Origin of the sequence: Marinobacterium rhizophilum DSM 18822, assembly GCF_000378045.1 — a bacterium.
Lineage (GTDB): Bacteria > Pseudomonadota > Gammaproteobacteria > Pseudomonadales > Balneatricaceae > Marinobacterium_A > Marinobacterium_A rhizophilum.
Window position 1 is genome coordinate 1 of the sequence record NZ_KB899119.1, and the last position, 57,279, is coordinate 57,279.

The following is a 57,279-nucleotide window of genomic DNA, read 5'->3' on the forward strand; positions in this document are numbered from 1 at the left end:
CAAGTGAGGCGCATATTCTAGCGACTCAGTGTTTTAAGTCAACCCTTTTTTTCAACTTTCGTGGCCGAAGCCGCGTGGAAAACGGGGTGACTCACAAGTCGATAACACCGGTTAACTTTGCAATAAAATCAACCACTTACTTCCGACTTGCTCGCTCTGCTTGAGGGCCGTTAAAGCCGCTCTCCCTAAGCGAGGTGCGCATTCTACATTCCCCCAGCGGAGAGTCAACAGCCCTTTTGAAAATAATGCCCGGAAAGTGAAAAAAGCAGGTTATAAAACCCGAAAAACACAATAGGCGACCAATATAGTATAAAAAGAAAACAGTAGTAGACATTTAACCTAGGCCGAGCTGATCAACAAACAACCAGCCAGGATTCTCCATATCGATATTTAACAGAAATCCCGAACCAAGTGCTGCTGGCGATTTACAGAAAGACAGGGTACATCCGCAAACATCAACAGCCTCTAAATAGCCTGAAACAATAAAGGGTGCCTAAAAGGCACCCTTTATTGTTTCGACTCTGTAAGGCTTTCTGCGCAGGTATATACCGACGCGCAGCTCAAAAAGACAGCAGCGACGCCGCTTACTTCACGCGCATTTCAAGCAACCGTGTAATGCTGCAAGTCGACCAGCTCAACCTGGGCGGCATTTACCGGTCCATCAAAAAAATAGGATGCGACGCGCACAAAACGCTCGGGACCATCCGTAACCAGGAAGGACACGTGGCCGGGCGTGCTGCTCTCACGCATCAGATCAGCATCCTGCAACTGCTGCTGGACCACCCGGGTCGTCGTTACTGCCGAATCCACCAGACTGACATCAGGCCCCACAACCTTGGCAATAGCGCCCTTTAGGGCCGGAAAGTGGGTGCACCCCAACACCAGGGTATCAATACCTGAATCACCCTCAGCCTCATCCAGCAACGGCGACAGGCAGCGCGCAACAATCTGCTCAACCAGTTCGCCATCGTGCCAGCCTTCTTCGGCCAGCGAAACAAACAGGGAACAGCCCTGCGCCCGAATTCTGACATCGGGCCGCAAGGTCATGATCGCCTTCTGATAGGCCTGGTTGTTAACGGTACTCTCGGTCGCGATGACCCCGACCTGACCATTACGGGTTTCGGCACAACAGGCCTCTGCACCCGGCTCAACCACTCCAACCACAGGCACGCCCGGAAACCGCAGCCGAAGCGGCTCAACCGCAACCGCCGAGACGGTATTACAGGCAATCACAAGCAGCTTGACCTTGCGCTCTACCAGCAACCGGGCCGCCTGCTCCGCATAACGCGTCACAGAAAGCGCGCTCTTGGTACCATAAGGTACCCGCGCTGTATCACCCAGATAAATCAGGTTTTCGCACGGCAGCTGACGGCGTAGTTCATTCAGTACCGTCAGACCGCCGACGCCGGAGTCAAACACGCCGATGGGCAGACGCCGGCGCTCTTCCTGTTCACTCATTTTTTCTTGCGTGCCTTGCGCTTGCTTTCTTTTTTCAGATCCTTCACATGCAATTTGAAGCGCTGTTTCTTGGCCAGCTGCCTGGCCGTCAACTCATTCTTGCGACCTTCAAACGGGTTGTCTCCCATACGGAATTCAAACCGGACTGGCGTTCCCTTAATGCCCAAGACCTGACGGAACTTGTTCTGCAGGTAACGCTTGTATGATGCCGGCAGGTTGTCGAGCTGGTTACCATGGACAACAATGATCGGCGGGTTCGACCCACCCTGGTGGGCATAGCGCATCTTGATGCGCCGGCCGTTCACCATAGGCGGCTGATGCTCAGCCACGACATCCTCAAGCAAGCGCGTGAGACGGTTGGTCGGCCACTTGGCCATCGCACTGGCGTAGGCTTCATCAACCGAGCGGTACATTTCACCCACGCCGCTGCCATGCAGTGCCGAAATAAAGTGAAAGCGGGCAAAGTCTACAAACTCAAGACGACGCTGGATCTGCTCCTTGACCTTGAGCTTTTGTTCTTCGGTCATGCCGTCCCACTTGTTGAGCGCAACAACCAGCGAACGACCAGCATCCAGCACGAAGCCCAGCATGTGCAGATCCTGGTCTGTCACGCCCTGGCGCGCATCAATCACACAGACCACCACATTGGCATCTTCAATCGCCTGCAGCGTCTTGATGATGGAAAACTTCTCCACTGCTTCAGTGATGTTCTTGCGCCGACGCACACCCGCCGTATCAATCAGGGTGTACGTTTCACCATCGCGCTCGTAGGGAATATAAATACTGTCACGGGTGGTACCGGCTTCGTCATATACAACAACCCGGTCTTCACCCAGCATACGATTGACCAGGGTCGACTTGCCGACGTTCGGTCGCCCAACAACAGCAATCTTGGTACTGTGCTTGAACTCTTCCGGCAGCTCATCAATTTCCTGGGCCGGCAGCTCGCCGAGCACCTCTTCGATCAGCAGCGTCACGCCACGGTTCTGCGATGCCGCGATCGGCAGCGGCTGGCCAAGACCCAGACCAAAGAAATCCGAGATAGCGACATCCGGATCAAGGCCATCGGTCTTGTTGACCACCAAATAGCAGCTCTTCTCGGAACGTCGAAGATGATCGGCAATCATCTCATCGGCCGGATTTAACCCGGCACGACCATCCACAAGAAAAAGTACGATATCCGCCTCTTCGATGGCCAGCAGGGACTGCTTGGCCATCAGGGAGTCGATGCCTTCTTCGTCACCACTGATACCACCGGTATCGACAACGATGAAGTCAGTTTCACCGACACGACCTTCACCGTACTTTCGATCACGGGTCAAGCCCGACAGATCGGCCACCAATGCGTCCCGTGAGCGTGTCAGTCGATTGAAAAGTGTTGATTTGCCGACATTGGGTCGGCCCACGAGCGCTATAACCGGTACCATTTTCTATTTACCACAACGAAAACGGCGGCTACTCGCAAACGCAAATAGCCGCCTGTGAAAATCACTCATGCTCAGTTGAGGCGCAATGCGAGCAAACGACCGTCATTACCCAACACATAGAGCACATCATTAATCGCGAGCATGTCACCCACCACGCCCTCAGAGTCAGCGCGGTAACGGGCGACAAAGTGGCCATCTACCTGCGACATGAAATGCAGGTATCCTTCAATGTCACCGACGACCAGATTATTACCCAGCACAGCGGGTGCAGAAACCCTGCGGTTTTCCAGCGCCGGCTGAGACCAGACACTGGCACTGCTGCGCGCATCATAGGCCTGCACATGATCATTGGCTTCGACTACGTAGACATTGCCAAAGCCCGCAGCCGGCGTGCGGTAGCTCGAACTGTCTCGAGCCCACTGGATCTGCGCATCGTACGGGTTGATCGCAACCAGGCGCCCCTGATAGCTGGACACATAAAGCATCTGATTGGCCAGCAACGGGCGGCCATCGATATCCACCATGCGCTCCAACTCCGAACGCCCACGGGGCTCGGCAACACGCTGTTCCCACAGCATGGTGCCATTGGTGTTCGTCAATGCTGTCAGCTTACCGCTGGCAAAGCCGGCAAAGGTCACGTCTGCCGCCACGATGGGCGCAGAGGTGCCACGCAGACTGAGGCTCGGCACCTGGCTGTCATAGGTCCAGCGGTGCTCGCCCGAATTGATCTCCAGCGCAGTCACCTTGCCATTGACCAGCTGCACGACGACCAGCTCGCGATTGAGCTGCGCCGGAGCGACGGCCTCGGATGACACCTGACGACGCCACAACTCCTGCCCGTTGCTGCTGTCCAGAGCGATGACCATGCCAGATTCGGTGACGACGACCGCCGTCGAAGGTCCCACTCCGATACCGGAACCCAGCACCATTTCCAGCCCAACTTCCCAGGCCTTCTTGCCCGTAGCGAGATCAAAAGCTGCTACCGTGCCCTCTGCATCATTCGCATAGATGCGCACGCCGTCCGAAGCCGGTGCAAACTGGTGGTACTTTTCACCAAGTCCAGAACCTACGCGAGCGCTCCAGACAACATCCACCGAACGCTCGGATTCGAAATCAACCAGCTCATTTGGCTCGACTTCATCGTTCGAACTCCAGAGACTGCAGCCGCTCACGGAAGCGACCAGCACACCTGCAGCCAGAACACGGAACAGCTTGTTCATTTAACCTTCCTCAGCCGTGAGATTTTCGAGCTTCATGGTCAGCAATGGACGCACTCCGGCAGTCTCCGCCGCCTGAGCCGCCAGACGATACGCATCCCGCGCCTCTGTCGTTTTTCCATCAGACAACAACAGATCACCACGCAATTCCTGATAGCTGGCTTCAAAGCTGCCCGGCTCAAGCGTATCCAGTAATGCCAGCGCCTCGGAGCCCTGCCCCTGCTCACCCATGATCCTGGCCTTGCGCAGGGTGGCAACGATACGCTGCTCATCAGCAGGCTCGTGACTCAAAACCCACTCCAGCTGTGCCAGCGCCTCGTCCAGCTGCCCCTGCTCTACCGCCACACGGGCCATCAGCAAGGCAGCAAGCGAAGCATACGCACTGTCCTCATGATCGCTCTTGAGAGTGCTCGCCAGATGCTCAGCTGTGGCGACCTGGGCGTCGGCGGACTCCCCCCTAAGGCTCAGACTCACGGCTTGCACCAGGTTCTGGTACAGCGCAGAGGCATTAGCCGCTTCTGCCGCCTGGCGGTCCTGCCAGGTTCGCCAGCCAAAAACCAGCGCCAGCGCTACCGCCAGGGTCAACAGCAGGGTCTTGCCGTTTTCCTGCCACCAACGCTTCAGTGCGTCTACCTGTTCCTCTTCTGTGCGCATCTCAGCCACGTACGACTCCCTATACCCTGTCGATCAAACGTTGATAATAGTTTTCAGCTCAGCCGCGAGCTGCGACCAGGCGACCTGAACCTGTTCCGCATCGCTGCGTAGCGGCTTGAGTGTCGCCACCCCGCGTGCCACTTCCTCTTCACCCAGAATCAAAGCAACGCAGGCGCCGCTGCGATCGGCTTTCTTCATCTGGCTCTTGAAGCTGCCGCCGCCACAATGCAGCTGAATTCTGAGATTGGTGTCATTGCGCAGGCCTTCTGCCAACAGCAATGCCTGATCCGCCGCGTCGGCGCCCATGGAGGCGATGTAAACATCAACCGTCTGACGGGCAGCGGCAGGCACGACATCCAGGGTTTCAAGCAGCAACACCAGGCGCTCGATACCCATCGCAAAACCCACCGCCGGCGTTGCCTTGCCACCGAGCTGCTCAACCAGGCCGTCGTAACGACCACCTGCGCATACCGTGCCCTGGGCGCCGAGCTTGTCCGTCACCCATTCGAACACCGTCTTGCAGTAATAATCCAGACCGCGCACTAGCCGCGGGTTGACCTCATAGGCAACACCCGCGCGATCAAGCAGCACCTTCAGAGCTTCAAAGTGCTCAAGAGACTCGGCATCCAGGTAATCATGAAAATCCGGCGCATCGTTCAACAGCGCCTGGGTCGCCGCATCCTTGCTATCAAGGATGCGCATCGGGTTGGTCTCGAGCCGACGAAGACTGTCTTCATCCAGCTGATCCTTACAGCCCTGCAGATACTGCACCAGATCCTGTTTGTAGCGAGTACGGGCATCGGAACTGCCAATACTATTCAGCTGCAGCGTAACCGCGTCCAGCAAACCGAGCTGACGCCAGAGCCTGGCTGTAAGCAAAATCAGCTCGGCATCAATATCCGGCCCCTGCATCCCGAAGGTTTCAACCCCAATCTGGTGAAACTGGCGGTAACGCCCTTTTTGGGGACGCTCATGGCGAAACATCGGACCCTTGTACCATAAACGCTGTACCTGATTGTACAGCAGGCCATTTTCTTCGCCTGCGCGCACACAGCCGGCGGTTCCTTCGGGGCGCAGCGTCAGGCTGTCGCCATTGCGGTCCTCGAAGGTGTACATCTCTTTTTCTACAATATCGGTGACTTCACCAATAGAGCGCTTGAACAGGTCGGTCTGTTCGACAATTGGCATGCGTATTTCAGCGTAACCATAAGCCCCCAGGACGGTCTGCACGGTGTGTTCCAGGTACTGCCACACCGGCGTTGCTTCCGGCAGGATGTCATTCATACCACGAATGGCTTTGATCTTGGCCAAAATAAAACCCTATTAAATCTGAACGGCGACGTATTAATTAAGAGGAAGCGTTAAGCGCGCAACATTCTTATTGCTGAATGGCGCGAGGTCAACTGCAGCACCATCGAAACTGATTTTGCTGACAGCACTGGCACGACCCAGCAGCACATTCAACGGGCCAGTCTGTTCGATATGCAGCTCATCGCCGGCTTTGCGCAGGTTGTTAAACAGTGTTTTGCCTGTCGCTCCCTTGATCGTCACCCAGCAGTCATCCTGAAAGTGCACCACTAAACCCGTGGCAACCAGCACCTCTGCGTCAGTAGCACCCGCCTCAACCGGACTTTCTGCGCCCTGCTCAGGCACTGATACCGTTGCGACGACGACAGGATCGGTCACTGTCCCACCGACAACGGTCTGCTCTGTCTCTGCTACAAACGCCGACACCGCGCCCTCGCCCTGGATTGCACCCGCCGACGCAGGCTCTTCCGGCAATGCAACCACATCTGACTCAGCGTCGGCAGAAATCTGCCCCGAAATAACACCACCGTCCAGCACCTGCTCTGCTATGGCAAACTCCGCCTCAGGTTCGCCGGCAGACAGCACCAGCGTTTCACCATCCGCCGTATCCACCGCTACCGTACCTTCCGGCAAGCTGGTCAGAGCCACTTCGTGGCCATACTGGGTTTTCCACCACCAGAAGGTGGTCGCAACGACGACTACCACCAACAGCAGCATCGAAAGGCGGACCCCCGGGCCCGATGAACCCGACGGCTGCACCCGGCTGATCGAACGAATCGAAGCGCAAGTCTGTTCCCCGCCATAGTTCCTGTCGAATTCGCACACCAGGTCATCGCCACTGAGCCCCAGCAAGCGGGCATAGGAGCGAAGATAGCCACGGGCAAACACAGTACTGGGCAGCTTGCTGTAGTCACCCTCTTCAAGCGCCTTGACCTGGGCAATAGGCAATCGCAGAGATGCCGCCACCTGTTCCAGTGATAGCCCCTGACGCTCGCGCATCTGAACAAGCCCGAGCTGTGGCGCCTGCGCCACACTCGATTCAGACTCAGCCTGGGACACCTGGTTCACTGCAGCGACTCCTTATAATTGGCAAATTCCGCAGATTGCGGGAAAAGATTCTTCAACAACAGGGCAAAGGTGGCGCCGCGCGTACTGCTGCCGCCCTGGCGCGCCAGCTGGATCCCAAGCCAAAGACTCTGGGCGCTATGCTCAACCTGGCGCGAATCAATCAGCTGCGAGAACATGTCAAAATACTGCCTCGCCTCCTGCAAGCGCCCGGCTTCCAGGTGTATTGCGGTCAGTTCGAGCAACGCGACCGGGCGATTGGGCGACAACCTGAGCGTCCGCTCAAAAGCATGCTGCGCCGCATCAGGACGCTGAATCATGCGAAAGCACCGACCCAGGTTTTCAAACGACTGAGCACGCTGAATATAAAAAGGATCTTCCGTTGCGCGCTCAAGCTCGGTACAGGCTTCGCTGTAACGGCCCTGCGCATAGAGGAAGGCACCGAAATTATTGTGAAAAGACGCCGTTTCCGGCTCCAGACTCACAGCCCGGCGAAAGTTCTGCTCGGCCAGCTTGTATTCCTGTTCAATCTGAAACGTCAAGCCAAGGGCATTATAAGTGCCGGCATACTCGTCATCGATCTCCACCGCTCGTTGCAGCGCGTCCTTGGCACTGGCCAGATCGCCGACGCGAAGATACTGAAGCCCTAGCTGGGTGTAAGCTTCAAGCGCCTTCTCCGGCGAGACCTCGGCGGAATTCTGACGCCCAGGCGAGCTTGTACAGCCCACCACCAACAACATGACCATTGTCCATAGTGCTGTGCGAATCCCGCTCAAGCTATACCTCCTAGGCCCTGCGATCCGTGGATAAACCCGGCTCCTCTTGTACCACGGGAATGATTTTTTGGCTACGGCGGGTACGATCCTGCACCTGACCGACCAACTGCCCGCAGGCAGCATCAATTTCATCGCCACGGGTCCGTCGTACGGTGGTAATAATATTCGATGTAACCATAATCTGCTTGAATGCCTGGATCGCAGACTCCGTCGGACGTTCGTAACCGGAATTCGGGAAGGGGTTGAACGGGATCAGGTTGAGTTTGCAGGGGACACGACGCAACACCTTCACCAGCTCGCGAGCATGGTGGGGCTGATCATTCACGCCCGCCATCATGGTGTATTCGATGGTAATCACACGGCGATCATTAAGGCCTTCAAGATAGCGATTGCAGGCATCGATCAGCTCGTTGATTGGATAGCGGCGGTTGATGGGCACCAGCACATCACGCAGTTCGTTATTGGGTGCATGCAACGAAATCGCCAGGGATACATCACTGACTTCCCGCAACTTGTCAATCGCTGGCACGACACCGGCCGTGCTCAGGGTGACACGTCGTTTGGACAAGCCATAGGCATTGTCATCCATCATCAGCTGCGTGGCATCAACGACGTTATCAAAATTCATCAGGGGCTCGCCCATGCCCATCAGCACGACGTTGGTCACCTGGCGTTCGCCATTGGGATCCATCGGGCCGAACGACTTGATGGCAATATATACCTGGCCGATCACTTCAGCCGCCGTCAAATTGCGGTTAAAGCCCTGCTTGCCTGTCGAGCAGAAACTGCAGTTAAGCGAGCAGCCGACCTGGGACGAGATACACAGAGTACGACGGGGGCCTTCAGGAATCAGCACGGTTTCCACGCAGGAACCGCCATCGACCCGAATCACCCATTTGCGCGTACCATCTTTGGATATGTCCTGAGAGACCACTTCGGGCGGCCTAATTTCCGCGACAGCATTCAGCTTCTCGCGCAGCGCCTTGCTGATGTTTGTCATTTCATCAAAGTTTTCGGCACCCAGCTGATGAATCCATTTCAACACCTGGGTAGCACGGAAGCGCTTTTCCCCAAGCTCAGCAAAAAACGCCTCAAGCCTGGCAGGAGACAATCCCAGAAGATTGGTTTTGGTAATGGATTCAGTCATCAAAGTCACTCAGTATTAAATCGTTGTGCAGGGGTCCGGCACAGCAGGGCACCCTGCACAGGTTTACAGCTTACTTGCCGAAGAAGTAAGCGATCTCGCGTGCAGCGGAGGTAGCGGAATCCGAACCGTGAACAGCGTTAGCATCGATGGATTCAGCAAAATCACGACGGATAGTACCTTCAGCGGCATCCTTCGGGTTGGTAGCACCCATCAGCTCGCGGTTAACCAGGATAGCGTTTTCACCTTCCAGTGCCTGAACAACAACAGGACCGGAAGTCATGAAAGCAACCAGATCGCCAAAGAAAGGACGCTCTTTGTGCTCAGCGTAGAAGCCTTCAGCTTCTTCTTTAGACAGGCTTTTCATCTGCATTTCAACAACTTTCAGACCTGCTTCTTCGAAGCGAGCAACGATCTGACCGATGGCATTTTTAGCAACGGCATCAGGCTTGATGATGGACAGAGTACGTTCGACAGCCATGGAAATTCCCCAAGTGTAGATAGATCAAAATTTAAACGCGGCATTATACGCCAAGCCCAGGATATAAAACAGCTGCGCCTGCAGCGAAAGCCAAGTTCCTGTGCCGGCACAGCACCAGCTTAAGCACTCAAGATGACAACCGCATAGATACACTCGAGCACGGCGGATTGAGGGTCCGAGCTGATGACCTGAGATAGACTCGCAGCCTTACGGCTGCGCTGTTAGCGCAGCGCCCACATTCTTGCGGGTGAAGACCACCGCGCCGGACACAAAAAACCCGGCCTGCGCCGGGTTTGTTCAATCTTGCTCTTCGATCCAGGCCATCTGTATGGCTTCCAGAATTTTCTCGCCGCAGTGATTGGGGTCGTCGTCAAACTCTTCGAGCTCCATGACCCAGCGATACAAATCCGGAAAACTGACCGTGATGGGGTTCACATCGGGGAACCGCTCACACAGCTCAATCGCGATATCGTTAACATCTACCCACTTTATTCCCACGCTAGCCCCCTGCTCAGTGGCGTTCAGAAACCTGGTTTATGGTGTACTTGGGAATCTCAACCACGAGGTCCTCATCCCCCACCTGTGCCTGGCAGCTCAAACGCGACTCAGGCTCCAGACCCCAAGCCTTGTCCAGCATGTCTTCTTCGAGCTCGTCAGCATCGTCCAGCGAATAGAAACCTTCACGAACGATGACATGACAGGTTGTACATGCACAGGACTTTTCACAGGCATGTTCGATTTCAACGCCATTAGCCAAGGCCGCGTCACAGACGGTCACACCCGGCTCCACCTGGATAACCTTGCCCTCCGGACAAAGATCTGCGTGGGGCAGGAATATTATCTGCGGCATTAACGACCCTCCTCGATTTCATCAATATTGTGCCCCTGAAGAGCACGCTGAATACTGGCATCCATCCGGCGCGACGCGAACTCGTCGCTGGCGGCTGCCAACGCTTTTACGCCACTTTCGATGGCGCGATAATCAGACCCTGCGCGCAATTCGCGCAACTGCACCATCGCGGTAACCAGAACCTCACGCTCAGCCGGCGTCAACAGCTGCGCACCGTCTTCGGCCAGCGCCTGTTCCAGCGAGTGCAGCAAGCGGTCTGCGTCCACCTGCTGTTCGCGCAGGTTACGCAGCACCAGGTCATCCTGCGCAAAACTGTAGGACTCTTTCAGCATGCGCTCGACTTCGGTATCGCTAAGCCCATAGGAAGGCTTAACCTGGATACGGCTCTCAATGCCTGTGGATAACTCCTTGGCCTCTACATTCAACAGACCGTCAGCATCCACCTGGAAGGTCACTCGAATCTTGGCCGCACCCGCCGCCATCGGCGGAATACCCCGCAGCTCAAACCGAGCCAGCGACCGGCAAGCGTCAACCAGCTCGCGCTCCCCCTGCACCACGTGAATCGCCATGGCTGTCTGACCATCCTGATAGGTGGTGAACTCCTGCGCCTTGGCGACCGGTATCGCGGTATTACGAGGCACCAGCTTTTCAACCAGCCCCCCCATGGTTTCAAGCCCCAGAGAAAGCGGTATAACATCGAGCAGCAGCATATCGCTGTCCGGCTTGTTACCCACGAGCACATCCGCCTGCAACGCAGCACCGAGCGCTACCACACGATCCGGATCGATATCTATCCTGAGCGCCTTGCCAAAGAACTGCTGCACGGCTTCACGCACCTGAGGCACACGCGTCGAACCGCCCACCATGACAACATCCTGCACCTCATCAACCGTGACACCAGCATCCTTCAGCGCCCGACGACAGGCACGGATGGTGCGCGCCACGAGATCCCCGATCAACTCACCAAACTGGTCGCGATCGATACGTATAAGCTTTTCAGCACCGGCGACCGCGAGGTGCGCCTCAACAACCGGCTCGGTCGTAAGACGCTCTTTGATCCCACGGGCCTGCTCAGTAAGGTAACGCGCATCCGCCGACCCCAGACCCGCAGCAACATCCAGCTGATCAACCAGCCAGTGTGCCAGCGCCAAATCCAGATCATCGCCACCGAGCGCACTGTCACCGCCGGTTGCCATAACTTCAAAAACGCCTTTGCTTAGACGCAGAATGGAGATATCGAAAGTACCGCCACCCAGGTCATAAACAGCGATGACACCCTCGGCAGCCTCATCAAGGCCATAGGCCACCGCCGCCGCAGTCGGCTCACTCAGCAATCGCAGGACTTTCAGACCCGCCAGCGTTGCTGCATCCTTGGTCGCCTGACGCTGCGCATCATCAAAATACGCGGGCACTGTAATCACAGCACCGGACAGCTCACCCCCCAGGGAGTCTTCTGCACGCCGATGCAGATCGCGCAGGATGTCTGCCGATATCTCAACCGGGCTTTTTTCGCCGGCTGCCGTAGACAGATAGGGCATCCCCTCTTCCAGGCGTTCAAACCGGTAGGGTAACTCTTCACCCAGCTTTTTAATGTCGGCAACACCACGCCCCATCAAACGTTTGACGGACTGGATTGTATTGAAAGGATCGGCCACTGCCTGGGCGTGGGCCTCATGGCCCACTTCGGGCCGGCCTTCGGCCAGATAACGCACGACGGATGGCAACGTATGTCGGCCCTGCTCATCCGGCAGGGTAACCGCGACCCCGCTGCGAATCGTCGCAACCAGTGAATTTGTAGTACCCAGATCTATACCCACCGCAAGTTTGCGCTTGTGGGGATCCGGGCTCTGTCCGGGTTCAGCTATTTGCAACAAGGCCATTTGTTCAACTCAGAATCAGTACAACTCGTCTTCGAGACGCTCTATTTCGCGCCTCAACTTATCCAGGAACTGCATCTTCCTGACCGCCACCGCAGCGGCATTGACCGAGGTTTCTTCAGGGGCAAGGATCTCGTTGCAAAACTCAGCCTGCAACGGCGCCATCATCTTATCGACATCCTCAGCCAACGCTGCCAGTTCTGCCTCGGGGTCAGCATGCTGCGGCGCCTCTTCAACTCGCTCGCGCAACTCCATCTGCTGCATGAGAAACAGAGGATCCATCACCGTACTGCTCTCATTGTGCGTGTCGATACCTCGCAACTTGAGCAGATACTGGGCACGTAACAGAGACGATCGCAGCGTGGCATACCCCTCATTGAGGTAAGCCGTGTACTGCGCAGACAGACGACGCTCCTGGTCGGAAAGGTGCGCATAACGGTCGGGATGAAGTTTCTTTTGCAACTCGAGGTGGCGCCGCGACAATTGCCCAAGATCGATGTCGAAGGCCTCGGGCAAGCCGTAAAACTCAAAGAAGTTTTGCTTGATATCCATGCGACTCCGGACGAACTGGATCAGACGTTAAAGCTTTCGCCACAACCGCACTCGTTACGTACGTTCGGATTATTGAACTGAAAACCTTCGTTCAACCCTTCACGCACATAATCCAGCTCTGTACCGTCCAGGTAAATCAGACTTTTGGGATCGACCACAACCTTGACGCCGCTCGCCTCGAACACTTTGTCCTGCGCCTCAACATCATCGACAAATTCAAGCACGTACGCCATGCCCGAACACCCCGTCGTGCGCACGGCAAGCCGAATGCCTTCACCGTGCCCGCGTTTTTCAAGATAGCCGACCACATGCTTGACGGCGGCCGGTGTCATGGTAATAGCCATAGGTCAATATTTCCCCGCGCCGCACGTATTGCGACGCCACAGCTGGATAGATTAAGCCTTACTTGCCCTGCTTTTGCTTGTAATCAGCAACAGCAGCCTTGATAGCATCTTCAGCCAGCACAGAGCAGTGAATTTTCACCGGCGGCAGAGCCAGCTCATCAGCAATCTGAGTGTTTTTCAGCTCAGCGGCCTGATCCAGCGTCATACCCTTGACCCATTCAGTAACCAGCGAGCTGGATGCAATTGCAGATCCGCAGCCATACGTCTTGAACTTGGCATCTTCGATAACGCCGGTATCGCTGACCTTGATCTGCAGACGCATGACATCGCCACACGCCGGAGCGCCAACCATGCCCGTACCTACACTGTGATCCGCCGCATCCATCTTGCCGACGTTACGTGGATTCTCGTAGTGATCTATAACTTTTTCGCTGTAAGCCATGACTATATCCTCTAATTCGTCCGCTGATGCCTTAGTGGTGAACCCACTCGACCTTGCTCAAATCAACGCCGTCCTGAAACATGTCCCACAACGGAGACAGCTCCCGCAACTTGCCCACCGCACCCCGAATGTCCTTGATCACATGATCGATATCGTCTTCGGTGGTAAAACGCCCGATGGAGAAGCGGATTGAGCTGTGTGCCATTTCGTCATTCAGACCCAAAGCACGCAGTACATAAGATGGCTCCAGGCTTGCAGAAGTGCAGGCAGAGCCGGAGGACACAGCCAGATCCTTCAGCGACATCAACAGAGACTCTCCTTCAACGAAGGCGAAACTGATGTTGAGGTTGCCAGGAACACGCTGAGTCAGAGATCCGTTTACATAAACCTCTTCCATATCCTTGACGCCTGCCAGCAAACGGTCACGCAAGGCAATCAGACGCTCGTTATCAGCCGCCATTTCTTGCTTGGCGATACTAAAAGCCTCACCCATGCCAACGATCTGGTGTGTCGCCAGGGTGCCGGAACGCATACCGCGCTCATGGCCACCGCCATGCATCTGGGCTTCAATACGTACACGCGGCTTGCGGCTAACATAAAGCGCGCCGATACCCTTGGGGCCATAAATCTTGTGCGCCGAGAAAGACATCAGATCGACCTTCAACGCACTCATGTCAATCTCAACCTTGCCTGCGCTCTGGGCCGCATCGACATGGAAGATAATGCCTTTGGGACGCGTAATTTCGCCAATTGCAGCAATATCGGTCAGGGTGCCAACTTCATTGTTCACGTGCATCAAAGACACCAGAATCGTGTCTTCGCGAATCGCGTCCGCCACGACAGAGGGCTCGATGATGCCTTCCTTGTTGGGATCAAGATAAGTGACCTCGAAACCTTCACGTTCCAGCTGACGGGCCGTATCCAGCACAGCCTTGTGCTCAATGCGCGAGGTGATGATGTGCTTGCCTTTCTTCTGGTAAAAATGCGCGGCGCCCTTGATGGCGAGGTTGTCGGACTCAGTCGCACCAGACGTCCATACAATCTCGCGCGGATCAGCGTTGATCAGATCAGCCACCTGTCGACGCGCGTTTTCAACCGCTTCTTCGGCTTTCCAGCCAAACAGATGAGAGCGTGATGCCGGGTTACCGAAGTTACCCTCCATCGTCAGACACTCAATCATCTTCTCCGCAACCCGAGGATCTACCGGGGTAGTAGCGGAATAATCCAGATAAATCGGCAACTTCATTCTCTATCTCCGGTACAAATCGATTACACCGCCGCCTTGTTATCGGCAGACGTTTTTTCACCCGTGCTCATAATCAGCTGTTCCACATAGCGACGATCCTGCCGCTTGGCAACCTGCTGTACATCCTTGCGCTGGACCAGGTCCAACAAACTGATGCCGCTCAGAAACGCATGAATCTGGTTACTCAGGTCGCACCACAGATGATGAGTCAGGCATGTTTGGCCTGACTGACAGTCACCACTGCCATGACAACCCGTGGCATCGACGGATTCATTTACCGCATCGATCACTTCGGCCACGTTAATATTCACCTGATCGCGGCTCAGCTGATAACCACCGCCCGGCCCGCGTACACTGCGAACCAGCTCACTGCGCCGGAGCTTGGCAAAAAGCTGCTCCAGGTATGACAGCGATATACCCTGACGCTCGGAAATGTCAGCCAGACTGATCGGCCCCTTTCCTGCATGCAACGCCAAATCCAGCATCGCTGTAACTGCATAACGGCCTTTGGTGGTCAATCGCATAAACGTCCTCTCGGCACCTGGCAATTCGTGCAAGCATTATGCAATAGCCTACAAAAACGATCAACTATTTAACCTACTAAATTAGTCGACTACTCAGCTGGTACAGTAACAAACCGGCTGAAATTCAGCCCTTGCCGACCTTCTTGTTCACCGCCGTCAGAATGCCCCGCAATACATTGACCTCAACCTTGTCCGGCACGGCGCGCAACAAAAGCCTGCGCAGACGGGGCATCAGCTGACGGGGATTGTCCGGATTCAGGAACTCGATATCAACCAGTGTGCGCTCCAAATGCTCAAACATCCGCTCAATCTCGCCACTATCGGCCAGATCAATATCCCAGGGCGTCCCCCAGCGCGGCTTCTCGACTGCACCGCCAGACAACGCCATCATACGCAACTCATAAGCAATAACCTGCACTGCAGCGGCCAGATTAAGCGAACTAAAGCCTTCTACCGAGGGAATATGGACATGATGGTGACAGCAATGCAGCTCCTCGTTGGTCAGCCCGCGATCTTCGCGCCCAAAAACAATAGCGACACGAAGCTGCGGCTGCACTTCGGATACAATTGCGGCCATTTCTCGCGGATCAATCACTGGCCAGGGAATATGGCGACCACGGGCACTGGCGCCAATCACCAGATGACAGTCAGCCACAGCATCGGTGAGTTCAGCCACGATTCCGGCGTTATCCAGCAGATCTGTTGCGCCGGATGCGCGCACCACCGCCGCCTCGCTGGGATAATCATTGGGAGCAACCAGACAGAGGTCAGACAACCCCATATTCTTCATTGCCCTGGCTACGCCGCCAACGTTACCTGGATGAGAGGTATTGACCAGCACAATGCGGATATTCTCGAGCATTTTTCGCGCCTGTAGGTTCAAGGGGGCGATATTTTAACAGAACAGGCGGTTTTAGGTGAATTAGTGTTATTCCAGCGCCGCAGTTTTTGTATAATACCGGGTTTGGCTCGCTACATATTAGGTCCCTACTGATGCAACCGATGGTAAACATTGCCCTGCGCGCTGCGCGTCTTGCAGGAGAGCAAATCGCACGTGCCGTAGAGCGCCTTGATTTGATCAAATCCGAGCAGCAAGGTGTCGCCGAATTCCTGAAAGAGACCTGCGTGCAGGCCGAACGGACCATCGTGCACACGATCCAGAAGGCATACCCGAGCCACACCATTATCGGTGAATACTCGGGCGAACACGCTCCGCTGCAAGAAGGCCTGGCCTTCACCTGGAACATCAACCCGATCGACAGCATCACCAACTTCGCCAATGGCCTGCCCGTTTTTGCGATCAGCATGTCCGGTCACTGCAACAACAAGATCGAACACGCCGTTATCCTGAATCCAATGGCTGGTGAAGAGTTCACCGGCAGCCGCGGCTATGGTGCACACTTCAACGGCAAGCGGCTGCGCGTCAGCAACCGCAAAACCATCGAAGGCTCCCTGATCGGTACCGGATTCATAGGCCGCAACAGCGACAAGGCTTATCTGAACGAATTCCAGGAAATGTTCCGCAACATCATTCTGGCCGACGGCAAGACCTTTAACGGCGGCTCCCCTGCCCTGAACCTCGCGTACACCGCAGCAGGACGCCTGGATGGATTCTTCCAGATCGGCCTTCAACAGAACGAAATGGAGGCAGGCATCCTGCTGCTACAGGAAGCCGGCGGCCTGATCGGCGATTTCACCGGCGGCACCGGCTACCGCACCAGCGGCAACCTCGTCGCCGGCAACCCGAAGATGTTCAAAGCCCTGCTACAAAGCATTCGCCCAGCCCTGAGCGAAACTCTGAAGTAACGGCATTAGCAAGACACACAAAACCCGGCACTCGCCGGGTTTTTGCATTTTGGCGCTCCATGGAAGACCTTCAGCCCCAAGAACGGCTGAAACCAATCAATGCAGCCACACCCTCAAGCACCAGGCACAAAAAACCCGGCGAGCGCCGGGTTTTTATCAACCAGTCTGCAAAGCTCAGACTTCGTAGGGATCACGCAGCACTATGGTCTCAGCACGATCCGGACCGGTAGAAACGATATCCACAGGCGCCTCAATCAGCTGCTCCAGACGCTTAATGTAAGCGATGGCATTTGCCGGCAGCGCCTCGATAGACTGAGCCCCTACCGTCGACTCCTGCCAGCCTGGCATCTCTTCGTATACCGGCTCAACCTTCTCGTAATCTTCACTGCCACTGAGTGATTCAACCAGATTACCCTGCTGATCGCGATAGCCTGTGCAGATATTGATCGTTTCCAGACCATCCAGCACATCCAGCTTGGTCAAACAGATACCCGAAATCGAGTTGATCTGAATGGCATGCTTGAGCGCAACCGCATCAAACCAGCCGCAACGACGCGCACGCCCGGTGGTCGCTCCGAATTCATGCCCGCGCTCAGCCAGACGCCGACCGACATCACAACCCAGCTCAGTCGGGAAGGGACCGCCACCCACACGCGTGGTGTAAGCCTTGGTAATACCCAGGATGTAATCCAGGTACAGCGGACCAAAGCCGGAGCCAGTGGAAGTACCGCCGGCCGTGGTATTGGACGAGGTCACGAACGGATAAGTACCGTGGTCGATATCCAACAGCGACCCCTGCGCACCCTCAAACATGATGCTGGCACCCTGCTTGCGCAGACCGTGCAGGATCGAAGTCACATCCGCAACCATCGGACGCAGCTGATCACCCATCTCCAGCGCCTGCTGCAGAACGGTGTCATAATCGATCGGATCAACCTTGTAGTAATGCTCCAGCGCAAAGTTGTGATAGGCCATCACTTCCTTGAGCTTCACAGCAAAACGCTCGGGATGCATCAGATCATCCAGACGCAGACCGCGACGCGCGACCTTATCCTCGTACGCAGGACCAATACCGCGACCGGTCGTACCGATCTTGGATTCGCCACGCGCCAGTTCACGCGCCTGATCCAGCGCTACATGGTAAGGCAGAATCAACGGACAAGCCGGGCTCAGGCGCAGGCTGTCACGCACCTTCACACCCGCCTGCTCAAGACCAGCAATCTCCTTGAGCAGCGCTTCCGGCGACAGCACAACACCATTACCGATCAGGCATTGCACGCCTTCGCGCAGAATGCCAGACGGAATCAGGTGCAGAACCGTTTTCTTGCCATCAATAACCAGTGTATGGCCGGCGTTATGCCCACCCTGAAAGCGTGCTACCGCTGCAACTCGCTCGGTCAGCAGGTCGACGATCTTGCCTTTGCCTTCGTCGCCCCACTGCGTGCCCAAAACAACTACGTTTCTACCCATTGTTGTCTCTAGTGATGTTTAGCGTTAATCGAAAAATTCGCTTACAGGGCCGTCACGACCCAGATATCCCCTTGTTGCAGCAGCTGGCGATCACAACTGGACACATTGGCCAGCGGAACATCCGGCAACTGCTGCATAACGCGCTCTCCCTGAGCGCGCAGTTCACTTATTCGAGCCAGCAACGCCGGATCCTGACCTGCCGGTGCAAGAATGACACTGCCGCGAGCTTCAAACTCAGCGACCGCCAAATCTTCCAGGCATTTCAGATCCGCACTGAACCCTGTCGCCGGGCGCGCCCGGCCAAAATCACGACCAATCTCGTCGTAGCGACCGCCCTTGGCAATCGCCTGACCAAAACCTGCAGCATAGGCCGCAAACACAATACCCGTATGATAGTTGTAGCCACGCAACTCACCCAGATCAAAGTACAGCCGCACCCGGGGATAGCGCAGCCCAACCTGACGCGCAATATCTTCAAGATAAGCTACCGCATCCAGCACGGCCGCCGGCGCATCGGCAAACAGCTCACGCGCACGCACCAGCACTTCGGCACCGCCATGCAAACGCGGCAATTCAGTTAGCAGCGTCAGCATGTCCGCATCGAGATCCAGCTCGCCCAGAAAAGCCTTAATTTCCGGCAATGCCTTCAACTGCAGCTTTTCAAGGTACAGACTTTCCTCTGCCGCGCTCAGACCCGCACTCGCCATCAGGTTACGTACAATCCCGACATGCCCCAGATCCAGACTCAGCGGCGCCTCGATGCCAGACGCCAGCAGCGTCTCGATCATCAGACTGATAACCTCAACATCACTGTCGATGCCGGCATGCCCATAGATCTCGGCACCCACCTGCAGTGGATTACGCGACGCCAGCATGTTGGCAGGCCTTGTATGCAGCACCGAGCCGCAATAACACAAGCGACTCGCACCCTCATTGCGCATCCGGTGCGCATCGATACGCGCCACCTGAGGCGTTATGTCAGCCCTGATACCGAGCAAGTGCCCACTGACCTGATCCGTGAGCTTGAACGTCACAAGCTCCAGATCCCGCCCGACACCCGTGAGCAAGGACTCCAGATGCTCCATCAGCGGCGGCATCACAAGCTCATAACCCCAGCTGTCGTAGAGATCGAGCAGACGACGGCGCAATGCTTCTATCTGGCGCGCCCGTGGCGGCAATATGTCTTTTACGCCGTCCGGCAACAACCAGCGATCTGCCAATGCCATGCAGTACTCCAATGCAATCCCGGTAATCTGATTCAGTTGATCCAATACAGCAACGCGACACCGGACAGCATACTCAGCAGTCCGAACACTCGTAACGTTGCGTCATTGATCAGTGACAGCTGCTGCACCATTCGGCGCCAACGCTGCGGGTACAAAAAGGGCAACACACCTTCCAGAACGAGCATCAAACAGAAGCCGATCAACAGCTCTCGCCAAAACCCAGAAGACATAATCAGCCCCATCCGAAGCAATACTCTGCCTCAAAAACCGCAGCACACTGCCACAAAAAAACCGGGTCTTGGCCCGGTGTGCGGATTCTAGCACGGAACGGGTGCAAATTTGCACCCGTTCCGCTGTTTTACAGCCTCACCGGAACCAAATCAGGGTCCCGTCGGCTTGGACAGATACTTGAAGAAGTCGCTGTCAGGCTTGAGCAACAGGACATCCCCACCGTCTCCGCCAAACGACGCCTTGTAGGCCGTCAGACTGCGGTAGAACGAGTAGAACTCCGGATCCTGACTATATGCTCCGGCATACACACTGGCGGCGGATGCATCACCCTCACCGCGTGTTTCTTCCGCTTCACGATAGGCATTCGCCTTCACGACGGTAACCTGACGATCCGCATCGGCCCGAATACCCTCAGCCAGCTCCTTGCCTCGCGAGCGCAACTCACGCGCTTCACGCTCACGCTCGGTACGCATGCGCTGATACACCGACTCAGACACTTCAGGCGGCAGCTCCACACGCTTGACCCGCACATCAATGACATTGATGCCGAGCTCGTCCTGCGCGACCTGACTGAGCTGCTGAATCACCTCTGTCATCAGCTCCTCACGCTCGCCCGACACCACCTGGTTAAGCGTGCGCGCACCGAACTGGTTACGCAGCTCGTTCTCTACCCGGGTCGCCAGTACGTCACCGGCACGGAACTCGTCACCCGAGGTCGCCGTATAGTACTTGCCAACATCCTGGATACGCCACTTGATAAAGGCATCCACCACCAGACGCTTTTTCTCCAGCGTCAGGAAGGACTGCGGACGCGCATCGAGCGTCAGCAAACGGCCATCAAACTTGCGCACCACGTTGACGAAAGGCACTTTGAAGTGCAAACCGGGACTCACATCATTATTGACGATCTCACCGAAGCGCAGCAGTACAGCACGCTCGGTTTCACTGATGATGTAGACCGACTTGGACCCCACCATAAACACCAGCAACAACAGTACCAGTACAAGCATTGATCTAGGCTTCATTACCGGCCCTCCCGACGCGTAGTGGTACCCTGGCGTACACGCAGCTCATCAGCCACCTTGTCGGCCAGGTCCTTCAGACCCTGATCATCCAGGCGTACACCGCGATTCATCTCGCGACGCTCAGTGCTGTTCTGCATCAACTTATCCAGCGGCAGATACATCATGTTATTCCCACCCTCAACGTCGATCAGGACTTTCGGGTTGTTCTCCATCACAGACTGCATCATGTCCAGATACAGGCGCTCGCGCATGACCAGCGGAGCCTTGCGGTACTCCTGCAACAGCGCCACAAAACGCTTGGATTCACCATCCGCGCGGGCCAGCACTTCTTCACGATAGGCATTCGCCTCTTCGAGCATGCGCTGAGCTTCACCTCGCGCCTCAGGCACGATGCCGTTAGCGTAGGACTCGGCCTCGTTCTTGACGCGCTGCTCATCTTCACGCGCCTTGATCACGTCATCGAATGCGTCCTGCACCTGAGTCGGCGCCTGGGCGCTCTTGACGTTGATCTTGGAGATGCTCAGGCCCGTGGCATAGCTCTGCATGTAGGCCTGCAAACGGTCCAGCACGGAAAAGCCAAGCGCCTCACGACCTTCGGTCAGTAGCGAGTGCATTTCCGAGCTGCCGACCACCTGGCGCAGCGCAGATTCGGACGCATTCGCCAGACTGCCTTCCGGATCACGCACATTCAGGCGATATGCCTTGGGATCGATAATCAGGTACTGAACGGTCACATCGATATCAACAATGTTCTCGTCCTCGGTCAGCATGAGCGCACGATGATCGAGTGTACGCACCCGGGTCACGTTGACCTTGGTAACGTCATCAATCATCGGCGGGTTCCACTGCAGACCCGGATTAACCGTTTCGTAGTATTTACCCAGACGCAGCACCACGCCGCGCTCTTGCTGGTCGACGGTATAGAATCCCATACCCGCCCAACCCAGCACGATCACGACCAGCAACACCCAAAGAAAGCCGGAGCCGGATGACGCAGAACCGCCACCGCCGCCACCGCCGCCCGTATTTACTTTGCCGAAGATGCTATTCAGCTTGTCCTGCAGTTTGCGCAGAGCCTCATCGAGATCAGGCGGCCCCTGATCTCCACCACCTCGCGGCCCCCCGCGCTTGTCGCCATTCCAGGGATCATGGTTTTTACCGTCCCCATTCCCGCCGGGCTCATTCCAAGCCATAGTGCTCTCCGTTAGAAAACGCTTGATTCAACTCAAAAAATTGTAGATAGCCACAAAGGCCCACGCAAGCCTGAGTCAACTTTCTCAAGACGCAGCCTGCACCAGATAGGACTCAGATGGAATACCGAGTCGACTGAGCAGCCGCAACAAGTCTTTCTTCTGCAATCTGACTTCAACCTGTATCAGCCCGGAATCATCAACACTTTCACGCAACACCGCATTGAGTGCGTACAGTTGCGCCCGTAGCTGACCGGCACTGGCAGGCAAGCTCAATGTCTGATGAAAGATGTCATCTGACAAGCGCTCACTCATCGCCTGATACAGCAGCTCACACCCATCCCCCGTGACTGCGGACACCCATACACGCCAGGGCCTGCCTTCATCATCGCGATCAATGCGCGCTTCCTGTCCGTCCAGCATGTCGATCTTGTTGTAGACCTCAAGCACCGGCACTTCACTGGCACCGATTTCCTGCAGGACATGCTTCACCTGCTCGATATGCCCGCCGCGCTCATCGTCATAACAGTCAATGACATGTAACAACAGATCCGCTTCAGATGTTTCCTGCAGCGTTGCACGAAATGCCTCAACCAGCTTGTGCGGCAAGTGGCGGATAAACCCGACGGTATCAGCCAGGATAGCAGGCCCCACATCCGCCAGTTGAATCTTGCGCAACGTCGGATCAAGGGTCGCAAACAGCTGATCGGCCACGTAGACGCTGGACTCTGTCAGGCGATTAAACAGTGTCGACTTACCGGCGTTGGTATACCCCACCAGTGAAATCGTCGGTACTTCGGCACGCTGCCGTGCACGGCGCCCCTGATCACGCTGGCGGCGCACCCGGTCGAGCCGCTTGAGGATGCTTTTCATCCGCGCGCGCAGCAACCGACGGTCGGTCTCCAGCTGGGTCTCACCCGGGCCACGCAAACCGATCCCCCCCTTCTGACGCTCAAGGTGGGTCCAGCCGCGCACCAGGCGGGTCGACATGTGATCAAGCTGTGCCAGCTCGACCTGCAGCTTGCCTTCATGGGTACGGGCACGCTGAGCAAAGATATCCAGTATCAGGCCGGTTCGATCCAGCACGCGACACTTTATCTGCTGCTCAATGTTTCGCTCCTGGGCTGGCGACAGGGCATGATTGAAAATAACGATCTCTGCGTCATGCAGATTCACCAGTTCAATCAACTCTTCCAGCTTGCCACTGCCGACAAAGAATTTGGAACTCGGCTTGGCACGACTGCCGAGGAGAAACTCCACCGGATCCGCGCCTGCCGAGAGTGCGAGCTCTTCAAGCTCCTGGGGACTTTCAGCCTTGCTCTCGTCACCGAAATCGATGTGCACGAGAATGGCCTTCTCTCCAGACTTGGGTCGTTCAAAAAACAATATGACCTCAGTCCGGCTGTTTCTCGTCGGCCTGCGGCAGTTTCACCGGACGGGCAGGAACGACGGTAGATATCGCATGCTTGTAGACCATCTGGCTGACGGTATTTTTCAGCAGAATGACGAACTGATCGAAGGATTCGATCTGCCCCTGCAGTTTGATACCATTAACCAGAAAAATCGAGACCGGCACACGCTCCTTGCGCAGAACGTTTAGATAAGGGTCTTGTAAAGACTGCCCTTTTGACATTGCAAACTCCTTCCAGATAATCGTTATAGTTTATGCAGGCCAGGGCTCAATCGAAGTTCCCCTTCAAAGCCCCGCCTTCCGACCGCCATCCACACCCAAGAAATTGCGCGCCAGCCGAACATTATATAATGGCTGACTCCACTAATTTCAAGGCTTTAGACACCAACTGTCGATCATTCGTCTGTAACCAGTGCAGATCGTTCCAGCTCCGCAGCCAGGTAACCTGGCGTTTTGCCAGTTGTCGGGTCGCTACGATACCCTTGAACACCATGGTTTCATAGTCCCAGTGCCCGGCCAGATATTCCCATACTTGCCGGTACCCGACACAGCGTACCGACGGGTGCGACAAGTCCAGATCACCCCTCGACCAGAGCACGCGTTCGACTTCATCCACCAGCCCAAGTTCCAGCATAATGTGAAAACGTTGCTCAATGCGTCGATGCAGCTCCGCCCGCTCCGGCGGCATCACCGCAAATGAATGCACCTGATAAGGCAAAACGGTCTGTTCCTGCTCGCGCCACAGCTCGCTCATGGGCCGACCGCTCAACTCAAAAACCTCCAGCGCCCGCTGTACGCGCTGGGAGTCATTTGGCTTGAGGCGCGCAGCGGCCTGCGGATCAACCCGGGCAAGACGGCTGTGCATGGCGGGCCACCCCAGGCGCCGGGCTTCGTCTTCCAGCCGGGCCCGCACCGCGGGATCGGCTTCTGGCATATTGGCGAGCCCCTGCTGCAACGCATTGAAATACATCATGGTGCCACCCACCAGCAGCGGAATTCGACCCGCCGCAGTGATCGCGGCCATCTCGGCCAGCGCATCCTGACGGAACTCCGCCGCGGAATAGCTCTGCTCCGGACCTCGAATGTCTATCAGCCGATGCGGATAACGGCTCAGCTCTTCGGCGGTGGGCTTGGCGGTACCTATGTCCATACCGCGATAAATCAGGGCCGAATCCACACTGATAATATCGCAGGGCAGGCGATCACATAACTCCATGGCCAGGGCGGTCTTGCCGGCAGCCGTGGGCCCCATGAGGAAAATAGCCGGTGGCAGGCTATCCATTGAAACGGAACTTACTGTCTGACTCTGAGGCATTGACCTAGCGCCCCCGCAAGAACAGTTTGTCGAGCTCTGCCAGCGACAGCTGCGTCCAGGTCGGCCGACCATGGTTGCACTGACCGCTGCGCTCGGTAATTTCCATGTCCCGCAGCAGACCGTTCATCTCGGGAATACTCAGTTGCCGGTTGGCTCGCACAGCGCCATGACAGGCCATGGTCGCCAGCAGCTCGTTGATATGATTCTCAATACGCTGACTCTGGCCATACGTGATCATGTCGGACAGAACATCCCGAATCAGCTGTTCAATATTGCCGCGGGCCAGCGACACCGGCACCTGACGCACCACCAGGCTCTCGTCACCCATGCGGGACAACTCAAATCCCAGACGCTGAAACACGGCAGCCTGCTCCTCGGCACAATCGGCCTCGCTCTGACTTACTGCCATGCTCAACGGCACCAGTAGCGGCTGAGAGCGCACAACCTCCGTCTCATAGGCCTGCTTCATGCGCTCGTAAACGATACGCTCGTGAGCCGCGTGCATGTCGACCAGCACCAGCCCCTGCTCATTCTGGGCAAGTATGTAAATGCCGTGCAGATGGGCCAGCGCATAACCCAGCGGCGGCGCGACCTCGCCCTGCGCCTGAGCGTTCGCCAGCGCTTGCTGTGCCGCATCCTGCTCACTATTGGCCGGAACATGCAACGCACCGTAGCCACTGATCTGATCACGCACGACACTGGCCGATGGCCCGCGGTAGCCCCCACCCTGAAAAGCCGCGCCTTGAAAGCCGCCGCCCTGCTGCGTGGAGGGCGAGTGCGGCGCTCCAGCATCAGCTGACGGCCCCAGGGGCGCCTGACTGAGCGGCATGCGCCCCTGCTCAAAGCTCTGCCCACTCGCCCCCGGTGCACTCGCAGCCAACTGCCCGGCATCAGGCGACGTGCCGGCAGGCGGTACGGCCCCCTCGGGCCGCACATCGGCAATGACCCGATGCAGGGTACGGAAGATAAAGTCATGCACCAGCCGGCCTTCGCGAAAGCGCACCTCGTGCTTGGTGGGATGAACGTTCACGTCCACCAGCTTGGGGTCCAGCTCGAGATAGAGTACAAAGGCCGGATGACGGCCATGAAAGAGCACATCCTGATAGGCCTGGCGTACCGCGTGCGCCACGAGCTTGTCGCGGATAATGCGACCGTTTACAAAAAAGTACTGCAGGTCGGTCTGGCTGCGCGAAAAAGTCGGCAGGCCCATCCAGCCCCAGAGTCGCAGGCCACTGGCCTCGGCGGTCATGTCCAGCGACAGGGCCTGGTCGATGAACGCCGGACCACACACCGAGGATATGCGCCGCTCATGATCCTGCTCGGTGCGCGCGGGACGCAACTGATGAATCACACGGCCGTTGTGACGCAACTGAAACGCCACATCGGATCGGCTCAGGGCCAGTCGCTTGACCACCTCTTCAAGGTGCTTGAATTCCGTCTGCTCGGTGCGCATGAACTTGCGCCGTGCCGGTGTGTTGAAGAACAGGTCCCGCACCTCGACACAGGTTCCCTGCGGGTGCGCCGCCGGGCTCACCACCGGCTCCATGTCCCGCCCCTCGGTCTGCACCTGCCAGGCGGTGGATGCGTCACTGCGGCGCGATGTGAGCGTGAGACGGGAGACTGAACTGATACTGGCCAGCGCCTCGCCACGAAAGCCAAGACTGCTCACGGCTTCAAGATCCTCGAGTACCAGAATTTTGGAGGTCGCGTGACGACTGAGCGCCAGCGGCAGATCCTGCTCTTCGATGCCACCACCGTTATCCCGCAAGCGGATCAGCTTCATGCCGCCCTGCTCAACATCAATCTCGATCTGTGTGGCGCCGGCATCAAGGCTGTTTTCCAGCAACTCCTTGACCACGGAGGCGGGACGTTCGACCACTTCGCCGGCCGCTATCTGGTTCGCCAGACGCGGCGACAGCAACTGTATTCGTGACATAGATAAATGCATTACCGGTTAGGGAGCCTCTGGTCAGGCCGCAACAGGCCGCTGCGACCTGATCCTTGCAGCCCCTTAGCTTGACGGAATCTTGAGTACCTGGCCAATACGGATCTTGTCACTGGACAGGCCATTGGCGGCGCGCAGCGCCGAGAGGGAAACACCGTTACGTGCAGCGATCACCGACAGGGTATCGCCACGGGACACTTTATGCGTGCGGCCAGACAGGGCCGCCAGCTGACCGCCATTCTTGCGATGCGCCAGGTGAGTCATGGCCGGCGGCCGGTGCCAGAAGTAGTCCTTAATCCCCTCGGCAATCGCTGCAGCCATCTGGCTCTGATACTTGCGCGACTTGAGCTTGCGGGCTTCGTCCGGATTGGAAATAAAGCCCGTTTCCACCAGTATCGAGGGGATACCCGGAGACTTCAGCACCACGAAGCCCGCCTGCTCGACGAACGGCTTGTGCATGCGGGCAAACTTGCCGATGTTCTTGTGCACCCGGTCGGCCACCTGACGGCTGCCTTCCATGCTGAAGGTCATGGACATATCCAGCAGCACGCCGGCCAGAACCTCATCCTTGTCGTCCAGGCTAACCACGCCGCCAATGGCATCGGCGCTGTTTTCTTTCTGCGCCAGCCAGCGACCCACTTCACCGGTTGCCCCACGGTCTGAAATGACCCAGACGGAAGCCCCGTTGGCGCGGGAATCCTTGAATGCATCGGCGTGAATTGACACGAACAGATCGGCGTTATGCTCTCGCGCCAGCTTGGTACGCCCGCGCAGGCTGACATAGTAATCACTCTTGCGCACCATCACGGGCTTGTAGCCAGGCGTCGACTCCAGGCGCCGGTATACTTCCTTGGCGATGGCGATAACGACATCCTTTTCACGCAGGCCACCGGGCCCGAGGGCACCGGGGTCCTCACCGCCGTGACCGGCATCGATCGCCACCACGATATCACGCAGCACCAAAGGCGTGCCCGGCACCTGCGCCGGCTCTTTGATGATGGCAGGCGCAGGCGTATCAGCTTCGGTTTTCTGCAGGTCCAGCACCAGCCGGTGCCCATACTGAGCATTGGGCGCCAGCGTAAAGCTGCGAGGCTCTATCTTGCTGTTCAAATCCAGCACGATGCGCTGGGTTCCGTCGGCCTGGCGCGACTGTCGAATATTGCTGATCGGGCTGTTCTGTATACCCAGCCGATCGAGGTTGGCCTGCAGTCGCGAATCATCCATATCGACCACCAGCCGATCCGGGTTCTCCAGGCTGAAGATGTTGTGCTTCACCGGTCCCGAGAGGTCAAACACAAGGCGAGTATGATCCGGTGCCAGCCAGATGCGCACGTTCTTGATATCAGCCGCCATTACCGGAGTCGCCAGCAGCAGCACTGCCAGCAGCCCGAGAATCCCCTTCATCCTGCCCCTCAACCGCTTCACCCCTGTTTTGCGATCCGGTCATTGTTGGCTAACAATGACGCCAAAATCTGCTGTCCCCGCTGCGTCATGGCCTGAATTTCGATACAGCGCCCCGGCCCGTCAACCGAGATGCTCACCTGCAAATCGGGCAACGGCAGCCAACCCTCGCCCCGTTGCGGCCACTCGATCAGACAGAGGTCATCGTCCTCGAAGTAGTCCCTGATCCCCAGATACTCAAGCTCTTCAGGGTCTGCCAGACGGTACAGATCGAAATGATACAACCTGCGCCCCCCCAGATCATAGGGCTCCACCAAAGTATAGGTCGGACTCTTGACCGATCCATAATGCCCGTAGGCGCGCAAAACCCCGCGGCACAGGGTGGTTTTACCCATCCCCAGGTCTCCTTCGAGGAAAATCACCCCTCGCCCGGCACAGGCCCGCCCCAGCGCCTCGCCAAAGGCGACCATGGCATTTTCATCAGTGGCACCGTACACAAACCGCTCTGTCATATCATTGATTCGCTCTTAACCCGCCGGTTAGGCAACATGCCGCCTGAACCTGGCAAGGACATCGTTATTCGTGAAGCCCGCTTACCAGTGCCTGAATACAGGGCAGCAGGTCGGTGGGCAACAGGCCGCGCTCACCGTTTTGTGCGGCCTGCAAGTCGCCGGCGCGGGCATGCACGTACACGCCCAGACGCGCTGCATCAACTGGCTTGAGGCCCTGGGCCCAGAGACCACCGATAATTCCGGCAAGAACATCTCCCATGCCACCCACCGCCATCCCTGGGTTGCCGGCCGCACACAGATGCAGCGCATCGCCATCACAGCTCAGGCTGCCAGCACCCTTTAGCACCGCCACGCCGCCACAGCTTGCCTGCAATCGTTCAACCGAGACGAACCTGTCCTGATTGACCGTGGTGACATCATCCGACAGCAGGCGAGCAGCTTCGCCGGGATGCGGCGTCAGTATCCAATTGCCGCGACGCGCACCGCGCAGCCAGTTTTTTTCCGCCAGCAGGTTCAGGCCATCAGCATCCACCACCATTGGCTTTTCGCTCTGAAGCGCCTGCAGCAACATCTGGTCGCCCCATGCATTGCGCCCCAGCCCCGGCCCGATCACCAGAATGTCGGCCAGCTCCAGCAGCGGTTCAAGATCCTGGCCGGAACTCACCCCGCGCGCCATCAGCTCCGGCTGGCGGGCAAGCGCTGCCGAGACATATTCCGGCCGGGTCACCAGGGATACCAGGCCTGCGCCGCTGCGCAGTGCAGCCTGAGCCGCCATGATCGCCGCACCGCCAAAACCCAAGTCACCACCGATGACCATGACATGGCCCGAGTCTCCCTTGTGACTGCTGCGCCTGCGGGCACCAAGCGCCTGGGCGACATCCTCTGCCTGGGTGCGAAAGGCGCTGACCGGCACATCTTCATACACGGCCTCAGGCACCAGCAGACCGTCAAACTCCACCTGACCGGTATAGTCCACCGCCTGATGGGTGAAAAGCCCCTGTTTGAGACCAATAAAGGTGATGGTCACATCGGCCTGCACCGCAACGCCCAGCACGGCCCCCGTATCACTGCACAGGCCCGAAGGTATATCCACGGCCAGCACCGGCTGCGGGCTGCGATTGCAGTGCCGGATTGCGCGCTCAACCACACCGCGCACAGGCCCGGCCAGTCCGGTCCCGAGCATGGCATCCACCAGCACCTCACCACGCAGCTCGGTATCCGCGGCATAGCCATGCGCCTGCACTCCCAGCGCCTGACACCAGCGCCAGGCCTCCAGCGCCTCCCCCTGCAGCTTCTGCTCGAAGTCGTCGCCGCCAACGCAGAGCAGCTGCACCGCCAGGCCGCGCTGATGGGCCAGCCCCGCCACGACAAAGCCATCGCCACCATTATTGCCGCTACCGCAAAGTATGCTCAGCGACTTAATTGCGGGCCAGTGATGCAATAGCGTCGCAAAGGCAGCATGGCCGGCACGCTGCATCAGCTTGAATCCCGCCAGGCCGTATTGCTCAATGGCGGTCTGATCCAGCGCGCGACTTTGCTCCGCCGTGTATAATGTGGCCGGCAGTTCCGCTCTCATGACAGGCATAGGTATCTCCTTGAATTGGCCACATTATAAAGGATCGTCCGCAGGACGATACACGTCATGAACCGGCTTTCACCTGAACAGCTCAACCAACTGGCCCAGCAGATAAAAAAATGGGCGCAGGAGCTTGGTTTTCAGCAGTGCGGCATCACCGGCACCGACCTCTCGGCCGAAGGACCTCGGCTACAGGCCTGGCTGGACCAGGGGTATCAGGGTGACATGGGCTACCTGGAAAACCATTTCGATAAACGGCTGGATCCGTCGTTACTGGTACCGGGCACCCAGCGCATCATCTCCGTGCGCATGGATTATCTACCCCCTGAAACCCAGACGCTAAAAATCCTCAAGCAGCCCGACAAGGCTTACATCGCACGCTACACGCTGGGCCGCGATTACCATAAAACCCTGCGCAAGCGCCTGACCCGCCTCGGCCAGCGCATCGAAGCGGCATGCGAAAGCCTGGGCTATCGCGCTTTTGTCGACAGCGCCCCGGTGCTGGAGCGCCCGCTGGCCCGCGAAGCCGGCATTGGCTGGCAGGGCAAGCACAGCCTTATTCTGAACCGCGAAGCCGGCTCCTGGTTTCTGCTCGGCGAACTGTTCGTCGACCTGCCGCTGCCGGTGGATGCACCCTACACCGAGGATCACTGCGGCCGTTGCAGTGCCTGCATGGACGTCTGCCCGACCCAGGCCTTCCCCGCGCCCCACGTACTGGATGCCAGGCGCTGCATTTCGTACCTGACCATCGAATACAAAGGCAGTATCGACCCGCAGCTGCGCCCGCTGATGGGCAACCGCATCTTCGGCTGCGACGACTGCCAGCTGATCTGCCCCTGGAACCGTTTTGCCAGCCACAGTGACGAAACGGACTTCAAACCACGCCACCAGCTGGACGATATCGACCTGGCCGAACTGTTTAGCTGGGACGAGGCGCAGTTCCTGCAAAAAACCGAAGGCTCGGCGATCCGCCGCACCGGCTACGAGGGCTGGCTGCGCAACCTCGCCATCGCGCTGGGAAACAGTAACGGGGGTCCCCGGATCACTGCAGCCCTGCAGGCGCGCCGGTCCTATCCATCACCACTGGTACAGGAACACGTCGAATGGGCCCTGGCCCGGCTGCAGCAGCGCGGCGCTTCAGCCACCCCGGACACATCCCCGGACACCGACAATGCGCAGGACGCCAGCCCGCCAGCGGCCGGGCCGGCACACCCGATCCTGGCCCACCCCCGCGCCCGCAAGCTGCCTGACTGACGGGGGCTGCCGCCTTGCTCAGAGCTGGATGAAATGCTGGCGGTAATGGCTGAGCTCATTGATCGAGTCGCGGATATCATCCAGCGCCAGGTGCGACCCCTTCTTGGTGAGACTTTCCAGCACCTCGGGCTTCCAGCGCCTTGCCAGTTCCTTCAGGGTGCTGACGTCCAGATTGCGATAATGGAAAAAGGCCTCAAGCTCCGGCATGTACTTGTGCAGAAAGCGCCGATCCTGACCAATGCTGTTGCCACACATCGGCGAGGCGCCTTTATCCACATGCTGCTGCAGAAATGCCAGCGTCTGCAGCTCGGCGTCACGCTCACTGACCTTGCTTTCGCGCACCCGCTGCGTGAGACCGGACTGGCCATGCTGGCGCGTACACCATTCATCCATCGCCGCCAGAGCCGCATCGCTCTGATGCACCGCGAGACTCGGCCCCTCGGCAATCAGGTTCAGATTGGCATCGGTCACGATGGTGGCAATCTCGATAATGGTGTCATGATCAGGCTCAAGACCGGTCATTTCCAGGTCGATCCAGATCAGGTTGGTACTGCGTGATGTGCTGTCGGTAGGGGTGCTACCCGATTGATTGCTATTGCTCATGAGACGCCGCTCTCCCGCGCTGGCCACTACTAATTTGTTCCGGAATAGAATACCTTACGTCCTATCCGAATACCTACGAAAGCGCTGCACCCCTGGCCACGAATCCTTGTCCGTGCCGCATGGCGCAGCCAGGAGATTGATGTCAAAGCGTAAACTGACCCGTCGCCAGTCCTGGCGGGTAGAAAAGATTCAGCAGGAACGTACCGCCCGCGCGTCCAAACGTGACGACGTCGTAGACGAGCAGCTGGAAGGTGGCGAACTGGGCCAGGAACAGCACGGCCTGATCATTTCCCACTTCGGCCGCCAGGTGGACGTCGAAGGCCTGGATGGCGAGCAGGCCGGTATCATTACACGCTGCCACATGCGCACCAACCTTGGCCAGCTGGTCACCGGCGATCGCATTATCTGGCGCCCCGGCAAGGAAGGCGGCGTCGTGGTCGCACAACTGCCCCGCAAGACTGAACTGGTACGCCCCAACCCCCAGGGTGATCTGCGACCGGTGGCGGCCAACATCGACTTCATCGTCGTCACGATCGCGGTCGAACCGACCCCCTTTCCCAACCTGATCGATCGCTACCTGGTGGCATCGGAGCTGAGCGGTATCGAGCCTGTCATCCTGCTCAACAAGTCCGACCTGCTCACCGACGGCAACCGCGACGAACTGCTGACCATGCTGGAGAACTATCGGCGTATCGGCTATCAGGTTCTTACCACCTCGGCCAACGGCGATGACGCCCTGACGGAACTCAAGTCATTGCTCAACGACCGCGTCAGCGTTTTTGTCGGCCAGTCGGGCGTCGGCAAGTCCTCCCTGATCAACAGCCTGCTGCCGGGCGTAGATATCCGCGTGGGCGAACTGTCCGCCCAGACCCGCAAGGGCCGCCATACCACAACCACGGCACGCCTGTTCCATTTCCCCGACGGGGGCGACCTGATCGACTCCCCCGGTATTCGTGAATTCGGCCTCTGGCACCTTGAGCCGGAGCGGCTGATCGAAGGCTTTCGCGAATTTCACCCGTACCTCGGCCATTGCCGTTTCAGGGACTGCCGTCACGAGCAGGAGCCAGGCTGCGCCATCAAGGATGCGATCGAACAGAATGAGATCAGCGCCTCCAGAGTGCGCAGCTTTCAGCATATCCGCCAGACCTTGCTGGCACCTGACAGCAACCACTGACGGCAGGCCTTGCGATGCACGATCCGTCCAGCGACACCGCAGACAGCAGCCCGCAGGCCAATGCCACGCTGATGGGTACCGAGGCCTGGAGTGCCTACCTGGCAGAGCGGCCGCTGCCCACTCGCCTGTCCAGTCTGCAGCGTCTGAAGCGCGAAACGGCCTCGAATCGCGGCACCCTGATGAGCATCACAGCCATCATCAAGGCCGACCCGGTGCTGTGCATGCACGTGGTACGCCAGGCCCAGGCGCTGCATGCCAGCAAGGGATCGGATGTCACCGGTATCGACCACGCCATCGGCTCACTGGGCATGGAGCGCCTCGGGCTGCTGGCTAGCAACTGCGAGGCCCTGCGCCTGCATGCCAACCGCGGCGCGGAACTGCAGTATTTTCGCGCCATCGCCAACAGCCACCACGCTGCGACGCAGTGCGCCCAGTGGTTGCGGGCACGCCATGCCACCTACGCCGAAAAAGGCTGGGTCGCTGCCCTGTGCCATGGCATCGGCACCTGGTCACTCTGGCGCCATGCACCGCTGCACATGCACCGCATCCACTGTCGCATGCGTGACGCGGGGCTGGACCCGAGCGATGCACAGATAGAGACCCTCGGTTGCACCATTGAGCAGATTTCGCTGGGCCTGGCCCGTGCCTGGCAAATGCCACCGCTCGTTATCGCGGCGCTGGATAACGAAACCTCGCCTTCGCGCCACACACTCGACAAGCTGCACCAGCGCAGCCTGAGTGATCCGCGCCTCAACAAGGATGATTTGCGCAGCCTCAGCCACCTGCTGCAGCAGCACTTTTTCCCGGTCAAGCTGGCCTGCTGGCTAACCGAAATCACCGAACAGGGCTGGCGCACCACCCGGGCGCTGGGCATGTACGATATCGTCAACGACTATCTCGGCAAGGAATTACCGGAAACCACTGCACTGATCCACCAGAACTGCGCGCTGTCAGCCCAGCAATATCATGTACCTGGCACCCTGGCGCCGGCCGCAGAAATGCTTTTCCTGGTCTCGGACTGCAAGCACGACAAGACCCTTGGCGCGCAGGAATTGCAGCGGTATCGGGCGGAATGCCCGCACCCCCCGCCACTGCCAACACCGCCTCCTGCCAAAAGCACGCCCAAGGCGACCTTTGCCGATGCGCAGGCCTTCCAGCAGATCAGCACGCGCCTGCTGCAGGGTTACAACCTGTATACCCGCCCCGGCCATATCCTGCAGGGGTTGCTCCTCGGGCTCTCCCAGGGACTGGGCCTGAAGCGACTTGCATTGCAGGTTGTGCGCCCAGGACAACAGCTCAAGACCGCCCAGGTCATCGGCATTGAAGACAATGATCCCATTACCCGGCTGGAAGCGGACCTCGACAGCTCAGTGCTGCTGAAACAACTCTGTGCCCGTCCAAGCTGTATCTGGCTCAGCGCCAGCACACGCCCACGCCTGCTGTCCATGCTGCCCACATCTTATCGGCAGGCACTGGGTGGCCAAGATAGCCTGCTGATGGCCATTTTCACCCAGGGCAAGCCTGTGGCGCTGGTCTATGGCGACCTCGGCAGCCCGACGGCCACGCTGGAAAGCTTTCACCGCGACCAGTTCCGCGCACTCTGCACGGCGGCAAGCCACGCACTGGACCGCATGCTGGGACCCGGGCCAAATATGTAACCCCGGCATGTAAAATTCGCACGAAACCTATATGATCGCCAATCCCCAGCGTTTACGGAGGCTCAGATGACCCCGCTCCCACTCGTGATCGATGCATCCCAACTGGCGTCAAACCTGGACGATCCCGCTCTGCTGATTCTCGATCTGTCCAAAGCCGAGACTTACCAGCAGGGACACATACCCCATGCCATCAATGTAGACCCGGCCCTGCTGCTGTGCGGTACAGCACCGGTACCCAACAAGCTGCCCAGCGCCGAACAGCTCAGTGCGCTGTTCTCCAGCCTGGGCCTGACCCCCGAGCGTCACGTGGTGGTCTACGACGACCAAATGGGCGCCCTGGCCGGTCGCATGATCTGGACGCTGCACTGCGTTGGTCACACACGGGCATCCTTTCTCAACGGGCACCTGAACGCCTGGACACAATCGGGTCTCGCGCTCGAGCAAAGCCCCAACAGGCCCACACCCAGCCATTTCGAGGCGACGATCGACCGCTCCCTGGTCGCCGATGTCCAGACCATACTGGCGCACCTCGGTGATGCGGACCTGCGCATCTGGGATGCACGCACGGAAGCGGAATACCGCGGCGAAAAAGTTGTCAATGCAAAAAAGGGCGGCCATATTCCCGGCGCGCGCTGGCTCGAGTGGACCGACTGCCTGATCAGCCCCACCGATACCCGCCTGCGCCCGAATGACGAACTGCTGGCGACCCTGCGTAGTCGTGGCATCACGCCGGAGCACAGTGTGATTACCCACTGCCAGACCCATCGTCGTTCCGGCCTGACCTATCTGGTGGCAAAACACCTGGGCTTTGAGCAGGTACGCTGCTACGACGGTTCCTGGTTCGAGTGGGGCAACCGGGACGACACCCCGACAGAATCCTGAGATTTTTTCCTATAAGGACGTTTCAACGTTGAAAGACAAGCTGTTTATCCTGTTGCAACACCTGCTGCCCCAGCACCTGCTGTCGCGCCTGACCGGCGCCCTGGCGGAATGTCGCATACCCTGGGTCAAAAATACCTTTATTGGCTGGTTCGCAAAGCGCTATGGCGTCAACATGTACGAGGCCCAGGTCGAAGACCTGCGTGCCTACCCCAACTTCAATGCCTTCTTCACACGCGCCCTCAAGCCAGAGGCCCGCTCAATGGATACGACGCCTGGCGGCATCATCAGCCCGGCTGATGGCGCCATCAGCCAGCTCGGCGCCATCGATCACGGCCGTATTTTTCAGGCCAAGGGGCGCGGCTATGGCCTCAGCACCCTGCTCGGCGGTGACATGGCGATGGCCGAGGCCTTTAAAAATGGCCAGTTCGCCACCATCTATTTAGCACCCAAGGATTATCACCGGGTCCATATGCCCATAGCCGGAACGCTGCGTGAAACCCTGTACATTCCCGGCGACCTGTACTCGGTTAACCAGACGACGGCGGCCAATGTCGATCAGCTGTTCGCCCGTAACGAGCGCCTGGTGGCCATTTTCGACACCGAGGCCGGTCCCATGGCCATGATCCTGGTAGGCGCCATGATCGTAGCCGGCATCGAGACCGTCTGGGGCGGCCAGGTTGCACCGATGCTCAAAAAGCCCGTGCACACCCGCTTTGATGCCCAGCCGGCCGCCGATATCCGGCTTGAACAGGGCGCGGAAATGGGCCGTTTCAAGCTGGGTTCCACTGTGGTCCTGCTGTTCGGCCCTGACGTCATGCAGTGGAGCGAAACACTGGCCGCCGAACACGGCTTGCGCCTGGGTCAGCAGATCGGCACCAGAATCACGCCGACACAACAAGAGACAGAAGCAGATGAGTGAATGGCTGGATAAAATAAGCGCCCTGGGCGCCACTCTGAATGACAGCGGCGATCGTATCCTGCATGTCGCAGACCGGGAATCGGACACGAGGCTCACGCCCCTGGTTCACCAGGGCGTATTCAGCGTGCTGGGCCCCGATGCCGAAAAATTTTTGCAGGGGCAACTGAGCTGCGACCTGAGGGATGTCCGCACTGTGGGCAGCCGTCTTGGCGCACACTGCAATATCAAGGGCCACATGGCCAGCCTGCTGCGGGTCATGCGTGTGCAGGATGGCTTCTGGCTGCGCGGCCAGCGCGATCTGCTGCCAGACGCGCAGGCGCTGCTGAAAAAATACATGCTGTTCTCCAAGGCCCAGTCCGCCGACCTGAGTGATGAAGTGGTAGGGCTGGGCTGTAGCGGCCCGGGCGCGGCCGTACTGGTTGAAAAAGTGCTGGGACAGGTACCGAGCGAAGTCGATGGCGTCTATGCCAGTGAAGGCATACTCGCGGTGCGCGTGCCCGGCAAGCGGTTCGAAATCTGGTTGCCCAAAGACCAGGCGCTGACACTGCTGCCCGAGCTGATCGAATTCGCCCCGCTGGGTACCACCGATGGCTGGGAGCTGGAGGAAATCCGCGCCGCTATTCCAGACCTGCGCAACGAAACGGTCGAAGGCTTTATCCCGCAGATGACAAACCTGCAGGCCCTGCACGGCGTCAGCTTTACCAAAGGCTGCTATACCGGACAGGAAATCATTACCCGGCTGCAACACCGTGGCCAGCTGAAGCGTCCGATGTACCGTGCAACCGTCAGCAGCGACAGCCGCCCGGCGCCCGGTACCGCGCTCTATAGTGCCGACAAGGACAATGTCGGTAAGGTCGTTCTGGCCGCGCCTGCTGACGACGGCCAGTTCGAGTTGCTGGCCGTGATCGTCAAAGATCTGGCCGAGAGCACCCCGATCCTGCTTGGCAGCCAGCACGGCCCCGCCCTGAGCCTGCAGGACCTGCCCTACGAGCTGGACCCCGAGCTATTCCAGAGCAAACGCTAAGGAATACTTGCCCGGCGTTAAGCCTGTCTGGCCTGGCCGATCATCGTGATAGAAAGGCTGGTTTGCACGTTCAATCGCTCCCGGCGATTGAACGTGGCAGTTCCCGAGCCGAGTAACGCTTAGCCCGACAGGCCGCGACCCGGCCAGGCACAGGCACAGGCACCGGCACAGGCACCGGTGAATAATGCACGCCGGCCGACAAGCCCCGCTCTGCCCTGCCTTAAATTGCCTTGCTGCCCTCAAGCCTACTTTTACTCCTGCACCGGCCCATGCTCCTGCAACGGCCAACCTCGCCTGCGCGGTCCCTGTTTCACGGTGAAACCTGCCCCCACCCATTATTTCCAGCCTGTCTATTTCCCGCCCGTCCTCGCTGTCTCTACGAGGGCTTGTCGCCTTGCGGCTAAGCCACTTTGATGATTAAAAAGCACCTTTTCTGCTTCAGGACATCAACATAGCTAGGATTATTCAAATTTTAATGAGTTATTCTCATCTTTTTGGTTAATAGTTGTCGTTTGTTGCAGTGCGGAAAACCACCTATTATGGCCCCATACAAAGACACACACCTCTCAGGAGAAACACAATGAGCCGCAACACTAAAGCTCCAAGCATGGTTGAACTAATGGATCGCCTTGACCTGTCCAGCATGAACGAAGCCGAAATCATTCGCCTGCGCGCCGAAGCTGCCCGCGCGGAATACATTTCTGAATGCATGCACAGCCTGTTCAGCAAGATCAAGGCGCTGTTCAGCACCAGCAAGACCACTGCAGGACATAAAGTGAGCCACGCCTGACGGCAAGGCTCACCCGCCTTCGCGCTAAAATGTACAAAGCGGCTTAGGCACGGCAACACCCAGCGACAAATTAAGCAAAAGACTCACCAAGAGCTTCAGCAGAAGTTCCAGCAATACCCGCCGTGGCGCCTGCCACTGCGCTCCATGCCGATCGCGGCATTCAAGACCGGCACTTCATGCCAGCGCAGCAATACCCCTGGATCGATACAACCCAAAGCAGGCGTGAGCGTCTCCCATGCTGCTTCGAGGCCCCGATTGACAACCTCTGCCAGCACGAGCGGTACTGATGATCTGTTCTGACTGCATCAGCAACATCTCCTCGGCCCAAACTTGAACACACCTATCCAGCGCAACCAGGTTCACAATAATCCAATTCACAGCAGTAAAGCTCAAAGCGGCATGAGCGTTACGCGTAGGCGGGTGCGCCGGAAGTAGCGGATACGGGAATGTTTAGGGGATAAGATGGGGGATGTTCTGGTCACGTGCGGGCCGCTCGAACAGTCCCTGCCGAGTAAGTCGCACGACAGGAAGCGCCTAGGCGCGCAGGTATTTGCGCAAAAATGCCACGTTGCGCCTGAAATACGCATCCAGAATAAAGTCGAAACGTGAAAACGCCATGACAAAGAAGAATATGAAGCGCACGCGTTTGCGGGAAATTTTCACCTTTTCACGATGACCGAAAGCAGTGCGCTCCTTGTTGATCTGCTTCAGCGTCGCAACGGCAAAGAACAACGGCAACAGGCAAAAACCCCGCACGGTACGCTCCTTCCTGGGAATGTATCGTACGTACTCAAATGAATCGACAATATAATCCAGACAGCGGCGCGACATTTCCCGCAACGGAGTTTCCACGTCCATACCGTCACGCAGACAGGAATCGGGCCAGAAAACGATGCCGCGCTCGTTATCGGTTGAGTAGTCATTGATGATATTGACGTACTGCAGAGCCAGGCCAAACGCCACGGCATTTTTCTGCAGTTGTGCCAGCGCCGCAGGCGGAATATCCATTTCCTCCGAGAAAACCGCAGTCAGGAGTTCGCCGACGACACCAGCCACATAGTAGCAATAGTCGTCCAGTTGACTGAAGTTTTCGATTGTCTCCCGACGCCCCTCCAGTTTGGTACAGTACAGCAGCATGCCATCGACCATGATGTAGACGTGCTTTTTTAATATGGCGCGAATACTCGCAGGGAACGCCGCATATACATCGAGCAACGACTCGAAATTGAGCGCCAGTTCACGCTCGTCGTCACTGCTGTGCAGTGAGGCAACAAACGCGTTCCATCCCGTTACCGGGACGCCGCTGCTCAACGAATGCTTGAAAAGCACGAACCCACGATCCTTGGCATCCACCGACAAAACCGGGTCATCTTCAATAGTGTCGGCGATGCGGCATAACAGGTAGGCCACGCAGACATAATCTTTAATCGGGTTTCGCAGCGCGACGGTATTGACGTAAAAACTGCGTGAAACCTTCCTAAGTGACTGATAGCAAAAGTCGTGCGCCGGTGAATTATTGTTTTTCATAGTACAGCGAAGAAAACCTCTGAGTAAGCCAAAACACATCTCTGCGCGGCTTCCAATATTACCTGCAGATCACAGCGACAGTGCGCCGTGTGTCACTTGTATCCGTGCACAAACCCATTTATGCAGGCCGACCGAGTCTACCCGCTTCAACAATGGGTGTCCAAAAAGGCCGAGCAAAGAGGCTGCTCTTAAAGCGATCGAAGAGAGGTGCGCAGCAGCGCCGAAGGTGGAAACAGATTAAGCGACCAGGAAGGTCGCCTGGCAGACTAGAAAACCCAGGCGAGCATGAGCCAGATAATCACAAAGAAGCTGAAGAAACCCGCCAGCATGAACTGGATCTCCCCAATAAAACCATCACCTGCGGCAATGGCGAACACCACCATCAGGGCGATGGTGACGAAAAACGAGATAACCGCCGCATCCTTCAGACCCAGCCCGGGTTCCAGGCTGACACGGCTGATTTCCGCCAGCTGGGGCAACAGCAACACCGCCGCCCCCACCAGCAAGACCAGGAGCACAACAATGGCCAGGGCTACCGTCCTGGCCTCGCGCCGGTCTTTGACATCAGTATTCCTGGACATGGATCTCAGGCTTCCTGCCGATTCTTGATCAGTTCGCGCAGGCGGTGCGGATCCGGCAGACCCGCCACTTCCATTTCGGCTTCATCGCCGGCGGTATAGATAGCAATTTTGCCGACACCAAAAATGCGGTTGAAAAACGACTGGTAGACATTCACCGAGCGCACGCTGTCCAGGTCCAGCTCCGTGCGGTCCTTGCTCAGCAAGCCGCGCTCCAGCACCAGGTCATTCCCCACCAGTTCAAGCTGGGTGGATTTGCACTTGAGGTACCAGGCCAGCAGGATGATGATACCGACCCCGACCGGAATCAGCAGTATCGACAACAGAAAGCCCAGCGGATTGTTTTTGAACATCGCCGGATGTTCTGAATACTTGACGTCCATCAGGTCTCTTTCCCCATTACAGCGGCCAGGCCCCGTGCCCAACCGTACGCGCAGCTTCGCAAATACGCAGCAGCGAATCAACGCTCACCCGGTCATCCGGCTGAGCAAGTGACAGATTGTCCACGCAAACCACTGAATCCACCATGAATCAGTGAAAAGTAACGCCAGGCTGCAAGGCCTGAACGTCAGTTGGCACCGGCTGCCGGTGCCTGGCCGTTAATCTCGCTGACCTGGTCGTTAAGGGTCCAGAAATCGTAGATCACGCCGATCAGAAACACGCCGCCGGTCAGCAGGTAGAGCAGGCCGCTGAGCCACTTGCCCATGTAAAAGCGATGCACCCCGAAAATGCCAAGAAAGGTCAGCAGGATCCAGGCGATATTGTAGTTGGTGTCACCGTCGCGGTAACGGATGTCGGCACTGCGATCCAGGGACGGAATCAGGAACAGGTCCACAATCCAGCCGATCAGAAACAGACCCAGGGTAAAGAAATACAGCGTGCCGCTAACGGGACGACCGAAGTAAAACCGATGCGCCCCCATAAAACCCAGAATCCAGAGTATGTAGCCCATCAGCTTGCTGTGACTATTGGTCGTTATTGCACTCACGATGTTATCCCCGTGTAGCCTTCGGCTGGTTGTTAAAGTCCGTAGCGCTCTATTTTCTTCAGCAATCCCTGGCGAGACAACCCCAGCGTGGCCGCCGCATGGGTGCGGTTATCATCATGACGGTGCAGCGCATCACGAATCAGCCGAATCTCGAGCGCCCGTACCTGCTCATCCAGCGGCGCATCCGAGGCCGGTATCGATGCGCCCGCCTGCTGTACACCGGGGTGCAGCAGCGCCACATCGTCCAGTGTCACCCGCCCGCCGCGGCTCAGCGCACAAATGCTTTCCAGCGTATTACGCAGCTCCCGCACATTGCCTGGCCAGGATCTGCGCATCAGCCAGTCGAGCACCGCCGGATCAAGCAGCAGCTGCGCAGCACCGCTATCGCTGGCCTGCTGCTGCAGGAAAGACCGCACCAGCAGCGGCACATCCTCGGCACGCTCGTTCAGCGGCCGGGTTTCGATGGTGACCCCCTTGATACGGTAATACAGGTCTTCGCGAAACTCGCCCCGTGATACCCTGTCGGGCAGGTTGGCATTGGTAGCCGAAATCACCCGCACATTGATCTGCTGCAGTACGCGCCCGCCCACCGGGTAAAAGGTCCCCTCCTGCAGCACACGCAGCAGCTTGACCTGCATGGGGAGCGGCATCTCGCCAATCTCATCCAGGAACAGCGAACCGCCATCGGCCAGTTTCAGCAAGCCATCGCGGTCACGGTCCGCGCCGGTAAAGGCTCCGCGCACATGGCCAAACAGTTCGCTTTCGAGCAGGTCCGCCGGAATGGCTCCGCAGTGCACCGATATGAAGGGGCCGCTGGCGCGCAGACTCAGATCATGCAGTGCCCGCGAGATGACCTCCTTGCCGGTACCCGAGGGCCCGGTCACCAGTACCCTTGCATCGGTAGGTGCAATGCGCTCCACCAGCGCTCGAATCGCGGTCATCGACGGCGAACTGCCGATCAGCCGAGCCAGCGGCGTCGCCTTGCGCGGAGCCTGCTTGAGCTGCTGTAACTCGCGACTGAGCTGGTGTTTGGTCACCGCCCTTTTGACCACCACCGCCAGCATCTCGGGGTCCAGCGGCTTGGCGAGGAAATCCCAGGCGCCTTGCTGGATCGCCTCCAGCGCCAGCGTCCTGTCGGCATGACCGGTCATGATGATCACCGGCCGGTCGGCAAATTCCGGCAAGGCCGCCAGTGTGTGGGCCGGATCAAACTGCGGCGGCAATGACAGATCCAGCAGCAGCAGGTCCGGGTCGAAGGACCGCAGCAGGGTACGGGCATCATCCAGGCTCGCGCCTCCGCGCACCTCGTATCCGCCATTGCTTAGCCACTGTTCGCACAGCGAACGAAATGCAGGCTCGTCATCAATCAGCAGGATGCGAGGTTTGTTCATGGCCAGCTCCGGTTAAATGACAGTAGGGTATTCATGCCTTGGCATCCTCTGGAAAACTCAGCTCAAACGTCACCGGCCAACCCAGGTCTTCACGCAGACTGACCGCTCCGCGCCAAGTACGGCCGTCCATGCTCCGGCACACTTGAGCCGGCGCGCTGCAACCAAACAGAATCTTCTTCATGCTTCAGGCGCCTTGGGAAAACTCAGCTCAAACGTCACCGGCCAACCCAGGTCTTCACGCAGACTGACCGCTGCGCGCCGAGTATGGCCGTCCATGCTCCGGCACCCTTGAGCCAACACGGTGTTACCCAGCGCGCGGCTACCGAACAGCATCGTCTTCATGCTTCAGATGCCCTGGGAAAACTCAGCTCAAACGTCACCGGCCAACCCAGATCTTCACGCAGACGGACCGCTCCCCCGTGCGCGTCCATGATGCGACGTACGATGGCCAACCCCAGGCCGCTGCCGCCGGCACGCCGACTGACAAAGGGATGAAACAGGGTCGCATGCAGCGACGCATCAATGGCTGGCCCGTTATTGTGAATGCGAATGCAGCGGCCATCGGCATCACTGTCGATGCGGATCAGGCTGCCCGGCTGGTTGCGCACGAAGCTCAGGGCATTTTCGACCAGGTTAGTGAACACCTGCTGCAAACGATGCTGATCGGCCAACAGCGTCAGCCCGGCCGGGATATCGCTTTCAAAACGGGTCTGCTGCCAGTCGAACAGCGGCACCAGGCTGTCCACCATGCTCGGCAGCAACACCGGCTGCAGACGCAGCTCCAGGCGGCCCGCATAGAGCAGCAGGTCCGAGATCTGGCGGTCGGCACGCTGCAACTGGGTCTGAATCAGGCTGCGCCGCTCACCCGGCAGATCCGCCGTGGCCATGGATATTACATTGAGCGGATTGCGCAGTTCATGGGCCATGATGGCCGACAGGCTGCCCAGTTCCACCAAATGCTCGCTGGCCAGGCGACTGCGTTCAGCCTCCGCCAATTGCAGGGAACGCTCCAGCAGCCCGCAACTGGTCGACAGCAGGGAGCCAAACACCTCACCGGTCAGGCGCAGACCAGGCTTGAGGTCCTCCCAGCCCTGCAGGCGAAAACGCCAGCCCCGCGCCTGATGCTGGCACAGAATACTCAGCCCGCCCTCGCTGGGCGGCGGTACCATGGCACCCTCTTGCTGCAGCTGGATATGAACGCTCTGGCGCATCTGGGCCGAGATCAGCTCGGTTGCGCGGGCCTGCAGTCCCTGCCAGCTGCCCTCGGACTTGAGCCGGCTCTGCCAGCGATCCAGCAGGGACTCATCGAGCCGCACACCCGGGTAAATCAGCAAGCCTGAGAGCGTTTTCAGCGGTCCGCGCAACAGCAGCGCAACGGCCACCGCCATGAGCGCACAGAGCCAAAGCTGCCAGAGCGGCACGGCGGCAAGCTCTACCAAGCCAAAGTGCCCGGCCAGAGCGCTCAGCAATGCCATGACCCCCAGCATGACCGCCATCAGCACCAGCCAGGGCAGCATACGCCGGGCGAAGTCGTTGGACTCCAGGATCTGGTAGCGCACCACGCCATAGACCAGCAGGACCACGTAGCTTGGCAGCAGCAGCATGGGATAGGGATACCAGTCGAACCCGAGTGACGGAAAGATAAAGCTCGTGGCCAGCAGCAACCCCCAGGCACTGGCGGCAAACATCGCAACAATGGAACGACGCAGGTTGCCGTGGTGCACGCTGAGCCCCCACACCAGCACCAGATGCGCCAGAATGCCGACAATCACCGTATAGGCAATGTTGAACCAGCCCAGTCCCTGAAAGACGAAAAAGTCGGTAAAGGGCCCCAGTGGCACGACAGTTCCGCCGGGGCCGTTCCAGCTCAGCAGAATAACCCCGAAACTGGCCGCGTAGATGGCGCCGATATGCAGGCTGAACCAGTGCAGCAGCCTGGGTACACCCGGCCCGCGTGGACGCACGAAGCGGGTGGCAAAGTGAAGGAAGAAAGTCGGCATCAGCGGATTGGACAGGATCAGCAGAATGCCGAGATCATGCCAACCTTGCTGGATGGCAACATGACCGCTGCACCAGAGTGCCATCATCAGCCCGAAGCCCGCCAGCGCCTGCAGACTGCGCCGCTTGCGTGCCCGCAGCAGCAACCAGCCAGACACCACAAGGGCACAGCCACTGGTGACCAGCATCATCAGTTCAAACGCAATTACCCAGCTCATCAGACGTCAACACCGTTTACAGATAGAGGACCGCAACTGTCCACAAGGTTTACACCTGCGGGCCATAATCCACTCTCAATTGACCGAAATCAAGGCATTTGCGGCTTGTTTAATGTTGGCACGGCTTCTGCATAACACCCCTCATCGCAAAACCACATTGCATCAAACTTATGGAGATAAACGCATGAGCCTGTCCGCCCTGATGACCGAATTCCTGATGTTGGCCACCATCCTTGGCATCGCCTGCGCACCCGCACTGATGCAGCACCTGCGCACGCGCACAGGACGCCGCCATGGAGCTTGATGCCGCCCTCCTGTCGCGGCTGCAGTTCGCGTTCACCGTCAGCTTTCACATCCTGTTCCCGTCCGTGACCATTGGTCTGGCGACGTTTATCGCCGTCTGGGAAGGGCTCTGGCTGAAAACCCGCAATCCGGTCTATCTGCAACTGGCCAAGTTCTGGATCAAACCCTTTGCCATTACTTTCGGCATGGGTGTGGTCTCGGGGATCGTGCTGTCCTATGAGTTCGGCACCAACTTCTCGGAATTCTCCCGCATCACCGGTGCGGTACTGGGCCCGCTGATGGCCTACGAAGTGCTCACCGCCTTCTTCCTTGAGGCCGGTTTTCTGGGCGTCATGCTGTTTGGCTGGCAACGGGTCAGCGAACGCATGCACTTCTTCTCCACCTGCGTGGTGGCGCTGGGCACCTGGATCTCGGCCTTCTGGATCATCGTCGCCAACTCCTGGATGCAGACACCGGCAGGCTATGAAATCGTCGATGGCGTGTTTCAGGTTGCCAGCTGGCCGGAAGTGATCTTCAACCCGTCCATGCCCTACCGCCTGGCGCACATGTTGCTGGCAGCACTGATTACCGGCACCTTTGTGGTGGCCGGTGTCTGCGCCTACTACCTGCTGCGGCGCAAATACCAGCCCATGGCCCGCAAGGGCTTTTCCATGGCGCTCTGGTTTGCCCTGGTGCTGACGCCGCTGCAGGCCTTTGTCGGCGATCTGCACGGCCTGAACGTGAAGGAACACCAGCCCATCAAGCTGGCGGCCATGGAGGGTATCTGGCCCGAGACCGAAACCGGCGCACCGCTGCTGCTGTTTGCACTGCCCAGCAAAGAGGACGAGACCAATCACTTTGAGATCGCCATACCCCACCTCGCCAGCCTGATACTGACCCACGAACTGGAAGGCGAACTGCAGGGGCTCAAGTCCGTGCCGCCGGAAGATCGACCTCCCGTCGCCGTGGTGTTCTTCAGTTTTCGTATCATGGTGGGCCTGGGTGTGCTGATGATTGCCGTGGCGCTGTACGGCCTCTGGCTGCGTCGCGGCGGCCGGCTTTACAGCTCGCCCCTGCTGCTGCGCGTCTGCACCCTGCTCACCCCCGCCGGCGTGGTGGCGACGGTCGCCGGCTGGTACGTGGTGGAAGTCGGCCGCCAGCCCTGGCTGGTCAACGGCCTGGTGCGCACGATGGACGTGGTATCTCCGCTGCCGGCGGAACGGGTGCTCTTTTCCCTGACGATGTTTGTCATCACCTACAGCCTGCTGCTGGCCGTGTATCTGTATTTCATGCGCAAGCTTATCCGCAAGGGGCCGCCCGACTTTGCCTCCCTGCCGGAACAGCTGATCGGTACCCATGCACCGGGCTATGCCCTGGCCTGGGTGAAACAGCTTGATGCTCACGAGAAGGTGCACTGATGGAACTGGGTTTTTTCTACTTTTTGCTGCTGGGCTTTGCCATCCTCATGTACGTGGTACTGGATGGCTTCGACCTGGGCCTGGGCATCCTCTACCCCTGGTTCGATGACGAGTCCCAGCGCGATCACATGATGCGCTCCATCTCCCACGTCTGGGACGGCAACGAAACCTGGCTGGTATTCGGCGGCGTGGTGCTGTTCGCCGCCTTCCCGGTCGCTTACGGCGCCATACTGTCGACGCTCTACGTGCCGATCATGATCATGCTGATCGCCCTGATCTTTCGCGGTGTGGCGTTTGAATACCGCTTCAAGTCGCATCGGTCCAAGCCCTGGTGGGACAAGGCCTTTGCCATCGGCTCCTCGGTGGCAGCCTTTTGCCAGGGGCTGATGCTGGGCTCCCTGGTGCAGGGCGTGGACGCCGATGCCATCGACGGCTCGAGCCTGAACTGGCTGTCGCCCTTCTCGGTGCTGACCGCCTTTTCGGTGATGGCCGGCTATGCGCTGCTGGCCAGTTGCTACCTGGCGATGAAAAGCCGCGGCGAGATCCGCGACAGGGCGGCTCGCCTTGGGCGCCGCCTGGTGGTCGCCGTGATGATCGCGATGGCTCTGGTCAGTCTCTGGACGCTGATCGAAGCACCGGAAATCCGCGCCCGCTGGTTCGACGGCTACCACCTGCTGCTGCTCAGCCCGCTGCCGCTGCTGAGCCTGGGCGCCGGCTGGCTGCTGTTCAAGGACCTGGGCGGCAAACAACACGAGCAACGGCCGTTCTTTCTCGCGGTTGCCCTGTTCGTGCTGGGATTCGCCGGTCTCGTGGTGGGCCTCTTCCCCTACCTGGTGCCGCGCCAGCTGACCTTCATGCAGGCCCTGGCCCCGGCTTCGAGCCTGGAATTCCTGCTGCCGGGCGTGCTGATCTTCGTGCCGCTGATCTGTGCCTACACCCTCTGGGGCTATCGCATCTTCAGCGGCAAGGTGGAAGATTTCGAGGAAGGCTACTAGCAGCCTGTCGGGCTTACCACTGATCTACTGCGGTAAGTCCAACAGGCTGCCAGGTCCAACGCTTTTCACCCTCGCTTGCCTCAGGCTAAGCACCCGCCAGCCCCCTACGCCTGGGCTGGCGGTCTTTTTAACAAACCGCTGACAAGCACTCGGGAAACACCGAAAAACCTCAGGATCCATCGCCATGAACACCCCAATCACCACCCCTATGAACACCCGCGATCAGCAACCGGCCACTGACCAGCGGCCACCGTCTGGCTGGCGCGGCTTTGCGCTCTGTTACGCCGCAGGCCTTGCACTGCTGGTCGTTACCACCGGCGCGCTCAAGCTTGCTTTCGCCGCACTGGGCTAATCATGCCCGGTGCTCCCCGCGCCCGATCGAGACTTACGCCCCCGCTCTGCCAGCCCTGCCCCATAGCGCTGTCGCGCAATCACCTCCTGCGCCAAGATCCCCAGATCTCGCTGCTTTCCGGCACCGAAGCCGTTATAATTATGTATTCCTGATACCGGCTGACTGCGCACGGCGTGCTGCCCGACGCGGCTGACCCAGGCAGATACAGGCCCACCGGCTCGCCACTAGCCCGGAACGGACCAAAACAAGAGACGGCTGACATGACGACGAGCAACCTGACCCGCAAGAAAACGTCGATGAAACGACGCTCACTGCACGAAGAGATTTCCGATCACCTGCGCTCGATGATTATCGAAGGCGAACTGCCCGAAGGCGAGCGTATCGACGAAAGCGCCCTCTGTGAACAGCTGGAAATATCCCGCACCCCGCTGCGCGAAGCACTCAAGGTTCTGCACTCCGAAGGCCTGGTGTCCATCGAACCCAACCGCGGCGCCCGCGTGGCAGTGCTGACCCCGGAAGAGTTTGCCGAACTGTTCGAACTGATCGGGGGGCTGGAGCGCATGGCCGCAGAATTGGCTGCCAGCCGCGCCACCGAGAGCGAGCTGAAAAAACTGGCGCAGATGCAGACTCGCCTGGAGTCACTTTACAGTGCGGGCGATCGCCACAACTACTTCGAGCTCAACCAGGACATTCATCGCATGATCATAGCGATGTCCCGCAACAGTACGCTCACCACTTTGCATGAACAGCTGCTGATGCGTGCCAGCCGCGGCCGCTACATGGCCATCGGTACCGAGGATCGCTGGGAAGAGTCGGTCGCGGAACACCAGGCGCTGCTCGACGCCCTGTCGGCCAGGGACAGCGAGAAAGCCGGCGAAATCATGCTTGAACATGTACGCCATACCGGCGACTGTGCAGTAAATGCGCTGAAATTGGGCAAGGCGGTTTAGGCGCGGCCAGCACAATCACAAGGCCTGTTCCGGCGGGCCTGGTGCAAGGCAAGCGATGGAAACGATGGGTGAGTAAAGGTTTAATTGGGTGATCGAGCGCGCGACGGGCTCGTCGCAGACAAAGACTCACAGGCGCAAGTCAGGCGAGAATTAAAGCAGGCTCCGGTCGCGATCATCATCGGGGACGACACCCCAGAATACAGCGCCCGAAGCCATAACAGGCTGCATACAGCGGCAGGGCGACATCTGAACTAGCATCAAGATGCCGACCCGGTTAAAACTTCAGCCTGGAACCCGTCACTAAAACAGTATTCCTGCGACTCAGCCTTCTGCCTCGCACAGCACTCTTGGGATTCTCCACAGCCGCGACGGCAACGGAAGCGGTATTGGCGGACTTGACGGCACTGCTCATGGCACGCTCAGCCTTGCAGACATAGCGCGGTTTACTGATGGGGCTCGTCCTTGTACCAGCCTTCCTGGCCCTGGTGTTCAGCGTCTGAATCGGGTCAATACTTTTTCGTCTGTTCATGATAAATCAGCAAAGTCAGAAGATTGGGACCCGCAAATGTAAGTCCTAAAGAGCAAAAATACAAGTAAACATCTGTATGATATTTAAGCTTTTCGCGACATTTATCACCCGCCATGTGACCAATCCCGAATCAAAGTAGGGACAAAACCGTGCCAGTCATCCAGCCTTGGCCAGCGCCCGGCCCTGCTGGCGATTGACGATCAGGGCATTAGGCTGGATTAAACGCCCGCCAGGGTCACCCGTGCTGGCCGGTACAGAGCGCCCGAGGCCATTCAGAAGCGCATTGTGCATCCTGCTACTCGATAGACCGCAGTTCCAGGTCGTCGTCTATCACCATCCCGACACCGGGACAGTACACCTTGACCGATGTGCCCTTCTTTTCGAGCGGCGTGGTTTCGGTTACTTCCCCGCACGCCGCGAAATCACCCGCCGGAACAACGATATCGATATCCGCGGCGGTATGCTCGGCGCGATCGAGTGCGATATCCGGCGCAATTTCCTGGAAGTAGCGCGAGCCGAGCAGGAAGGCGCCGCCCGGCATGATGATACCCGGCATCGCGCCATTCACACCGGCCAGCCAGGCACCGGGGCCCTCGGCACCGCCCTGGGGATCGCCGTTTTCATCCGGTACGAAAACCTCTTCCCCAAAATAGTAAACGTCGCCGGTGCCCGTACAAATGGCAAAGAAATTCAGCGAGCGCTCGGCGAACTCGTCGTCGGCCTCTTCGTATTCTTCGATCACACGGGTACGGATCATTCTGGGCTGGTCATCGATCATCAGGTCGATATCACGCGTTTCATCGAGCACGCTGATGACCAGGGTTTCCTCTTCGTCGCAATCGCCAGCAAAGACACAGGCGTCATTGTCATAGGACAGCACCCGCCCCGGCTGAAGACTAAAATACGCGTTTGCGCCATCGGCACTGAATGCGCAGTCAGCAAGCGGAAATGTTTCGGTGAAGTCGCGCTTGTCCCGGGCAAACAGCGTGCCGGGCAGCAGCGAAAGAATCAGCAGCGATACTAATACGGCGTGACGTTTCATGAGCCTGACTCCTCTCCTGGGCCGGCGGGTGCCGGCCCGGATTGAATACAAAGGCTGCCTGCATGAAACGCCCCCGAATCAGGAACGGCAAGATCCCTTTAATCCTCATTGTCGGCTGACAGGCAGCCACAACAGGTACCGGCGCAACAGCCGGCACCCTCTTCTCAAACAAATAGGCGCTTTGACCGGGTAACGCCAGCCGCCACTACACCGGCACGGTCCCGGGGCTAGACGGAGTCGATCTATGCTTAGTCCGTCTGTGTTTAGGTCAGGAAGGGCGAGAGCAGTCGGCCCCCGCCGGGCTCAGGCGCTGTCGCGTTTGCGTTCCTGGCTGAGCCGCAGGTAGATGCCCAGCCCGACCAGCATCGCCACGGCGGCCAGCAGCATCCAGACCGCACTGATCAGCTGGGTGCCGCCATCGCCACCGTCAAGCAGCGACTTGAACATCAGCAACAGCGACTCGATGGAAACCGCGATGATAATGGCCGCCATGAAGCGCGAAATGGTGCGCCGGGTCGTATCGTGGTGGTGAATATCCTTGCTCACCAGCACTTCCTCTTCGAGGATGGTTTTGCCCAGATCGAATATCGACATGCCCAGCGTAATCATGATCACGATGCCGAACGCGCCAGTGGCAATATTGCTGCCCGCCTCCAATACACCGAACATCGACTTGCCCGCAGAGTACAGCAGCAAGGCCGACACCAGTATCAGCATGCCGCCGATCAGGCCGTAGATTCCCTGGAACCAGGGGTGAAAACGGGTGCGCCGCCCGTCGCCGTTGAGGTAGGCGATCAGGCGCTGCAGGTTGAAGTTAAGCACCACATAACCAAGATCGTTGCCATCGTCATCGGCCAGGTGCAGCACCGCGGAAACCGACAGCTGATGGGTCGCGCTGGAGAGGTAGGGCTTGGTGACCACAGCCCTGTTCAGCTGTTCGCGCGCCAGCATCACGTAGGGGCGGTTGCTGCGATCGCTGCCCTTGCCCAGGGAGCGGCGATGGCGCTCGCTGACATTGGGGCTGTAGGCCGAATCAATGATCTGCACCCCCCTGGGGTCCAGGCTGTAGAGCAGCTCGACGAACGGATAGGCGCGATTCAGCTGGTTCACCGTCTGCTGCTGGGCAGCGCCGTCATGCAGCAGCGCCTGGGTGTTCAGGCTGGTCATCATCGATTCCATCAGACTGTGAATGGTCTGTTCGTGCTGTCGGTATTGCTGCAACAAATGGATATGGTTGGAGGTGCTCACGGTCGCTGGAATCTCGCTCGGGATCGAAAGTCTCCACGCTAACCAATCGACATAAAATCTTCTACTTTAGTCGAATAAAAATGCAGTTTTCAGCAAATAAAGGCGAGGTTTTCGTCAGGCCCCCATGCCAGCCCGGCGCCTTCCCCGCAGGGCGGCTCAGCGGTTTAGGGTTCAGGCAGCGTTATGTTCATCCAGGGGCTATGCAACCCGGGTCTTGCCGGTATAGGCTAGCGTCACGATCACCTCAAGGTGATCTGCGTCGCTCGGACGGTTCCGGGCGCTTACGTAGACAGAGGCTCCAATGACTCAGGATTCATCCGTACCGCCGGTACACCGCTTTAACCGCATCGATCGCCTGCCCCCCTATGTGTTCAATATCACCGCCGAACTCAAGATGGCGGCACGTCGTCGGGGCGAAGACATCATCGATTTCAGCATGGGCAACCCCGATGGCCCGACACCGCCGCATATCGTAGAAAAGCTCTGTACGGTGGCGCAGCGCGAAAACACCCACGGCTATTCCACCTCCAAAGGTATCCCGCGGCTGCGCCGGGCGATATCGCGCTGGTATGCCGACCGTTACCAGGTGGAGATCGACCCAGAAGAAGAGGCGATCGTCACCATCGGTTCGAAAGAAGGCCTGGCACACCTGATGCTGGCGACGGTGGATAACGGCGATACGGTACTGGTACCCAACCCGAGCTATCCGATCCATATCTACGGTGCGGTCATCGCCGGTGCCCAGGTGCGGTCGGTACCGCTGATTCCCGGGGTCGACTTCTTCCTCGAACTGGAACGGGCCATTCGGGAAAGCATACCCAAGCCGAAAATGATCATCCTGGGCTTTCCGTCCAACCCGACGGCCCAGTGTGTCGAGCTGGACTTTTTCGAACGGGTGGTGGCGCTGGCCCGGCAGTACGGCGTTCTGGTGGTGCATGACCTGGCCTATGCCGATATCGTCTACGATGGCTGGAAGGCCCCCTCGATCATGCAGGTACCGGGCGCCAAGGAGATCGCGGTGGAGTTCTTCACGCTGTCCAAAAGCTACAACATGGCCGGCTGGCGGATCGGTTTCATGGTCGGCAACCGGGAGCTGGTCAATGCGCTGGCGCGCATCAAGAGCTACCACGACTACGGCACCTTCACCCCGCTGCAGGTGGCCGCCATCGAAGCACTGGAAGGCGATCAGCAGTGCGTGCTGGATATCGCCGAGCAGTACCGGCTGCGCCGCAACGCCCTGGCGAAGGGGCTGCATGAAGCGGGCTGGATGGTGGATATCCCGAAAGCGTCGATGTACATCTGGGCCAAGATACCCGACGCCTACCGCCAAATGGGCTCGCTCGAGTTTGCCAAGAAACTGCTGGCCGATGCCAAGGTATGCGTCTCCCCCGGCATTGGTTTTGGTGACTATGGCGACGACTACGTGCGCTTTGCCCTGATCGAGAACCAGAACCGCATTCGCCAGGCGGTGCGCGGCATCAAGTCCATGTTCCGCGCAGACGGGCTGATCCAGCCGCCGGACACCGGCAAAACGGCCACCGCGGCCCAGCCCTGAGGGCTCCCTTCGCTGCCCGGCGTCTGACAGCAGGCGCCGTGTCGCGGACGCCATGTCACGGACTTCCCGCCTGCTAACCCGACAGCCCCCTGCTTACCCCGCGTTTCTGTCAGACCCCGTAATCACGCTGTGGGCCGCCCGTCGGGCCTGGCTCTGTGACCGTCAATGGAAAACCAACCTCGCTAGCCCCGGCCGGTATGCTGCAGCGGCTGGAAGCTGGCGGCTGATGCAGCGGCCCACCACTCGGCGTAGGGGGCCCCGCTCAGGTCGCCCTCGACAATGTACTGGCGCAGATAGGGACGCGCCGTTTCGAACATCCAGCGCAAATGGGACACCAGCGGATAATTGCGCAACAGCGCATGGTGCGGCTGCGAGACATCCCGGATGCCGAGCAACGACAGCGGCATCAGGATCAGCAGCCAGAACGCCCATCACCAGCGTAAATGCCAGCACCAGGGCAAAGGCGCCATATCGAATGCACAGATCCAGGATCGATTTCATTGCAGCACCCACCGGTGCAGGAGTTTGAGTTCGGCTCGCCATCTGACTACAGCATAGAGCCTGACAAAGACTCGCCGGCACACCGCATGCGGACAAAAAAGCCCGGTGCACGGCAGCCAACGGTGGAACGGGGCTCGCTCGCTCGCCTGCCCCTTGGTTTGTACCCGCAGCGGCCAGCTGGGCGCCGGCAAGACGAGGCGATGCGCGCATTTGCACCTGCTGGGGTGGCACAGCAGCTCAGCCCCAGGGGCAACAGCGTTGTGGCAACGAGCGGATCTGGCGGTCACCTATACTCTTAACGGGGGTTTCCACTCCCCCCGGTTACCCAACCAACAAACCAACCAACAGGTGACGACTATGTACAGCAAGTTCATAAGTGCCTGTGCCTGCGTGAGCGTACTGGGGTGTAGTCTTGTTTTAGCCGACGACCAGGCAATGATTGCCAGTGCGGAAACGGCAGGGCCGCCAGCGGTTACCGCAAACGCCACCATTCGAGCACCCGATGGCAGGGTATTGCGTGAAGGCTCCAACAGCTACACCTGCTATCCACAACAGGAGACGATTGGCCCGATGTGCAACGAGCCCGTATGGGACGCGCTGATCAGCGCCATGATGAATAAACAGGATTTCAAGCCAGACAGCCTCAGCGTGTCCTACATGCTGGCCGGTGAAGGCAGCGCCATTGGCGTAAGCAACAGCGACCCCTATGCAACCGACTCGCAAAACAGTGATGACTGGGTAAAAGAAGGGCCACACCTGATGATCGTGGTGCCCGATAGCGCCATGCTCGAAGGCATGTCGACCAACCCCGCCGATCCTGTCTATGTGATGTGGAAGGGTACGCCCTACGCACACATCATGGTCAAGATCGCCGCCGAGCATTAACCCAAACAGCAAGGTCAGGCCTTAAGCCACGCACTCCTGGGCCTGGCCGCCCTCGACGACAGGGCTCCAGCTTCTGTTACTCTGCCGCGGCGCCCACAACAGCCGCTGAATCGCTACCTGCAACGCAGAGCGTCTCTTCGCTCGCCTGCGTCTTGGCACGCTCGGCCTTGGAGACATAACGCGGCTTGCTGCCGGGGTTCTGCTTGGCGTTGGCCTTCTTGGCCTTATTGCTGAGGATCTGATTGATTTTTTTACGTCGGTTCATGCGCCACCGGGCTTGTCGAATAGAAAGGAGGCGCAATGTAAGGCCTGTACACAAAATATACAAGCAAAGCCGCTACCCGCCGGCCCAACGACGCCACCGATCGCCAAAAGCGCATTTATCACGCTCACCGGCTGCCAGGCGTAATCGCCCCGCGCATCGGGCATAATGACGCGCATTACTCGGCAGCCGATCAACAGGGCCCTTGCATGCGCGCCAGCTGGGATATTTTCTGCAGCGTTATCGATAATTTCGGTGATATCGGGGTGACCTGGCGCCTGGCCCGCCAGCTGGTCGCCGAGCACGATCAGGCCGTTCGCCTCTGGGTTGATGACCTCGAAACCTTTTGCCGCCTGTGCCCCCAGGCCAATCCCCTGGAGGCCCGGCAGGTTCATGCAGGCGTCACGGTACAGCGCTGGCTGCAGCACGCTTCACACCCGCACCAGCCGGTTGACGCCGCCGATGTCGTGATTGAAGCCTTTGCCTGTCAGTTGCCCGAGGACTACATCGATGCCATGGCACGGCGGGCACGCCCCTCCCTGTGGCTGAACCTGGAATACCTCAGCGCCGAAGACTGGGTCGATGGCTGCCATGGCCTGCCCTCACTCCAGCCCCGCGGGCTGCAAAAATACTTCTTCTTTCCGGGCTTCACGCCGCAAACCGGCGGGCTCCTGCGCGAGGCCAACCTGATTGAGGAACGGCGTCGTTTTCAACAGGACCCCGCCGCACGACAGCTTTTTTTAAACAGGCTGGGCATCAGGCCACACAAAAACAGCCGGCTTGTTTCACTCTTCGCGTATGAAAACAAAAGCCTTTCCAGCTGGCTAAATACTTTGGCCGCCGATAATAAGGCCACGCATTTACTGGTGCCCCCGGGGCGGATTATTGCCAATCTGCAAGAATGGCTTGGCGTAAAACAATTATCTGAAGGTGACCAGTACCAGCGCGGTGCATTAAACGTGCAGCTACTGCCTTTTTTAAGCCAGCAGGACTACGACCGTCTTTTATGGAGCTGTGATTTTAACGTCGTACGGGGTGAAGATTCGTTTGTGCGGGCCCAGTGGGCCGGCAAACCCTTCCTGTGGCATATCTATCCACAGCAGAATAACGCCCACATCGAAAAGCTCGATGCGTTTCTGCGGCTTTACTGCCAGGGCTTGAGCCCAGCCACAAGTACGGCGCTGCAGGCACACTGGCACGCCTGGAACAGTGGCCAGAATATGGCGCAAAGCGAACAGGCATTAGAAAAAACCTGGCCGGAACTTGAGGCACATAGCGAAGCCTGGTGCACAAAACTCAGTGCCCAGATAAATATTTCCACGGCCCTAGTGCAGTTTTTTAGAAAATGGATATGATGCGAGTCTGGCAGACTCGCCGGGCTTAACACCGATCTACTGCAGAAAAACCGAACTGGATTGTTTGACGCACTCTTTGTTGTTAAATAGACCCGCTATTTGCCTAAAAAGAGCTCAAAAGCCACCGCATTCAATCGCCGTGCGCGACTGAACGTGCGCCCCACAAAGGGGTGAAGCACATGAGCGTGCTGAATTAATCGGTTTTTCCCCGCCAGGATCGGCCAGGCCCGACAGGCAGCTCAAATTGTCTCTACTCCCTTGTCCTGGACATTCCCATGAAAACCGCACAAGAAATGAAACCCAACAGTGTGGCTCTGATCGACAGCCAGCCCTGGCTGATACAAAAGGCCGAATTCACCAAATCGGGCCGTAACAGCGCCATCGTCAAGATGAAGCTGAAGAACCTGCTGACCGGCTCGTCCACCGAG

Annotated in this window: 61 protein-coding genes (1 of these 61 only partly in view); 16 read left to right on the forward strand and 45 right to left on the reverse strand. The window is 58.4% G+C overall.

Translation table 11 applies throughout. The features are described 5' to 3' along the window. Positions 1-600 precede the first annotated feature (600 nt). The 18 genes from murI to F451_RS0122735 form a co-directional block, all read right to left on the reverse strand. The gene (gene murI, locus F451_RS0122650; protein ID WP_020683709.1) at positions 601-1,458 is read right to left on the reverse strand and encodes a glutamate racemase; all 858 of its coding nucleotides are present in this window, start codon (positions 1,456-1,458) and stop codon (positions 601-603) included. Then, positions 1,455-2,885, reverse strand: a complete 1,431-nt coding sequence (gene der, locus F451_RS0122655; protein ID WP_026291994.1) for a ribosome biogenesis GTPase Der — start codon at positions 2,883-2,885, stop codon at positions 1,455-1,457. Before der ends, murI begins: the two co-directional genes overlap by 4 nt. A gap of 71 nt (positions 2,886-2,956) precedes the next feature. After that, the gene (gene bamB / locus F451_RS0122660; RefSeq protein ID WP_020683711.1) at positions 2,957-4,105 is read right to left on the reverse strand and encodes an outer membrane protein assembly factor BamB; all 1,149 of its coding nucleotides are present in this window, start codon (positions 4,103-4,105) and stop codon (positions 2,957-2,959) included. Beyond that, complete coding sequence (locus tag F451_RS0122665; protein WP_020683712.1) at positions 4,106-4,756, reverse strand: YfgM family protein; 651 nt, start codon at positions 4,754-4,756, stop codon at positions 4,106-4,108. A gap of 33 nt (positions 4,757-4,789) precedes the next feature. Further along, on the reverse strand, positions 4,790-6,067 hold the full coding sequence (gene hisS, locus F451_RS0122670; RefSeq protein ID WP_020683713.1) for a histidine--tRNA ligase: 1,278 nt from the start codon (positions 6,065-6,067) through the stop codon (positions 4,790-4,792). Between the two features lie 33 nt (positions 6,068-6,100). Further along, complete coding sequence (locus F451_RS0122675; protein ID WP_020683714.1) at positions 6,101-7,132, reverse strand: RodZ domain-containing protein; 1,032 nt, start codon at positions 7,130-7,132, stop codon at positions 6,101-6,103. Next, complete coding sequence (pilW, locus tag F451_RS0122680; protein ID WP_205624060.1) at positions 7,129-7,905, reverse strand: type IV pilus biogenesis/stability protein PilW; 777 nt, start codon at positions 7,903-7,905, stop codon at positions 7,129-7,131. Before pilW ends, F451_RS0122675 begins: the two co-directional genes overlap by 4 nt. Positions 7,906-7,915: 10 nt before the next feature. After that, a complete protein-coding gene (gene rlmN, locus F451_RS0122685) occupies positions 7,916-9,052 on the reverse strand; it encodes a dual-specificity RNA methyltransferase RlmN (RefSeq protein ID WP_020683716.1) in 1,137 nt (378 codons plus the stop codon). A 70-nt stretch (positions 9,053-9,122) separates the two neighbouring features. Next, positions 9,123-9,530, reverse strand: coding sequence for a nucleoside-diphosphate kinase (ndk, locus tag F451_RS0122690; protein ID WP_020683717.1), 408 nt, complete (start codon positions 9,528-9,530; stop codon positions 9,123-9,125). A gap of 297 nt (positions 9,531-9,827) precedes the next feature. Further along, entirely contained in the window at positions 9,828-10,028 is a 201-nt protein-coding gene (iscX, locus tag F451_RS0122695; protein WP_020683718.1) for a Fe-S cluster assembly protein IscX, read from the reverse strand. 13 nt (positions 10,029-10,041) lie between these two features. After that, positions 10,042-10,380 carry an ISC system 2Fe-2S type ferredoxin gene (gene fdx, locus F451_RS0122700; protein ID WP_020683719.1) on the reverse strand — a complete coding sequence of 113 codons (339 nt, stop codon included), beginning with the start codon at positions 10,378-10,380 and terminating at the stop codon, positions 10,042-10,044. Next, complete coding sequence (gene hscA, locus F451_RS0122705; RefSeq protein WP_020683720.1) at positions 10,380-12,260, reverse strand: Fe-S protein assembly chaperone HscA; 1,881 nt, start codon at positions 12,258-12,260, stop codon at positions 10,380-10,382. Before hscA ends, fdx begins: the two co-directional genes overlap by 1 nt. A gap of 15 nt (positions 12,261-12,275) precedes the next feature. Then, a complete protein-coding gene (hscB, locus tag F451_RS0122710) occupies positions 12,276-12,809 on the reverse strand; it encodes a Fe-S protein assembly co-chaperone HscB (RefSeq protein WP_020683721.1) in 534 nt (177 codons plus the stop codon). Between the two features lie 20 nt (positions 12,810-12,829). Continuing rightward, complete coding sequence (gene iscA / locus F451_RS0122715; protein WP_026291997.1) at positions 12,830-13,153, reverse strand: iron-sulfur cluster assembly protein IscA; 324 nt, start codon at positions 13,151-13,153, stop codon at positions 12,830-12,832. A gap of 58 nt (positions 13,154-13,211) precedes the next feature. Next, positions 13,212-13,595 carry a Fe-S cluster assembly scaffold IscU gene (gene iscU, locus F451_RS0122720; RefSeq protein WP_020683723.1) on the reverse strand — a complete coding sequence of 128 codons (384 nt, stop codon included), beginning with the start codon at positions 13,593-13,595 and terminating at the stop codon, positions 13,212-13,214. 31 nt (positions 13,596-13,626) lie between these two features. After that, positions 13,627-14,841 (reverse strand): IscS subfamily cysteine desulfurase, encoded by a 1,215-nt coding sequence (locus F451_RS0122725; RefSeq protein WP_020683724.1) that lies wholly within the window; start codon positions 14,839-14,841, stop codon positions 13,627-13,629. Positions 14,842-14,864: 23 nt separating this feature from the next. Continuing rightward, positions 14,865-15,365 (reverse strand): Fe-S cluster assembly transcriptional regulator IscR, encoded by a 501-nt coding sequence (gene iscR / locus F451_RS0122730; protein ID WP_020683725.1) that lies wholly within the window; start codon positions 15,363-15,365, stop codon positions 14,865-14,867. A gap of 124 nt (positions 15,366-15,489) precedes the next feature. Then, the gene (locus F451_RS0122735) at positions 15,490-16,227 is read right to left on the reverse strand and encodes an RNA methyltransferase (RefSeq protein ID WP_020683726.1); all 738 of its coding nucleotides are present in this window, start codon (positions 16,225-16,227) and stop codon (positions 15,490-15,492) included. 131 nt (positions 16,228-16,358) lie between these two features. Between F451_RS0122735 and F451_RS0122740 the strand changes: the two genes are divergently transcribed. Beyond that, positions 16,359-17,171, forward strand: a complete 813-nt coding sequence (locus F451_RS0122740; protein WP_040880348.1) for an inositol monophosphatase family protein — start codon at positions 16,359-16,361, stop codon at positions 17,169-17,171. Between the two features lie 174 nt (positions 17,172-17,345). Here F451_RS0122740 and F451_RS0122745 read toward each other — a convergent pair whose 3' ends face one another. The 12 genes from F451_RS0122745 to F451_RS0122800 form a co-directional block, all read right to left on the reverse strand. Next, positions 17,346-18,641 carry an adenylosuccinate synthase gene (locus F451_RS0122745; RefSeq protein ID WP_026291998.1) on the reverse strand — a complete coding sequence of 432 codons (1,296 nt, stop codon included), beginning with the start codon at positions 18,639-18,641 and terminating at the stop codon, positions 17,346-17,348. Between the two features lie 41 nt (positions 18,642-18,682). Then, positions 18,683-19,867 (reverse strand): ATP phosphoribosyltransferase regulatory subunit, encoded by a 1,185-nt coding sequence (locus tag F451_RS0122750; RefSeq protein ID WP_026291999.1) that lies wholly within the window; start codon positions 19,865-19,867, stop codon positions 18,683-18,685. 32 nt (positions 19,868-19,899) lie between these two features. Beyond that, complete coding sequence (locus tag F451_RS0122755; protein ID WP_026292000.1) at positions 19,900-20,097, reverse strand: DUF2065 domain-containing protein; 198 nt, start codon at positions 20,095-20,097, stop codon at positions 19,900-19,902. A 150-nt stretch (positions 20,098-20,247) separates the two neighbouring features. Beyond that, positions 20,248-21,123, reverse strand: a complete 876-nt coding sequence (gene hflC / locus F451_RS0122760; protein WP_026292001.1) for a protease modulator HflC — start codon at positions 21,121-21,123, stop codon at positions 20,248-20,250. After that, entirely contained in the window at positions 21,123-22,316 is a 1,194-nt protein-coding gene (gene hflK, locus F451_RS0122765) for an FtsH protease activity modulator HflK (RefSeq protein ID WP_020683732.1), read from the reverse strand. The genes hflC and hflK overlap by 1 nt, the downstream gene beginning before the upstream one ends. 84 nt (positions 22,317-22,400) lie before the next feature. After that, the gene (gene hflX, locus F451_RS0122770) at positions 22,401-23,699 is read right to left on the reverse strand and encodes a ribosome rescue GTPase HflX (RefSeq protein ID WP_020683733.1); all 1,299 of its coding nucleotides are present in this window, start codon (positions 23,697-23,699) and stop codon (positions 22,401-22,403) included. Between the two features lie 7 nt (positions 23,700-23,706). Continuing rightward, positions 23,707-23,946: an RNA chaperone Hfq gene (gene hfq, locus F451_RS0122775; RefSeq protein ID WP_020683734.1), complete on the reverse strand. Its 240-nt coding sequence runs from the start codon at positions 23,944-23,946 to the stop codon at positions 23,707-23,709. Between the two features lie 121 nt (positions 23,947-24,067). Then, complete coding sequence (gene miaA / locus F451_RS0122780; protein ID WP_026292002.1) at positions 24,068-25,006, reverse strand: tRNA (adenosine(37)-N6)-dimethylallyltransferase MiaA; 939 nt, start codon at positions 25,004-25,006, stop codon at positions 24,068-24,070. Between the two features lie 37 nt (positions 25,007-25,043). Then, complete coding sequence (gene mutL, locus F451_RS0122785; RefSeq protein WP_020683736.1) at positions 25,044-26,975, reverse strand: DNA mismatch repair endonuclease MutL; 1,932 nt, start codon at positions 26,973-26,975, stop codon at positions 25,044-25,046. A gap of 75 nt (positions 26,976-27,050) precedes the next feature. Next, on the reverse strand, positions 27,051-28,388 hold the full coding sequence (locus F451_RS0122790; RefSeq protein WP_020683737.1) for an N-acetylmuramoyl-L-alanine amidase: 1,338 nt from the start codon (positions 28,386-28,388) through the stop codon (positions 27,051-27,053). A 17-nt stretch (positions 28,389-28,405) separates the two neighbouring features. Beyond that, complete coding sequence (gene tsaE, locus F451_RS0122795) at positions 28,406-28,897, reverse strand: tRNA (adenosine(37)-N6)-threonylcarbamoyltransferase complex ATPase subunit type 1 TsaE (RefSeq protein WP_020683738.1); 492 nt, start codon at positions 28,895-28,897, stop codon at positions 28,406-28,408. 64 nt (positions 28,898-28,961) lie between these two features. Further along, positions 28,962-30,482 carry an NAD(P)H-hydrate dehydratase gene (locus F451_RS0122800; protein ID WP_020683739.1) on the reverse strand — a complete coding sequence of 507 codons (1,521 nt, stop codon included), beginning with the start codon at positions 30,480-30,482 and terminating at the stop codon, positions 28,962-28,964. Positions 30,483-30,539: 57 nt separating this feature from the next. Between F451_RS0122800 and queG the strand changes: the two genes are divergently transcribed. Next, entirely contained in the window at positions 30,540-31,727 is a 1,188-nt protein-coding gene (gene queG / locus F451_RS26350) for a tRNA epoxyqueuosine(34) reductase QueG (protein WP_020683740.1), read from the forward strand. Between the two features lie 18 nt (positions 31,728-31,745). Here the strand turns inward: queG and orn are convergent, their stop codons facing one another. Further along, entirely contained in the window at positions 31,746-32,330 is a 585-nt protein-coding gene (orn, locus tag F451_RS0122810; RefSeq protein ID WP_020683741.1) for an oligoribonuclease, read from the reverse strand. Positions 32,331-32,469: 139 nt separating this feature from the next. On the opposite strand from orn, the gene rsgA reads away from it, so the two are divergent. The 6 genes from rsgA to F451_RS0122840 all read left to right on the forward strand — a co-directional run bounded on the left by rsgA (position 32,470) and on the right by F451_RS0122840 (position 38,777). Next, positions 32,470-33,504, forward strand: coding sequence for a small ribosomal subunit biogenesis GTPase RsgA (gene rsgA, locus F451_RS0122815; protein WP_020683742.1), 1,035 nt, complete (start codon positions 32,470-32,472; stop codon positions 33,502-33,504). 14 nt (positions 33,505-33,518) lie between these two features. Next, a complete protein-coding gene (locus F451_RS0122820) occupies positions 33,519-35,162 on the forward strand; it encodes an HDOD domain-containing protein (RefSeq protein WP_020683743.1) in 1,644 nt (547 codons plus the stop codon). A gap of 66 nt (positions 35,163-35,228) precedes the next feature. Continuing rightward, the gene (locus F451_RS0122825; RefSeq protein WP_020683744.1) at positions 35,229-36,044 is read left to right on the forward strand and encodes a sulfurtransferase; all 816 of its coding nucleotides are present in this window, start codon (positions 35,229-35,231) and stop codon (positions 36,042-36,044) included. 28 nt (positions 36,045-36,072) lie between these two features. Continuing rightward, the gene (gene asd, locus F451_RS0122830) at positions 36,073-36,963 is read left to right on the forward strand and encodes an archaetidylserine decarboxylase (RefSeq protein ID WP_020683745.1); all 891 of its coding nucleotides are present in this window, start codon (positions 36,073-36,075) and stop codon (positions 36,961-36,963) included. Next, a complete protein-coding gene (gene ygfZ / locus F451_RS0122835) occupies positions 36,956-37,987 on the forward strand; it encodes a CAF17-like 4Fe-4S cluster assembly/insertion protein YgfZ (RefSeq protein ID WP_020683746.1) in 1,032 nt (343 codons plus the stop codon). The genes asd and ygfZ overlap by 8 nt, the downstream gene beginning before the upstream one ends. A gap of 580 nt (positions 37,988-38,567) precedes the next feature. Continuing rightward, complete coding sequence (locus tag F451_RS0122840) at positions 38,568-38,777, forward strand: RSP_7527 family protein (protein ID WP_156826601.1); 210 nt, start codon at positions 38,568-38,570, stop codon at positions 38,775-38,777. A 534-nt stretch (positions 38,778-39,311) separates the two neighbouring features. Here F451_RS0122840 and F451_RS0122845 read toward each other — a convergent pair. The 8 genes from F451_RS0122845 to F451_RS0122885 all read right to left on the reverse strand — a co-directional run bounded on the left by F451_RS0122845 (position 39,312) and on the right by F451_RS0122885 (position 45,477). Next, complete coding sequence (locus F451_RS0122845) at positions 39,312-40,304, reverse strand: squalene/phytoene synthase family protein (protein ID WP_020683748.1); 993 nt, start codon at positions 40,302-40,304, stop codon at positions 39,312-39,314. A gap of 266 nt (positions 40,305-40,570) precedes the next feature. After that, entirely contained in the window at positions 40,571-40,885 is a 315-nt protein-coding gene (locus F451_RS0122850; RefSeq protein WP_020683749.1) for a hypothetical protein, read from the reverse strand. 5 nt (positions 40,886-40,890) lie between these two features. Beyond that, the gene (locus tag F451_RS0122855; RefSeq protein WP_020683750.1) at positions 40,891-41,265 is read right to left on the reverse strand and encodes a PH domain-containing protein; all 375 of its coding nucleotides are present in this window, start codon (positions 41,263-41,265) and stop codon (positions 40,891-40,893) included. A 185-nt stretch (positions 41,266-41,450) separates the two neighbouring features. After that, positions 41,451-41,870, reverse strand: a complete 420-nt coding sequence (locus F451_RS0122865; protein WP_276202615.1) for an NINE protein — start codon at positions 41,868-41,870, stop codon at positions 41,451-41,453. A gap of 32 nt (positions 41,871-41,902) precedes the next feature. Continuing rightward, the gene (locus F451_RS0122870; protein WP_020683753.1) at positions 41,903-43,261 is read right to left on the reverse strand and encodes a sigma-54-dependent transcriptional regulator; all 1,359 of its coding nucleotides are present in this window, start codon (positions 43,259-43,261) and stop codon (positions 41,903-41,905) included. A gap of 31 nt (positions 43,262-43,292) precedes the next feature. Continuing rightward, entirely contained in the window at positions 43,293-43,442 is a 150-nt protein-coding gene (locus F451_RS28140) for a hypothetical protein (protein ID WP_020683754.1), read from the reverse strand. Continuing rightward, the gene (locus F451_RS27915; RefSeq protein WP_020683755.1) at positions 43,439-43,603 is read right to left on the reverse strand and encodes a hypothetical protein; all 165 of its coding nucleotides are present in this window, start codon (positions 43,601-43,603) and stop codon (positions 43,439-43,441) included. Before F451_RS27915 ends, F451_RS28140 begins: the two co-directional genes overlap by 4 nt. Next, positions 43,600-45,477, reverse strand: coding sequence for a sensor histidine kinase (locus tag F451_RS0122885; RefSeq protein WP_020683756.1), 1,878 nt, complete (start codon positions 45,475-45,477; stop codon positions 43,600-43,602). The genes F451_RS27915 and F451_RS0122885 overlap by 4 nt, the downstream gene beginning before the upstream one ends. Positions 45,478-45,770: 293 nt before the next feature. On the opposite strand from F451_RS0122885, the gene F451_RS0122895 reads away from it, so the two are divergent. The 4 genes from F451_RS0122895 (at position 45,771) to F451_RS0122910 (ending at position 49,474) form a co-directional block, all read left to right on the forward strand. Next, the gene (locus tag F451_RS0122895) at positions 45,771-47,177 is read left to right on the forward strand and encodes a cytochrome ubiquinol oxidase subunit I (RefSeq protein ID WP_020683758.1); all 1,407 of its coding nucleotides are present in this window, start codon (positions 45,771-45,773) and stop codon (positions 47,175-47,177) included. Then, positions 47,177-48,172, forward strand: coding sequence for a cytochrome d ubiquinol oxidase subunit II (cydB, locus tag F451_RS0122900; protein WP_020683759.1), 996 nt, complete (start codon positions 47,177-47,179; stop codon positions 48,170-48,172). The genes F451_RS0122895 and cydB overlap by 1 nt, the downstream gene beginning before the upstream one ends. Before the next feature lie 184 nt (positions 48,173-48,356). Next, a complete protein-coding gene (locus tag F451_RS27920) occupies positions 48,357-48,524 on the forward strand; it encodes a hypothetical protein (protein ID WP_156826602.1) in 168 nt (55 codons plus the stop codon). Positions 48,525-48,784: 260 nt separating this feature from the next. Then, positions 48,785-49,474: a GntR family transcriptional regulator gene (locus F451_RS0122910; RefSeq protein WP_020683761.1), complete on the forward strand. Its 690-nt coding sequence runs from the start codon at positions 48,785-48,787 to the stop codon at positions 49,472-49,474. A 274-nt stretch (positions 49,475-49,748) separates the two neighbouring features. On the opposite strand, the gene F451_RS28655 is transcribed toward F451_RS0122910, so the two are convergent. From F451_RS28655 to F451_RS0122925, 4 genes are all read right to left on the reverse strand, one after another. Continuing rightward, a complete protein-coding gene (locus F451_RS28655) occupies positions 49,749-50,003 on the reverse strand; it encodes a DUF2986 domain-containing protein (protein WP_156826603.1) in 255 nt (84 codons plus the stop codon). A 156-nt stretch (positions 50,004-50,159) separates the two neighbouring features. Then, complete coding sequence (locus F451_RS28660; RefSeq protein ID WP_020683762.1) at positions 50,160-50,294, reverse strand: hypothetical protein; 135 nt, start codon at positions 50,292-50,294, stop codon at positions 50,160-50,162. 4 nt (positions 50,295-50,298) lie between these two features. Then, entirely contained in the window at positions 50,299-51,045 is a 747-nt protein-coding gene (locus F451_RS0122920) for a hypothetical protein (RefSeq protein WP_020683763.1), read from the reverse strand. A gap of 303 nt (positions 51,046-51,348) precedes the next feature. Then, positions 51,349-52,293 carry a PDC sensor domain-containing protein gene (locus F451_RS0122925; protein WP_020683764.1) on the reverse strand — a complete coding sequence of 315 codons (945 nt, stop codon included), beginning with the start codon at positions 52,291-52,293 and terminating at the stop codon, positions 51,349-51,351. Positions 52,294-52,594: 301 nt separating this feature from the next. Between F451_RS0122925 and alaC the strand changes: the two genes are divergently transcribed. Then, the gene (alaC, locus tag F451_RS0122930; RefSeq protein ID WP_020683765.1) at positions 52,595-53,848 is read left to right on the forward strand and encodes an alanine transaminase; all 1,254 of its coding nucleotides are present in this window, start codon (positions 52,595-52,597) and stop codon (positions 53,846-53,848) included. 182 nt (positions 53,849-54,030) lie between these two features. Here the strand turns inward: alaC and F451_RS0122935 are convergent, their stop codons facing one another. Then, complete coding sequence (locus tag F451_RS0122935; RefSeq protein WP_020683766.1) at positions 54,031-54,255, reverse strand: hypothetical protein; 225 nt, start codon at positions 54,253-54,255, stop codon at positions 54,031-54,033. Between the two features lie 451 nt (positions 54,256-54,706). Here F451_RS0122935 and F451_RS0122940 point away from each other — a divergent pair, with 451 nt between their 5' ends. After that, entirely contained in the window at positions 54,707-55,234 is a 528-nt protein-coding gene (locus tag F451_RS0122940; protein ID WP_020683767.1) for a hypothetical protein, read from the forward strand. 76 nt (positions 55,235-55,310) lie between these two features. On the opposite strand, the gene F451_RS0122945 is transcribed toward F451_RS0122940, so the two are convergent. Continuing rightward, positions 55,311-55,499, reverse strand: a complete 189-nt coding sequence (locus F451_RS0122945) for a DUF2986 domain-containing protein (RefSeq protein WP_020683768.1) — start codon at positions 55,497-55,499, stop codon at positions 55,311-55,313. Between the two features lie 206 nt (positions 55,500-55,705). On the opposite strand from F451_RS0122945, the gene earP reads away from it, so the two are divergent. Then, positions 55,706-56,851: an elongation factor P maturation arginine rhamnosyltransferase EarP gene (gene earP / locus F451_RS0122950; RefSeq protein WP_020683769.1), complete on the forward strand. Its 1,146-nt coding sequence runs from the start codon at positions 55,706-55,708 to the stop codon at positions 56,849-56,851. 275 nt (positions 56,852-57,126) lie between these two features. Then, on the forward strand, positions 57,127-57,279 hold the 5' end (the start) of the coding sequence (locus tag F451_RS0122955; RefSeq protein ID WP_020683770.1) for an elongation factor P. 420 nt of this gene lie beyond the right edge of the window; the window shows 153 of its 573 coding nt (coding positions 1-153); its start codon is at positions 57,127-57,129; the stop codon falls past the right edge of the window.

Coding starts and splice junctions, on each gene's coding strand:
- murI (WP_020683709.1), bottom strand. CDS start 1,458: ATGAGTGAACAGGAAGAGCGCCGGCGTCTGCCCATCGGCGTGTTTGAC.
- der (WP_026291994.1), bottom strand. CDS start 2,885: ATGGTACCGGTTATAGCGCTCGTGGGCCGACCCAATGTCGGCAAATCA.
- bamB (WP_020683711.1), bottom strand. CDS start 4,105: ATGAACAAGCTGTTCCGTGTTCTGGCTGCAGGTGTGCTGGTCGCTTCC.
- F451_RS0122665 (WP_020683712.1), bottom strand. CDS start 4,756: ATGCGCACAGAAGAGGAACAGGTAGACGCACTGAAGCGTTGGTGGCAG.
- rlmN (WP_020683716.1), bottom strand. CDS start 9,052: ATGACTGAATCCATTACCAAAACCAATCTTCTGGGATTGTCTCCTGCC.
- ndk (WP_020683717.1), bottom strand. CDS start 9,530: ATGGCTGTCGAACGTACTCTGTCCATCATCAAGCCTGATGCCGTTGCT.
- fdx (WP_020683719.1), bottom strand. CDS start 10,380: ATGCCGCAGATAATATTCCTGCCCCACGCAGATCTTTGTCCGGAGGGC.
- hscA (WP_020683720.1), bottom strand. CDS start 12,260: ATGGCCTTGTTGCAAATAGCTGAACCCGGACAGAGCCCGGATCCCCAC.
- hscB (WP_020683721.1), bottom strand. CDS start 12,809: ATGGATATCAAGCAAAACTTCTTTGAGTTTTACGGCTTGCCCGAGGCC.
- iscA (WP_026291997.1), bottom strand. CDS start 13,153: ATGGCTATTACCATGACACCGGCCGCCGTCAAGCATGTGGTCGGCTAT.
- iscU (WP_020683723.1), bottom strand. CDS start 13,595: ATGGCTTACAGCGAAAAAGTTATAGATCACTACGAGAATCCACGTAAC.
- F451_RS0122725 (WP_020683724.1), bottom strand. CDS start 14,841: ATGAAGTTGCCGATTTATCTGGATTATTCCGCTACTACCCCGGTAGAT.
- iscR (WP_020683725.1), bottom strand. CDS start 15,365: ATGCGATTGACCACCAAAGGCCGTTATGCAGTTACAGCGATGCTGGAT.
- F451_RS0122735 (WP_020683726.1), bottom strand. CDS start 16,227: ATGCTCGAGAATATCCGCATTGTGCTGGTCAATACCTCTCATCCAGGT.
- F451_RS0122740 (WP_040880348.1), top strand. CDS start 16,359: ATGCAACCGATGGTAAACATTGCCCTGCGCGCTGCGCGTCTTGCAGGA.
- F451_RS0122745 (WP_026291998.1), bottom strand. CDS start 18,641: ATGGGTAGAAACGTAGTTGTTTTGGGCACGCAGTGGGGCGACGAAGGC.
- F451_RS0122750 (WP_026291999.1), bottom strand. CDS start 19,867: ATGGCATTGGCAGATCGCTGGTTGTTGCCGGACGGCGTAAAAGACATA.
- F451_RS0122755 (WP_026292000.1), bottom strand. CDS start 20,097: ATGTCTTCTGGGTTTTGGCGAGAGCTGTTGATCGGCTTCTGTTTGATG.
- hflC (WP_026292001.1), bottom strand. CDS start 21,123: ATGAAGCCTAGATCAATGCTTGTACTGGTACTGTTGTTGCTGGTGTTT.
- hflK (WP_020683732.1), bottom strand. CDS start 22,316: ATGGCTTGGAATGAGCCCGGCGGGAATGGGGACGGTAAAAACCATGAT.
- hfq (WP_020683734.1), bottom strand. CDS start 23,946: ATGTCAAAAGGGCAGTCTTTACAAGACCCTTATCTAAACGTTCTGCGC.
- miaA (WP_026292002.1), bottom strand. CDS start 25,006: ATGGATAGCCTGCCACCGGCTATTTTCCTCATGGGGCCCACGGCTGCC.
- mutL (WP_020683736.1), bottom strand. CDS start 26,975: ATGTCACGAATACAGTTGCTGTCGCCGCGTCTGGCGAACCAGATAGCG.
- F451_RS0122790 (WP_020683737.1), bottom strand. CDS start 28,388: ATGAAGGGGATTCTCGGGCTGCTGGCAGTGCTGCTGCTGGCGACTCCG.
- tsaE (WP_020683738.1), bottom strand. CDS start 28,897: ATGACAGAGCGGTTTGTGTACGGTGCCACTGATGAAAATGCCATGGTC.
- F451_RS0122800 (WP_020683739.1), bottom strand. CDS start 30,482: ATGCCTGTCATGAGAGCGGAACTGCCGGCCACATTATACACGGCGGAG.
- queG (WP_020683740.1), top strand. CDS start 30,540: ATGAACCGGCTTTCACCTGAACAGCTCAACCAACTGGCCCAGCAGATA.
- orn (WP_020683741.1), bottom strand. CDS start 32,330: ATGAGCAATAGCAATCAATCGGGTAGCACCCCTACCGACAGCACATCA.
- rsgA (WP_020683742.1), top strand. CDS start 32,470: ATGTCAAAGCGTAAACTGACCCGTCGCCAGTCCTGGCGGGTAGAAAAG.
- F451_RS0122820 (WP_020683743.1), top strand. CDS start 33,519: ATGCACGATCCGTCCAGCGACACCGCAGACAGCAGCCCGCAGGCCAAT.
- F451_RS0122825 (WP_020683744.1), top strand. CDS start 35,229: ATGACCCCGCTCCCACTCGTGATCGATGCATCCCAACTGGCGTCAAAC.
- ygfZ (WP_020683746.1), top strand. CDS start 36,956: ATGAGTGAATGGCTGGATAAAATAAGCGCCCTGGGCGCCACTCTGAAT.
- F451_RS0122840 (WP_156826601.1), top strand. CDS start 38,568: ATGAGCCGCAACACTAAAGCTCCAAGCATGGTTGAACTAATGGATCGC.
- F451_RS0122845 (WP_020683748.1), bottom strand. CDS start 40,304: ATGAAAAACAATAATTCACCGGCGCACGACTTTTGCTATCAGTCACTT.
- F451_RS0122850 (WP_020683749.1), bottom strand. CDS start 40,885: ATGTCCAGGAATACTGATGTCAAAGACCGGCGCGAGGCCAGGACGGTA.
- F451_RS0122855 (WP_020683750.1), bottom strand. CDS start 41,265: ATGGACGTCAAGTATTCAGAACATCCGGCGATGTTCAAAAACAATCCG.
- F451_RS0122870 (WP_020683753.1), bottom strand. CDS start 43,261: ATGAACAAACCTCGCATCCTGCTGATTGATGACGAGCCTGCATTTCGT.
- F451_RS28140 (WP_020683754.1), bottom strand. CDS start 43,442: ATGAAGAAGATTCTGTTTGGTTGCAGCGCGCCGGCTCAAGTGTGCCGG.
- F451_RS27915 (WP_020683755.1), bottom strand. CDS start 43,603: ATGAAGACGATGCTGTTCGGTAGCCGCGCGCTGGGTAACACCGTGTTG.
- F451_RS0122885 (WP_020683756.1), bottom strand. CDS start 45,477: ATGAGCTGGGTAATTGCGTTTGAACTGATGATGCTGGTCACCAGTGGC.
- F451_RS0122895 (WP_020683758.1), top strand. CDS start 45,771: ATGGAGCTTGATGCCGCCCTCCTGTCGCGGCTGCAGTTCGCGTTCACC.
- cydB (WP_020683759.1), top strand. CDS start 47,177: ATGGAACTGGGTTTTTTCTACTTTTTGCTGCTGGGCTTTGCCATCCTC.
- F451_RS27920 (WP_156826602.1), top strand. CDS start 48,357: ATGAACACCCCAATCACCACCCCTATGAACACCCGCGATCAGCAACCG.
- F451_RS0122910 (WP_020683761.1), top strand. CDS start 48,785: ATGACGACGAGCAACCTGACCCGCAAGAAAACGTCGATGAAACGACGC.
- F451_RS28655 (WP_156826603.1), bottom strand. CDS start 50,003: ATGAACAGACGAAAAAGTATTGACCCGATTCAGACGCTGAACACCAGG.
- F451_RS28660 (WP_020683762.1), bottom strand. CDS start 50,294: ATGCACAATGCGCTTCTGAATGGCCTCGGGCGCTCTGTACCGGCCAGC.
- F451_RS0122920 (WP_020683763.1), bottom strand. CDS start 51,045: ATGAAACGTCACGCCGTATTAGTATCGCTGCTGATTCTTTCGCTGCTG.
- alaC (WP_020683765.1), top strand. CDS start 52,595: ATGACTCAGGATTCATCCGTACCGCCGGTACACCGCTTTAACCGCATC.
- F451_RS0122935 (WP_020683766.1), bottom strand. CDS start 54,255: ATGCCGCTGTCGTTGCTCGGCATCCGGGATGTCTCGCAGCCGCACCAT.
- F451_RS0122940 (WP_020683767.1), top strand. CDS start 54,707: ATGTACAGCAAGTTCATAAGTGCCTGTGCCTGCGTGAGCGTACTGGGG.
- F451_RS0122945 (WP_020683768.1), bottom strand. CDS start 55,499: ATGAACCGACGTAAAAAAATCAATCAGATCCTCAGCAATAAGGCCAAG.
- earP (WP_020683769.1), top strand. CDS start 55,706: ATGCGCGCCAGCTGGGATATTTTCTGCAGCGTTATCGATAATTTCGGT.